Consider the following 53,785-nt stretch of genomic DNA (forward strand, 5'->3'; position numbering starts at 1 on the left):
GCGTCGGCCTCACCGATCGTGCCGCCGCGGGCCTGCGAGTAGAGCCGACGGGCGTCCTCGAGAGGGAGGCGCGCGGTGCCCGGATCCATGTGGGCGTGATCCGAGGAGACGGCGCCGTGATCGCGGAAGTAGAGGCGGCGGGCGCGCATCGCCTCGTGGTAACCGTCATAGGTGCTGACGTCGACCCCGGCGGCCTCGCCCAGGGCGTCGCTGAGGCCAGGGAAGTCCGAGCGCCCGGCCTCGAGGTACTTGTCCGGACGGAAGGTGGGGATGACCCGGCCGGTGAAGGCGGCGTCGGCCGCGAGGGCGTCGTGCGGGGCCAGGTCGTCGGTCGGGTCGTCGGTGGTGGCCATGACCTGGATCTTGAACTGGTCGAAGAGCGCACGCGGCCGGAACTCGGGCCGGGTGAGCTTATCGGCGAGCTCGTCGTACATCGCGTCGGCCGTGCGGGGGTTCAGCACCGTGGTCAGGCCGAAGACCTCGGAGAACTCGTGCTCCATCCAGTAGCGCGAGGGCGTGCCGGCGAAGGCGTGCCAGTGCTCGGCGAGCAGGCCCCAGGCCTTGCGGGAGTCCTGCTCGTCCAGCGGGCCGCGGCCCACGCCGAGGTCGGCGAGGTCGACGCCGCGGGCGTGCAGCAGGCGGTTCACGTAATGGTCGGGCGTGATGAACAGCGAGGTGGGGTCGCGGAACGGCTCGTCGTCGAGCAGCAGGCGGGGATCGACGTGGCCGTGCGGCGAGACGATCGGCTGATCCTTCATCTCGGCATAGAGTCCACGCGCGATGTCCCGCACGGCGGGGTCGGAGGGCAGGAGGCGATCAGGGTGCGGCACATAGGCGTCGTTGCTCATGCCCCCATGATGGCGCGAGGGGGCGCGGGCCGCCGCCCTGTTGTCACTGGTTGCCGACAGAATCGACTCGCGAGCGGCTGATCCGGCAGGTCAGAGGCCCCGCGTCAGAGCGTGCCTCTCAGAGCGTCCGCGTCAGAGCGTGCCTCTCAGAGCCTCCGCGTCAGTGGCTCCGCATCAGGGCCTCCGCGTCGGAGGCGTGGCGCGTGCTCAGCTCTTCCTGCGCGGCCCGGTGGTGCCGCGCGGCACCAGCCGCACCGGGAGGGAGCCCTCGACCGGGGTGCGATGGGCCGACGGGTTCTCGATGCGGCGCACCAGGCGCTCCACGGCGGCGCGGCCCTGGGCACGCTTCGGGGTCACCACGGTGGTCAGGCCCGAGCCGATGAACCGAGACAGCGGGATGTCGTCGTGCCCCATGACGGAGAGCTCGGAGGGCACCCGCACGCCGGCGCGCAGGGCGGAGACCAGGAAACCGAACGCGACCAGGTCGTTGTAGCAGACCACGGCGTGGGGCAGGGAATCGCGCAGCTCCTCGAAGGCCTGCTCACCGCCGGCGGTGGTGGGGGCGAAGGGTCCGTGGCGCTGGATCGCGAGGCCGTGGATGCGGGCCGCAGCGCGCGCGGCGCGCCAGCGTTCCCCGTCGGACCACGAGTTCACGGGACCGGCGACATAGGTGACGGTCTGGATGCCGTTCTCGGCGAGATGCGCCATGGCCTGCTGCATCCCGTGCTCGTAATCGGGGGTCACCGAATCCAGACCGGCCACGCGCCGGTTCAGGACCACCAGCGGGATCCGCTTGGTGAGGTGGTTCAGGGTTGCGTCCGACAGCCGAGTCCCCGACAGCACGAGGCCGTCCACGACGTGGATCGCGCTCTCGAGGCTCGAGCGCTCGCGCACCTCGTCCTCGACGGTGTCCAGCAGCAGAAGCAGGAAGGCCTGCTCCTGTGCGGATTCCTGCATGCCGGAGACGAGCTCGGCGAAGTAGGGGTTCGTGAGGTCGGCGATCTCGATGCCCAGGCGGTGATGGCGCTCGCCGCGCTCCTGGGAATCCGGGGCGGCGGTGCGATACCCGAGCTCCTTCGCGGCTGCCATCACCTTCGCGTGGGTGGAGGCGCTGACGCGGCCCGGGCGGGAGAAGGCACGGGACACGGTCGACGGGGCCACCCCTGCCGTCTTCGCGACGTCATAGATGGTCACGCGCTTGTCCGCCACCTGGCCGGCTCCCTCCTCGCCTGCTCGGCGATGCCTGTCGGATGAGGGGCTCCGCCCGCATCGGTCAGGGGCCGACGCGGCCTTCGCACCCGCTGTGTGCGCGATGATCCTACCCCGGGGTCACAGGCAACCAGCGGCAACTCCACGGGGGTGCGGTGGGGGTGCGCAGCGTGCGAGCACGAGACGCGAGGCGCCGGGCCAAAAGCGCGATGCGAGATCCGCGAGGCATGAGCACGGGCACGGGCACGGGCACGGGCACGAACACGGTCAGCCGCGCATGCCGTACTCCTCGTCGAGCCGCGTCGTCACGAGATACCGGGTGTCCTCGACGTGCACGGAGGTCGCGGCGTCCTCGGTGAAGAGCTCGGGCACGGCGAGCAGTCCGGTGAGGTCGGCGTCGTAGGGCTGGACCATCTCTCCCTTCGAGGTGTCCAGCACGACCAGCGTGCCCTCCTCGGGACGCTGCGCATAGGCGAGCCGCTCCCCCGCAGTGAGGAACACGAGCTCCTCGGGATCCTCGTGCCGCCAGGCCTCGGTGCCGTCCCCCTCGAGACCGCGGACCAGTCGCCCGGAGGCCACGACCGTGACGTCCAGGCCGTGGTCGTAGGCCGCGGCGGAGACGTCCTCGGCGAGGAGGCGACCCTCGGCGAGGTCCACGAGGACTCCGGAGTGCGCACCGTCGACGAGCACCGCCCGCTGCCTGGAATCGTCGACCGGCCCGGCGACCCGCACGGTCGAGGCGTCCACCCCCTCGGGGAGATCGAGCCGCCAGCGATCGGAGCCGTCGGTTCCGTCCGCCCCGTCCGCCCCGTCCGCTCCGTCGGCCCCGTCGGCCCCGTCCCCACTGTCATGCGCCACCAGCTCGGCTCCTTCGGTATGGAGCACGAGGCCGCTGTGCTCGGCGAGGAGGCGGCCCTCGTCGAGCGCGTCGTCCGTCAGGAGCACCTCCCCCGTACCGGCGGACAACGCGATGCGCGCACCGTCGTCGCTCTCCGGGGCCGCGGAGAAGATCAGGCCCGGGGCGACCAGCGGTCCCGGCACCGCCACCGGGCCCCAGAGCGTCTCGGCGGTGCGCAGGTCGTAGCCGGTCGCGGTCGTCATCGGGTCCGCGCCCCCATCGGCCGCCCGGTCCGTGAGGACGGCGACGGCCCGACCGTCGGCATCCCGGGACAGGGCGAAGCCGGTGCAGCTGAGCGGCCGCTGCGCGGACCACAGGGCGGTGCCGTCCTGGTCGAGCGCGGTGAAGCGGAGCCGATCCCCGCCGTCAGCGCCGCCAACGCCGTTCGCGCCGTCCTCGCCGTCAGCGCCGCCTGCATCGTCCCCGCCCTCTTCGTAGCCGAGGAAGATCCCGTCCAGCACCTGGGGCATCGCCGTCCACCCGGGGTCCACCACGATCATCACGCCCATCTCGAGCGGGAGGCGCACCGTGGTGGGGTCGACGGGGTCCGCGAACTCCCCGATGAGGGTCGGCTCCGGATCCACGGCGATGTCCGGGCGGCCGTCGGACTCCGTGCCCGCGCCGGAGCCCGGCAGGTCCTCCGGAGGGGCCGGGGCGTTCGGGTCGCACGAGCCGAGAGCGACCGCACCCAGCGGAAGGGCCAGGAGGAGGCCGCGGCGCCTCATCGTCGGCCCCCTGCCTGCGTGCGGCGACGGCGGTCGGCCCGCCACCACAGCACCAGGGCGAGGGCACCGAGCGCGAGGATCACGATGATCTGAAGGCCCGTGCCGGACAGCGCCGCAGTGCTCTCCTGCCACCGGGCCAGGACGGCCGTCGGGATCAGAGAGGGCATAGTGACCAGTCCGTTCGTCGCCCAGAACAGGATCCCGACGGCGATGATCACCGCGCCGGTGAGAACGGTGGTGGTGTGCAGGGTGCGGCCCAGCACGGTGAACGATCGACCTCGCAGCACCCGACGGGCTCGGGGGCCCACACGCTCCCAGAGCGCCGCGAGCACCATCAGGGGCACGACCATGCCCGCGCCGTAGACGGCCAGCAGCACGGCCGCCAGGGGGATGCTCCCCTGCCCCATGGCCAGCGTGAGCACGGCTCCGAGGATCGGTCCGGCACAGAATCCGGCCACTCCGCCGACGGCGCCCAGCAGGAAGGTGCGCGGCAGGCCGGCGCCGCGCAGGGACGCCTGCTGCGCGCGGTCCGCTCCCGGCAGGATCCGCGCGAGGTCGATGCCGAACCCGAGCGCATGCATCGCGCCGAGCACGATCAGCACCAGCGACGTCGCGGCGATGAGCGCCGAGCGGTGCGCGACGAACAGGGTGCCCAGTGCTCCGGCGCCGACGCCGAGCGGGACGAGCGTCAGCACGAGCCCCAGGTAGAACACCGCTCCGTGCAGGAGGAGCCCGGCGCGCGTGGTCACCGTCGAGGCGAAGAACCCGGGCAGCAGGAGGGCTCCGCACGGGCTGAGCAGGGCGAGGGCCCCGCCGAGGAATGCCGAGAGCAGACCGATCTCCATGTCAGGCGTCCGCCTCCTCGAGGGCCTCGTCGATCTGGTCGGTGAACACCTCGGTGGGCTGCGCGCCGACGCTCGGAGTGCCTCCGATGACGAACGACGGGGTCGTCATGGCGCCCAGCTCGATGCCGCGGGCGGCGTTGTCGAGGATGGTGCTCCCGACCTGCTCGGACTGCATGTCCTCCGTGAACTGCACTGGATCCAGTCCCAGGTCGTCGGCGAGCTCGATCAGCGCCTCGTCGCTGAGCTGCGAGGACGATCGGATCTCGCCCCCGTCGAAGAGCGCCTGCTGATAGTCGGCGTGCCGTCCCTGCATGGCCGCGGCGAGGGCCGCGCGGGCGGCGCGCACGGAGTCCTCGCCGTAGACGTTCACGTCGCGCCATTCGATGCGCAGCTCTCCGCGCTCGACGTAGTCCTGCAGGGCGGGCAGGGTGTCGTGCGTCCAGCGGGCGCAGTAGGGGCACTGGTAGTCGGTGAAGACGACCAGCACGACGGGTGCGTCGACCGGTCCGTCGGCGAGGAGGTCCTCGGGGTCCCGTGATTCCGCGTCGCTGAGGTCCGGCACGGCGACCTCGGAGGGAGGCGGAAGGTCCGAGACGTCGACGGAGGATCCGGCCGTGCTGACGGAGTCGCCGTCGCCCTGGTCGCCGCCCGGCCGAAGCCAGAGGACGGCTGCGATGAGCAGCGTGACGACCAGGATGATCACGGCGGGGACCAGGAACCGGCGGCGCGGGGGAAGCTGCCGACCCGTGCCGGGTTCGGATTCGGACGAGTTCGCTCCGGTCATGTCGCCTCCGCTCCTGCTCGCCGGGCCCCCACGAGCGAGGGGTCCGGTCCCCCGCCACTGTGCCAGACCCGCAGGACTGCCGCCCTCAGCCGGCCCCGCCGAGCTCGACGAGCAGCACCCCGGCGACGATCAGTCCCATTCCGGCCATCATCACCGGCGTGAGGGCCTCCCGGAACAGCAGTCGGGAGAGCAGGGCGGTCAGCACGATCCCGGCCGCGGCCCAGACCCCATACGCCACACCGAGCGGCATGCCCGCCTGCAGCGACCCGGACAGCAGAGCGAAGGCGATGGCGTATCCGACGATGACCAGGGCGTACCAGGATCGTCGGCCGCCCGCGGCGACCCTCAGCGCGAGCGTCGAGACCACTTCGCTCACCACCGCGCCGCTCAGCAGCAGCCAGCTCATGCGTCCTCCCTCCGTCGCGCGGGCGCCGCTGCGCCGAGGGCACCCGGGGCGTGGGGAGCGTCGGCGGCATCGGAGCCGCCGGAGCCGCCGGAGCCGTCGGAGCCGTCGGAGCGAGCATCGACGGTTCCGCGGGCGCGGTGGGAGCCGATCTCGACCACCGCCACACCGGCCGCGATCAGCACGATGCCGCTGGCCTTCGGCACGGTGAACGCCTCGCCGAACAGCAGTGCGGAGAGGATGGCCGTGAGCACCACGCCGCACGCGGCCCAGATGCCGTAGGCGACTCCCAGACCCATCCCCCGGCGCAGCACCAGCGCGAGGAAGCCGAAGGAGAGCGCGTAGCCGGCGACGACCACCACGTAGAGCGCGGAATGGTCGAGGGCGCCGCGCAGCGAGAGGGTCGCGGTGACCTCGCTGAGAATCGCGCCGATCAGCAGGAGCCAGGCGCTCATATGTCGCCTCCCAGCAGGTCCACGGCGATCTTCCGCAGCGTGCCGGCCTCCTCGGCGGAGGTCTCGAGCAGGCCGCTGGCACGGTCGAACCAGAGGCCGTCGGCCAGGAGGCGCACGGCGAGCAGGCGCCTCCGGAGGCCGACGGACGTTCCCGCGGGAACGTCGAGCCAGCGATCCACCTGCTCCTGCCAGCGCTGGGTGAGCGCGACCCGCAGCTTCGGATCCGCGAAGATCACGAGGTCGGCGGAGCTCAGCGAGGCCCGGCCGGCCCACTCGAGGTAGGCCAGGAAGCGCTGCGGCGCGGTCGCCTCGGCGAAGACGGCGTCGTGGGTGCCGGCCTCAGCACCGGCCTGGGCGTCGACAGGACGTCCCTCCTCGGGGGCACCGTCCGACGGGCTTCGGTCGATGGAGCCGAGCACGGCCCCCGCCGGAGGGGGCCCAGCGGGCGCCCTCTCCACCAGCGTCGACACCGCCTCCGCCATCTCCTGCTCGTAGCGGGCGGCGAGGCGGTCGAGGATGGCTGTGAGCAGCTGCTCCTTCGTCGCGAAGTGGTACATCAGCCCGGGCTTGGTGACGCCGGCCGCGCGGGCGGCGGAGTCCAGGCTCAGCGTGCCGTCGGCCCCGAGATGCGCCTCGGCGGCGTCGAGCATCGCGTCGCGGGCGGAGGGTCGGTGCGCGGGGCGGACCGACGTCGCGGAGGCCATCGGGTCGGACGGAGGAGGCATGCTTGTTACTTTACCTGTTGGCTAGGTGAGCGGCGCACGCTGCGGAGACGATCTGCACACCCTCATCGACGACCTGGGAGCAGGGCCGGTCAGGGACCTCGATCTTCTCGACTCCGCCGCCCATCGGCCGGCAACGACCCTGTGGGGGCGCGAGGCCTGCCCATCCATAGATCTGCAGGCCGCCGTGGCCCTCTCCCGCTGGCGCCGACCCGGCCTCCGCAGCGCTATTCCCCCGCGGCGGGGGCCCAGCGGGCGATCTGGGCGGCGAGGTGACCGGCGCCGTAGCCGTTGTCGATGTTGACCACGCCGATGCCGGGGGCGCAGGCCGAGAGCATGGTGAGCGCCGCGGTGACGCCGCCGTGCGCGACGCCGTAGCCCACCGACGTGGGCAGGGCGACCACGGGCGCGCTGATCTGGCCGGCGACCACGGTGGGCAGTGCGCCGTCCATGCCGGCGGCGACCACCACGCAGGCCGCCTCGCGCAGCTCGGGGAGGCGGGTGAGCAGGCGGTGCAGACCGGCGATGCCGATGTCGGCGATGAGCCTCGTGGGCCGGCCCAGGTAGCGGGCGGTCAGCTCGGCCTCGCGGGCCACGGGCAGGTCGCTGGTCCCGGCGCAGGCCACGATGACCAGGCCTCCCGTCGGCTCCGGGGCCTCGGCGGGCCAGGCGAGCAGGCGGGCGTCCGCGTCGTGGAAGGCACCCGGCAGGGCGGCGAGGACCGCCTCGGCGCGGGCCGGGTCGGCACGCGTGAACAGCACCGGCCCGAGGTCCTCCCGCCCGGCCGCGGCCAGCCGGGCGTACTCCTCGGCGATCGAGGCCACCTGGTCCACGCTCTTGGCGTCGCACAGCACGGCCTCGGGGGCGCCGCGCCGACGGGTCCGGTCCAGGTCGAGCTCGAGGACGCCCTCGATCTGCCCGTCGGCCGCTCCACCGTCCGGAACAGGGCGCCCGTCCGGTCCCGGAGCGCTCTCAGCCACGGCTGCTGGCGTTGAGGATCTGCAGGGAGAACAGGCCCGAGCGGATGCCGTCGAGGTCGATGGTGACGTGCGAGAAGCCCGTCTCCTTGCCGGCGGCGACGAGGGCGGCGCGGATCTGCGGCTCCATGGCCCGTGCGAGCTCGTCGGTGGGCAGTTCGATGCGCCCCACCTCGCCGTGGTGGCGCACCCGGCAGTCGCTGAAGCCCTGCTCGTACACGGCGTCCTCGAGATCGTCGATCTGGCGCAGCTTCTCGGGGGTGACGCTCTGGCCGAAGGGGACCCGCGAGGCCAGGCACGGCGCGGCGGGCTTGTCGGCGACGGGCAGCGAGAGGGCCCGGGCGATGCTGCGCACCTGCTGCTTGGTGACGCCGACGGTCGACAGGGGCCGCAGCACCTGGTGGCGGGTGGCGGCGCCGGCGCCGGGACGGTCGTGCCGGGTGGCGTCGTCGGCGTTCTCCCCGTAGGCGACGGCGTCGAGCTGGTGGGCGCCGACGATGTCGTCCCCGATGCGGGTGAACAGCTCGTTCTTGCAGTGGAAGCAGCGCGTGCCGTCGTTCTTCTGGTACTCGGGGTTCTCGCCCTCGTGGGTGTGGACCTCGACCACGTCAGCGCCGATCACGGCGGCGACCTCGTGGGCGAGGCGGCGCTCCCGACGGGCGAGGGACGGGGAGACGCCCAGCAGCGCCACCACGTTCTCGGCGCCGAGCGCGCGCACGGCCAGGGCCAGGAGGGTCGCGGAGTCGACGCCGCCGGAGTAGGCGACGCCGAGGCGCTGGACGCCCTCGAGCTGCGCGGAGACCTCGTCGGCGAGCGCGAGCTCCTCTCCGCCGAGCGCCGCGACGGTCATCTCGGTGACCTCGAAGGAGGGGCGCCCGGGGGTGAACAGCGATGCGGTCCGCGTGGAGGGGTCGGCAGCCGGTGCGGAGCCCGGGGCCGACGGGGTGGTCGCAAGGGTGAGGTGGCCGGTGCGGCGGTCGGTGGTGGTCACAGGTCCTGCTCCTCTCCACCGTCACGTTCCGTGGCCAGGCGGAAGAGCACTTCGCCGGCGTGGTCGATGACGAGGGTGTCGGGGTCGGCCCGCAGCGCCTCGAGGTCGAGGGAGGCGGGGTCGATGTAGGGCACGTTGTACTCGGCGCACACCTCGGGCGGGATGGAGGTCGCGAAGGAGCGCTTGACGCGCTGCTTCTCCTCGCCGGTCGCGGGATCGTAGGTGCCCAGCCCGGTGACGTGCGTGGAATGGGCGAGCTCGCCCCAGGGGTGGTCCTTGAACCGGTCCCACTGCTTCGTGAAGTACTCGATGTTGTGATAGCCGATGTCGCGCAGGCCCGGGTGCATGGCGGCGACCTCGGTGATGTGCGGGGCGTAGAGGATGACCTCGCCGCCGTCTGCGCACACGGGCTCGGATTTGTAGAAGCCCTTGGCGCCGGTCCAGATGTCCTCGTACATCTCCGGGACCAGCGCGACGATCCGCTGGTAGGGCTTGTCGACGTACGTGATGTGCGTGAGCGCGGAGATCTTCGCGCAGGCGGCCCAGGCGGCCTGGGGGTCGCCGTAGGCGATCGCGCCGAGGTCCGCGCCGCCCTCCTTGACGTCCATGGTGAGGCAGTATTTCTCGGCATCGATGAGGTCGCTCGCGGCGTCGACGAGCTGGCGCACCGGGGTGATGCCGAGGGCGCCGATGATGCGGCTGGCGGTGATGAGCGCACCCACCCAGTGGGAGATGTCGATGACGTCGTGCACCGAGCAGCCGGGGAAGAAGTACTTGTTGCCACCGGAGAAGCCCACGACCTCGTGCGGGAACACGGGGCCGACGATGAGGTTCACGTCGCTCTCGACGCACAGCCTGTTGATCTGCACGCGCATGGGGACGTCGGTGAGGAGCCCGCCGGTGAGCTCGCCGATGCGCTCGGCGGAGATCTCGCCGAGGTCGGCGATCTGCTCCGGGTCGTCCCAGGCGTGGTTGACGACGGTCCATTCGGGATAGGCGGCCTTCGCGCCGCGCTCGGTGGAGCCCAGGAGCTTGTCGATCGCCTCCTCGCTCATCGCGGCGTGAGTGCCCAGCGCGATCAGCACGGTCACCGAGGAGGCGCGGCCGGCGAGCGCGTCGTGGATGGCGGGCAGCACCTTGGGCAGCGGCACGGAGCGGGTGCCGTCGGGGATGATCAGGCAGACGCTCTTGCCGTCGTAGTCGGTGCCCGCGAGCTGCTCGGCGACGAAGTCCCGGATCTGCTCGTCGGTCAGCGTGCCCTCCGGGCCGCCGAGCAGGGCGGCGCGTTCCGCGAGACCCTCGGGGATCGGCTGGATGGTCGGCACCGTTGCAGTCTGCTCGCTCATCGCTCCATGATGCGACGCCTGAGCAGGGAACGCCAAGGATGGGCTGGCTGTTGCCACCGGAGCGGTGCCCCGGGCCTGCCCCCGTCATCGCAGACCCTCCGGCCGCTGCGTGCCGCGTCGCACTCCCACCGGGCCGGTGAGCATGCGCGGACTCCTCGACGGTCGCCCTGCCTGCGGTCTAGGCGAGCTCGGACAGCAGTGCGCGGACGCGGGCATCGATGTCGTCGCGCACGAGACGCATCCGCTCCATGCCTTCGATGCCGCGTTCGGAAGGCTCGTCGGTCTGCCAGGTGAGGATCGGTGCCGTCATCCCGTCGACAGGTTCGACGACGGCTTCACTGCCGACGACGACCACCCGATCAGCGCTGCGCAGCAGTTCTGCGGTGACCGGCTTCGGGGTCGCGCCGGACATGTCGGCACCGGCTTCGGCGATGGCGTCGGCCGACTGCGCGTTGAGCTTCGTGCCGGGCAGGGTTCCCGCCGAGTGCACCTCGACGGTGTCGCCGGCGTGATGGCGCATGAGGGCCGCCGCCATCTGCGACTTTCCGCCGTTCTTCACGCAGAGGAACAGAACTGCCGGACGGTCGGTGGTCATCAGGGACTCCTGTGCGAGGCGGTCAGCGGGCCGGGACGGTGGCGTCGTGCGGGAAGAGCCGCTTCCCCAGCCACAGAGAGACATAGACCAGAGCGACGAGCACCGGGACTTCGATCAGCGGGCCGACGACTCCTGCCAGCGCCTGCCCGGACGTGACGCCGAACGTGCCGATGGCGACGGCGATGGCGAGCTCGAAGTTGTTGCCCGCGGCGGTGAAGGCCACGGTGGTCGACTTCGCGTAGTTCAGCCCGACCCCGCGCGCGAGGAACAGTGAGCCCAGGAACATGAGAGTGAAATACAGCAGCAGTGGCAGTGCGATGCGCGCGACGTCCAGGGGGCTGGTGGTGATCGCTTCGCCCTGGAGCGCGAACAGCAGCACGATGGTGAACAGCAGCCCGTACAGGGCCCACGGACCGATCTCGGGCAAGAACCGTCCCTCGTACCAGGTGCGACCCTTGACCCTTTCACCGATCAGGCGGGTGAGGAACCCGGCCACGAGCGGTATGCCCAGGAACACCAGCACGCTGAGCACGATGGTGCCGATCGAGAACTCCGCTGAGGCCGTCGGCAGTCCCAGCCAGGACGGCAGGACTTGCAGGTAGAACCAGCCCAGCGCCCCGAACGCGAGGACCTGGAACACGGAGTTGAGCGCCACGAGCACAGCGGCCGCCTCACGGTCGCCACAGGCCAGGTCGTTCCAGACGAACACCATCGCGATGCACCGCGCGAGCCCGACGATGATCAAGCCCGTGCGGTATTCCGGCAGGTCCGCCAGGAAGAGCCAGGCAAGGGAGAACATCAGTGCTGGGCCGACGATCCAGTTCAGCGCCAGCGACGTGACCAGCAGACGCCGGTCCGCGCCGATCCGACGGGTCTCGTCGTAACGGACCTTCGCCAGCACCGGATACATCATCACCAGCAGCCCGATCGCGATCGGCACCGAGATCCCGCCGATCTTCACCGACTCCAGCGCAGCGTTCAGGCCAGGAACGAACCGCCCCAGCAGCAGCCCGACGGCCATGGCGAGCAGGATCCACAGCGCCAACCACCGGTCCGTGAAGGACATCTCCCTCATCACCGGAGCGGAAGGCTCCACCGCAGCCGCCTTGGTACTCACGAGGTCCAGAACTCCCTTGCATCGATGGTTGTCGATGCGAACGGTACGCAGACACATTGATGTTCGTCAATGTAAGGTGAGGGCATGACTGCGAGTTCAGCAACGGGCTACGCCCCGTCGGCAGCCGGCGGCCAGGGGTGCTGCTCACTCTCGACCGGCCCCCTCGAGATCGCAAGCGCCGAGCGCCTCGCCGCACTCCTCAAAGCCCTGTCCGATCCCACGCGCCTGCGGCTGCTCTCCCACATCGCCAGCCAAGGCTGCCAGACGGTCTGCGCCTGCGATCTCACGAAGGAGCTCGGCATCAGCCAGCCCACCGTCAGCCACCACACGAAGAAGCTCGTCGACGCCGGACTGCTGACTCGCGAACAACGTGGACGCTGGGCCTACTACTCGGTGATCCCCGCCGCCTTCGCCGAGCTGCAGGCCTTCCTCGACCTCACCTGAATGACTGCGTCGCGACGTGGGCCTTCACGAGATGGGCGATACTCGGAGCACTTCGAGGAGAGGTCGTGCGGGCATGAGTGACGAAGCCGATTCCGGATCCGAGGTCTCCACGGTGGTGCGCCAGCGCATCCGGGGGCTGCGGCAGGCGCGCGGGTGGAGCCTGGAGGCTCTCGCGGGGCGGTGCCAGCTGAGCGCGTCGACCTTGAGCCGCATCGAGACCGGCCATCGCAGCATCGGTCTGGAGCAGCTGGCACCCTTGGCCCGAGCGCTGGAGACGACGATCGATCAGCTGGTCGCCTCGGATCAGGACGACGACGTGGTCATCCGCCCGATTCCCCACGAAGAACCGGGCCTGACCATGTGGGCTCTCTCGCGGGACTCCCCGCAGCACGGCGGGTCCCTGGTCGCCAAGATGCGGATCACCAGCCAGCGGCGGCACGGGCCCGGCAGCCTGGCCGTCCATCCTGGCCGGGAATGGTTCATGGTCCTCTCCGGCGTCGCGCTGCTGCATCTGGGAGAGCGGCGGATCACCGTGGAAGCCGGCCAGGCCGCCGAGTTCAGCACGATGACCCCGCACTCCATCGGCACCCTCGAGGGGACGGTCGAGATCCTGACCATGTTCGATGCGGACGGCGAGCAGGCCCACCGGCGGTCCACCCGCTCCGAGGCATAGATCCGCCCCGTCCACCAGTTTTTGCGGTTACCGCAAGAGTCATTGCGGGCCATGGGATGTCTCGACATTCTGGGTGCATGCACCCAGAATCTTTTGACCCCCACCAGACAGCCTCCGAGGGCCACGGCGACCCCACCGCGTCCCTCCCTCCCGCCGAAACCGTCCGACCAGACGACGGCCCGACCTATGACGTGGCAGTGATCGGCGGTGGCACCGCGGGCCTGAGCGCCGCGGTGGCCCTCTCGCGCTTCCGACGCTCCGTCGTCGTGATCGACGACGGCACGCCGCGCAATGCACCTGCCGGCCACATCCACAACCTGCTGAGCCGCGATGGCGTCTCACCCGAGGAGCTCTACCGGCTCGGCCGGGACGAGGTGGACGGCTTCGGAGGCGAGTTCGTGAGGGGGACGGTCGACGCGGTCCGCGGCGAGCTGGGCGCGTTCACCCTGGACGTGGCCGACGAACGGCTCACTGCCGGTCGCGTGATCGTGGCGACCGGTGGCTGGGATGAGCTCCCGCAGCTGCCGGGCCTGGCGGAGAGGTGGGGCAAGGACGTGATCCACTGCGGCTTCTGCCACGGCTACGAAGTGCGGGACCAGCGGGTGGGCGTGCTCGCCACCAGCCCCATGGCAGCCCACCAGGCCATGATGTTCCGCCTGCTCAGCCCGCACGTGACCCTGCTGGCGCACACCACCGCGCCGAGCGCCGAACAGCACGAGGATCTCGCTCGTCGGGGAATCGCCGTCGCCTCAGGGACCGTCACGGAGGTGCTGAGCGAGAGCGATCGCCTCAGCGGTGTCGTGCTCGAGGACGGAACGCGCATCGAGCTGGACGCTCTGGTCGTGGCGCCCGTCGTGCATGCTCGCGCTGACTTCCTCGCGCCCCTGGGACTGCAGCCCACCGAGTTCGCCGTGGACGGCCACACCATGGCGACGCAGATCGAGACCGGGCCGAGCGGATCCACTGACGTGCCGGGCGTGCGGACCGCCGGAAACGCCAGCGAGCCCATGGGCCAAGTGGTCAACGCTGCAGCCAGCGGCCTTGCCGCGGCCTCCGCGATGGTCGGCGAGTTCGTGCTCGCGGGGGCGAGCGCCCGATGAGGACGACCACGCCCCACCAGCACTCACCTCATGCGCACGGCCCGACGGCCCACCCTCATGCCGATGCGATCCAGGCGCAGGTGCTCGATCTGGACGCAAAGGTCATGGCCGACCAGGTCGATGCGGTGATCGAGTGGATGCCTGTGCGCAGCGCTCCGACACGGATCGTCGACCTCGGCGCCGGGACCGGTGCCGGCACCTTCGCGCTGCTGCACGCGTTCCCCGACGCCGTCGTGACTGCTGTCGACTCCTCCGCGGAGCACCTCGAGCTCCTCCGCGACCGTGCACGCCGTGACGGACTCGACGACCGCATCCGGACCCTGCAGGTCGATCTCGACGCGGCCGACTGGCCCGATCTGGGCAGGCCCGATCTCGTCTGGGCTTCGGCGTCGATGCATCACCTCGCCGACCCGGACCGCGCCCTTCGCACCGTCCGAGACGCTCTCGGCGACAAGGGTCTGTTCGTCGTCCTCGAACTCTCCGGACTCCCCAGATTCCTCTCGCCGGACACGCCTGAGGGCCGTCCCGGCCTGGAGGAACGCTGCCACGCCGCCCTCGAGCCGTCGACCTCCGCCCGCATGCCTCATCGGGGCTCGGACTGGGCGCCGAAGCTCACTGCCGCCGGCTTGGAGGTCGCTGCCCACCTGGCTTTGGACGTCGCCATCGACAGCACCGAGAACGAGGCGATCGGGCCCTACGCCCTCGCCGCGCTCACAGGACTCCGCCGAGCGGGCGCGGAGCTCCTGCCCGCCGAGGACCTCGCTGCTCTCGATGAGCTCCTGGACACCACGAGCCCGCACAGCATCCTGTCCCGATCCGACCTCACCCTGCGCACCACGCGACTCGTCTGGGCCGCTCGCAGACCTGACACCGACGAGGCCGACGAGGCCGACGAGGCTGACGAGGCTGACGAGGCTGACGAGGCTGACGAGGCTGACGAGGCTGACGATCCGTTCTCCCCCGCTGCGGAGGCGGCGAACTGCGAACGGGTGCTCGGGAGCAGGCGGCACGGCCTCGACAGCGCCGTCTGAGCACGTCACCCGGAGCTGCTGCTCAGACGCAGGCGAGCACATCGATGCTCGTCGCGAACAGCGCCGACGCAGAAACCTGCCGCGAAGGCCCGCGACGCCGCGCCACACACCGATAGGATTCGTGGCCATGCAACGCCGCAGCTCGAACCGGGATTTCTCGGCGTACAACGTCGCCCAGCAGGCACGACCCGTGCGGCCGCTCGCCCGTCGCGCCGGGGAGCTGGCAGCAGAGCGCTCGCGGACCGACGGACCGGCGACAGCGGTGGAGCTCGGATGCGGTATCGGTGTCGAGGCACGCTTCCTGGCCGAGAGCGGCTTCACCGTGCACACCGTCGACGGGGACGCGAGCGTCGAGCGCCCCATGGCGGCGCTCTCTGTGCAGCTGCCGATCCATCACACGAGCGTCGACCTCGCTCAGCTGCGAGAGCTGCCTCCGGCGGATCTGCTCCTGTACGGACTCGAGATCCTCGAGCTCACCGAGGAAGAACGCGACGGCCGCTCCTTCAGCGGCCCCAAGCACTGGCACACCTTTCGCGTGATCGCCCGTCGGCCCTGAGCAGAGAGCTCATTCAAACCCCTCGGTCTGCCAAGGCTCGACGATGGCAGTCAGAGTCGGCGAGCGGCGGCAGCTGTCGCCGTCGTGCCCTGCACTTCGGAACCCTCTGCCGCGAGGACGGCGTCGAGCAGGCCCGGGAAGCGTTCCGCCAGCTCCTCATCGCGCAGGCAGTTGAGGATGGCGGTGCCGCGGTAGCGCTGCGAGATGATGCCGGCCTCTCGCAGCACCCGAAAATGATGGGTCGACGTCGACTTCGTGACCGGCAGGTCGAAGGCGATGCAGGCCTGATCGTCATGCCCGCCCGCGAGCTGACTGACGATCACCCGGCGGATCGGGTCCGCCAGTGCGGAGAGCACCTGATCGAGGGCGATCTCCTGGACGTCGGGGTGAGGGAGTGAGCGCACCGTCGCCTCCTGGTCTCTCGGAACAACCTCCATAGTACTATTCTTCTCGTAGTACGGTGACCCTCGTACTATCCGACGACCTCTGGAGACCCCTCCTGTGACGACCCTGTTCAGCCCCATCCGGCTCCGCGACCTCGAGATCCCCAACCGGGCTTGGATGTCCCCCATGTGCACCTACAGCGCGGATCCCTCGCCGTCGGCGGCCGGGCGCCCCACCGACTTCCACCTCGCCCACTACTCGGCCCGAGCCGCCGGTGGCGCCGGACTGGTCATGGTCGAGGCGACGGGCGTGGCCCCCGAAGGCCGCATCTCGCCCTTCGACCTGGGGATCTGGGACGACGCACAGACCCCCGACTTCGCGCGCATCGCCTCGGCGATCCGCGCACAGGGAGCGGTGGCGGGCATCCAGCTCGCGCACGCCGGCCGCAAGGCATCCACGGGCCGCCCGTGGGAGGGCGGCGACTGGCTGAGCACCGAGGAGTACGGATGGATGCCGTACGGCGCCAGCCCGGTCGCCTTCCCCGGCGGCCCGGTCCCGCATGAGATGAGCCGTGAGGACATCGCGGCCGTCGTGACCTCGTTCGCCGAGGCGGCCCGCCGCGCCCTCGAGGCCGGCTTCCAGGTGGCCGAGGTGCACGCCGCGCACGGCTACCTGCTGCACTCCTTCCTCTCCCCCATCTCCAACCAGCGCACCGACGAGTACGGCGGCGATCTCGCCGGCCGCGCCCGGCTCGCGCTCGAGGTGATCGACGCCGTCCGCGCGGTCTGGCCGCAGGACGCGCCCGTCTTCCTGCGCATCTCCACGACCGACTGGGTCGAGGAGAACCCCGAGGACTCCCGGGAGAGCTGGACCTACGAGCAGTCCGCCCAGCTGACCGCCTGGGCCGGCGAGCACGGCGTGGACCTGGTCGACGCCTCCTCCGGAGGGACCGACATCGTGCCGATCCCGCATGAGGAGGACTATCAGACGCGCTACGCGGCACGCCTGCGCACGGACACGACGGTCCCCGTCGCCGCAGTCGGCCGGGTGAAGAACGCCCGCCGCGCCGCCGAACTGCTCAGCAACGGTGAGGCCGACGCGGTGTTCGTCGGCCGCGAGATGCTTCGCGACCCGTCCTGGGCCAACCACGCGTCCCGCGAGCTCGGGGAGGCTCCCCGATTCCTCGAGCAGTACGCGTACGCGCTGTAGCGCGTGAATCCCGCGCGCCCGTCGGCCGCCTGACCCACGCGTGGAACGAGCCCGGTGAGCACCGCTCGCCGGGCTCGGCACGCGGCTACGCTCCACCCATGCAGACCCCACCGATCCGCGTCCGTGATGCGACGAGCGATGATGTCGAAGCACTGACCTGCCTCGCGGTTCAGGTGCAGACGCTCCACGCCGAGGGGCGCCCGGATCTCTTCCGCCCGGCCGACGAGAGTGCGCTGCGCGACTTCCTGGTCGCCCGCCTCGCGGACGGCGCGATCCTCCTCATTGCGGGCGATCATGACGGGAAGGCCCTCGGATACCTGCTGGCGGAGGTGGTCTCGCGGCCCGATTCGCCCTTCCTCCTCGCCCACAGGTCTGTGTACGTGCATCACATCGCGGTCGATGAGGACGCTCGCCGTCAGCACGTCGGCGCACTCCTCATGGAGGAGATCGCCCAGAGGGCGCGGCAGGCATCCGCCGACACCGTGCGCCTGGACTCATGGTCCTTCAACAAGCAGGCTCACCGCTTCTTCCAGGCTCAGGGGTTCCTGGAATCGCGCGTCATCTTCGAGCGTCCGGCCGGCACGGCGGACTGACGCAGAAGAGGCGGATCCGGTGCGGCGCCTACACTCGCCCGATGGACCGTGACGGCATCTTCGAGCACATCTCCTCTCTCCGTCGCACGACGCGGCAGCCCCTCATCGTCGGGATCTCCGGATACGCCGGATCGGGAAAGTCGACCCTGGCCCGTTTTTTGGCGGAATCGCTCCCCGGCGCGGTGCGACTTCGCGGGGATGACTTCCTGGACCCGTGTCGATCGCACCAGAGGTCCTCGGACTGGGACGGCGTCGACCGCACACGCCTTGTCACGGAGGTCCTGGACCCGCTACGCCAAGAGCGGCCTGGCACCTTCCGTCGCTTCGACTGGTCCACACGGTCCCTGGCCGATCCCGAGCCTCTCCCTCGCACCGATCTCCTCATCGTCGACCTCATCGGACTTTTCCATCCGGACGCACTTCCCCATCTCGACATCCGGATCTGGTGCGACGTCGAGCTCGACGTCGCCGCACGACGTGGCATCGCACGGGATCGAGCGCTCGGTCGGGATCACGAAGCGTTGTGGCACGACGTCTGGATCCCAAACGAGCGTGACTTCGATCGGCACCACACCCCGCGTGAGCGCGCTGAGATCCTCTTCGAAGCCTCGTCCGCGTCCCACCGCAGACCTTCGGAAGCGAGCCCACCTGATTCAGCGACGATTGAGCCCTCGAAGCGAAGTAGGCCATGACGACGGCACAGCGATAGACCCGGATGGTTGCCCTCATCGTCACGGCGGTCCGTGCACTGCTCTACGGGATCCGCGTTGCCTGACTGTTCATGGGTACTACTGAGGGGGTTGTTGAGGGACACCCTCTGGAAGGCTGGGCGCTCACCACCCTGTTCAACCCGGAGTCCTTCTCCTGAACGGCGAGGAGATCGCCGAGGCCTCGGCACTCTTGTTCGGGCGGCGCAGCTACGAGCACTTTCGCGCCCGTGTGGTCGGGATCCGACGACCATGCCGCGCACCAGGGCCTCGCGAAGCTCGAGCTCGTCGTGTCCGAGCCGCTCGACGAGGCGGACCTCTTCAGCGTATGGGGCGAGACCCGGCTCCTCCGCAGCGTCGAAGACATCGCCGAGGTCAAGTGAGAGGACGGCAGTGCGATCTTCATCCACGGGAGTGCCGAACTCGCCCGCAGACCCAGAGAAGCGGACCCCATCGACCGATACGGCGCCCTCCTGTTCCGCATGATGCTCGGCACCGGGAAGCGTGTGCTCCCGGACACCTGTGCACTCAGGGCGCGCAGTCGATGCAGGTGGTGACTTCGGGGCGGACGGCCAGCCGGGCCGGAGCTATCAGGTTCCCGCAGGATCGGCACACACCGTCCTCCCCACGTGCCAGGCGCTCCGTCGCGTCGTCGATCCCGGCGAGCGCTTCGAGGCGTGCGAGCCGCAGGCCCTCCAGGCGGGACCACTGCTCCGACAGCGGCACCCCGTCGGGGTCGTGCTCGTCATCGTCCGCCGCACCCTCACGCGAGCGCCTCAAGGCAGCGAGTTCGCGTTCGATGTCCTGCAGCTGCATCTGCATCTCATGGCGCCTGGAGGCGAGCTGCCCGGCCCGGTCGCGCGGGGTGCCGGCCCCTTCTGGTGGATCGTCCATCGACCCAGTGTGCCCGGTCGCCCACGGAGCACTCATCACTGGAGTGTCTCCGCGCTGAGCGGCCGACCGCTCTCCGCACAGCACACGCATCAGCCCCATGGTCCTCGGTCCGCCATGGCGAGCAGAGTTCGTCGCGTCGTACTTGCGACTTTGCTTCACCGTAGTTCTGCGTGCTACAACTAGATCTAGGGCCCCAGCCCGTCCACATCACTACATCTAGTGCCGCCCGGCGATCGAGAGGATCTCCGAAGATGTCACTTCCATGGCGCCACGACAGCGGCGCGAGCGCTGCGACGGAGTCCGTCGTTCCCGAGACGCCCGACCTCGTGCACTTCTCGAGCGTTTCGGAGAACACGCACCGGTTCGTCGAACGGCTTCAACGCCCGTCGGCGCGGATACCCCTGCGGCCCCGGATCGAAGGGTCGCTGCACATGAACCGCCCCTATGTCCTGGTCGTCCCGACCTACGGCGGCGGCACCCTGTCGGGAGCCGTCCCCAAGCAGGTCATCCGCTTCCTCAACGACCCCACCAATCGCGGTCTGCTGCGCGGGGTGATCGCCGCCGGCAACACGAACTTCGGCGCTGACTACTGCTTGGCCGGCCCGGTGATCTCCGCGAAATGCCAGGTGCCGGTGCTGTACCGCTTCGAGCTGCTCGGCACGCCCCAGGACGTGGCGCGCGTAGACGATGGCCTGGACCAGTTCTGGGAACGATCCGCAGCGACCGACGTCCCTGCGTGAACCGCGCCGCCGACCACTCAATCCCCTCCACCCTCACCGACGAAGGACACCGATGACCACTCCGACAGCTGCCGTCGCTCTCACCGAGCGCTCCGTCACTCCGCCCACCTACCGCCACGACCCCTCCGTCCGACTGCGTCCGATCAACTGGAATCGCGTGACCGACGAGAAGGATCTCGAGGTGTGGAACCGGCTGACCGCGAACTTCTGGCTCCCCGAGAAGGTGCCGCTGTCCAACGATCTCCAGGCGTGGAGGAGGCTGGGAGAGGAGGAGCGCACCTTGACGATGCGCGTCTTCACCGGGCTCACGATGCTCGATACGGTCCAGGCGACCGTCGGAGAGGTCTGCCAGATCCAGGACGCCCGCACCGAGCACGAAGAGGCCGTCTACACGAACATCGCCTTCATGCAGTCCGTGCACGCCCGTTCGTACTCGTCCGTGTTCTCCACGCTGACCAGCACTCCGGAGATCGACAGCGCCTACCGGTGGGCTGTCGACAACGACCTGCTGCAGGAACGGTGCAAGAAGGTGCTGAAGCACTACTACGGGGACGATCCGCTCAAGCGCAAGGTGTCCTCGACACTGCTGTCCTCGCTGCTGCTCTACGCCGGCTTCTACCTGCCATTGCACTTCTCCGTCCGTGCCACCCTGACGAACACCGCCGACATGATCCGGTTGATCCTGCGGGACAAGGCCGTGCACGGCTACTACTCCGGCTACAAGTACCAGCGGGGCCTCGAACACCACGACGACGCGACGCGCGAGCACATGCGGGAGTTCACCTACTCCCTGCTCGAGGAGCTCTACGAGCTCGAGCTGCAGTACTCCGGCGAGCTGTACGAACCGCTCGGCCTGATGGACGACGTCGCCGCCTTCGTCCGCTACAACGCGAACAAGGCGCTCATGAACCTCGGCTATCCAGCGCGCTTCCCCGCCGAGGAGACCCAGGTGAACCCCGAGATCATCGCCGCCCTGTCCCCTGGCGCCGACGAGAACCATGACTTCTTCAGCGGATCCGGCTCGTCCTACGTCATCGGCACGGCAGAGAACACCAGCGACGAGGACTGGGACTTCTGAACGAGCAGACGCCCGTATCCCAGGAAACCGACGCGCGGTTCACAGATCCGGACCAACGTTGAGCGCATGACCTCAGCGGATGGCCCGGTCGTGGCGATCGTCACGCCCGTCACGCCCGTCACGTCTCAGGCCGCCGTGCGTTCGAGAGACCGCTGCTGAGCGGGGATGCTGGCGCGGATATGGACGGGCCGACTCGCGACGACACCGGCTGTGAGCTGGGCGATCAGCAGGACGCCGAGCGCGATGAGGGGGACGTCCCAGCCGCCCGCGAGGGCGTGCACGGCCCCGAGGCCGATGGGGCCGAGGCCCGCCAGGAGGTACCCGAACCCCTGCGCCATGGTGGAGAGCTGGCCGGTGTGGTGCGTGTCCGGTGAGCGCCACACGATGTATGTCAGCGACAGGCTGATCGAGGCGCCCTGCCCCAGGCCCATCATGGTCATCCACGCCCAGGTGGCGCTGGTCGGGACGACGGCGAGGCCGAGGTACGCGGCAGCGGTGAGCAGCACGGCGATCAGGACAGGGAGCCACAGAGGCCGCAGTCGCCTGGCGATCGTGGGCGTCACCAGCGCGGCGAGGATGCCAGGGAAGGCGGAGTAGGACAGCATCCATCCGGCCGTCCCGCGCGCCATCCCGGCATCCTGGAGGATCGTGGGAACCCAGGTCAGCGCCGCGTAGTAGCTGGTGCTCTGCAGGCCCATGAGCGCCGTCACGGCGAGAGCGGTCGGGTGGGTGAAGATCGAGCGCAGCGGCGGCTCACCACGCTCGGAAGGGGCGTCCGCGACGTCGCTGCCGGCCCTCATACGACCGGGGGCACGCCGGATCTGCGGGATCCAGACCACGGCGGCCAGCACGGCCGGCACCGCCCAGAGCGCCAGCGCAGCACGCCAGCCACCGCCCGTGAGCGGGAGCATCGGCACCGTCAGGCCGGATGCCGCGGCCGCTCCGACGAACAGCGCCGTCGAGTACAGCCCCATCATCAGTCCTGCCCGGTGCGAGAAGTCCTGCTTGATGGCTGGCGGCATGACGACGTTGCCGATCGCGATTGCGGCGCCCACGATCACTGTGCCGAGCAACAGGGCGATGAGGCTGGGGTGAAGTCTCAGAGTGATCCCCACGGCCAGGGCGATCATCGTCGCTCCCAGCAACCGATGCATCCCTATGCGGCGCGTCAGCGCGGGCGTGAAGAAGGCGAAGGCCCCGAACGCGAAGACCGGGATCGTGGTCAGCAGGCTGGCCATCGTCGCCGACAAGCCCAGGGAGGCACGGATGTCCCCGAGGACGGGCCCGATGGAGCCGACGCTGATGCGCAGGTTCAGCCCGATGAGGATCAAGCCGGCGCCGAGCAGCAGCAGTCCCCAGCGGCCGCGCACGGCCTCGGGTGGGGCCCCGATCTCGACAGGCTCCGGCGGTTGCCCGCCCGGGATCGGGTAGTCGTCCAGCGGGGAGGGGTCGTCAGCGGGCACGGGCTGTGCTCCTTGTCAGTCATGAAGGCCACGGAATGCTGCCAGCGGCGATGCCCGGGCCCACTGGGGCTCACACGACGACCACGGCGGCCCCTCCATTGGACACTCCGAACACGGGGCGCACAACCGGTACGCTGACCCATGATGCTCGAATCCCGCCTTCACTCCCTGGTTCCCGAGCAGATCCACGTGCTCGGGCACGACGAACGCACGCCGTCGCACGTCCACGACCAGGGTCATCTCGTCTATCCCGCCAGCGGGGTGCTCTCGCTGGTCACCGAGGACGGCTCCTGGATCGCGCCGCCGAATCGCGCCGCCTGGATCCCGGCAGGTTCGGTCCACCAGCATCGTGCGCACGGCGCGACGGACATGCGCATCGTGTTCATGGCGGATGCCGTCGCCGAACTCCTGCCCGCACACCCCTCTGTGCTCGCGGTGACGGCGCTCGCGCGCGAGGCCACCCTCGCCCTGACCAGCGACGCTCCGCGAACCGCGAGCAGTCGGGACCGGCTGCGGCGGGTCATCATCGATGAGCTCACCGCCGCCCCGGAGCAGCCGCTGCACCTTCCCGAGCCCCGTGACGAGCGCCTCCGAAAACTCACCCATCTCGTCGAGCACGACATGGAGAACCCGGCCACGCTCGAGCAGCTCGGACGACGGATCGGGGCCGGCGAGCGCACCCTCAGCCGCCTCTTCCAGCAGACCACGGGCATGAGCTTCCGCCAGTGGCGCATCCAGCTGCGCATCCACCGTGCTCTGCTGCTGCTCACTGACGGCCTCTCCGTGGTGGACACGGCGACAGCGTGTGGATGGGCAAATCCCAGCGCCTTCATCGACGCGTTCACCGCTCTGGTGGGGCAGACCCCTGGTCGGTACCAGCGCTCGCTGCGCGGCACCTCGCGTCCGCTCCCGGATATCCGGTCCTGCTGAGGCTCCGGCCGACGCCGGGCTCCTCGGTGTACGCGACCGTGAACCGTGCCGTACTCGCCGTGCCCGTCGCCTTCGCGCACTCCGGTCCGGGGCGTGATCCATGCCCCAGGGCCGCACCGGCTCGCACTGCCCGACCGCGAGCGGACGTACCGTGTCGGAGGCAGATCCCTGCCTCCCTGTTCCTCACCGCGCCCGGTCTCGGCGAGCGCGCATCGCATCTCCGGAGCATTCCCCACGATGAGCACGACCACGCAGCCGTCGTCCGCCCCCGACACCGCCCGCCGGGCACCGGGGCTGAAGGCGCGGCACATCCACTTCATCGCGCTCGGCTCCGCGATCGGCACCGGACTGTTCTACGGCTCCGCCGGGGCGATCCAGGCGGCCGGGCCGTCGGTCCTCCTGGTCTATCTGCTGGGCGGCGCGGTCGTGTACTTCATGCTGCGGGCGCTCGGCGAGATGGCGGTGCGGATGCCGATCTCGGGCTCGTTCGCCGAGTACACCCGGCGGTTCCTGGGCGGCTGGGCCGGGTACATCACCGGCTGGATGTTCGCGTTCGAGATGCTCATCGTGTGCCTGGCCGACCTCACCGCGATCGCGATCTACATGCGGTTCTGGTTCCCCGACACCGCGCAGTGGATCTGGGTGGCCCTCACGCTGCTGATCGTGGGCGCGGCGAACCTCGCCAGCGTGCGCTGGTTCGGGGAGCTCGAGTTCGTGTTCACGATCATCAAGGTCACTGCCGTGATCGCGATGATCGTGGGCGGCGCCGCGATCCTCGTGTTCGGTCTCGGCGACGCGGGCACCGCCACGGGGCTGGCGAACCTCACGGCCGACGGCGGCTTCTTCCCGCACGGCGCCGGCGGCATGATCTCCGCGTTCATCCTGGTGCTGTTCGCCTTCGGCGGCACCGAGATCATCGGTGTGGCGGGCACCGAGGCGGAGGACCCGGGCACCGCGATCCCCAAGGCCGTCAACACGGTGCCCGTGCGGATCCTGCTGTTCTACGTGCTCGCGATCGGGGTGATCCTGCTGCTGAACCCCTGGCGCGAGATCACCGGCGAGGAGTCGCCGTTCGTGCAGATCTTCGACACCCTCGGGGTGAACTGGGCGGCCGCGCTGCTGAACGTCGTGGTGCTCACCGCGGCGCTGTCCGCGATCAACGCCGACCTGTTCGGGGCCGGCCGCGTGGTCGCGGGGATGGCCCGCGAACGGCTGGCCCCGCGCGCCATGGCCCGTACGATGCGGGGCGTTCCCGTGGTCACGACCGTCGCCCTGCTCGGAGTGCTCGTGGTGGGCGTGCTGCTGAACTATGCGCTGCCGGACGAGGTCTTCACGATCGTCGCCTCCCTGGCCACCTTCGCCACGATCTTCGTGTGGCTGATGATCCTGCTCGCGCAGGTCGCCTCCCGGCGCGGCATGTCCCGCCAGGAGCGCACCGAGCTCGCCTTCCCGGTGCCGCTGTGGCCGTTCGGGCAGCTCTTCGCGATCGCCTTCATCGTGTTCACGTTCGGGATCATGGTGTGGCAGCCCGCGTATCACACGGCGCTCGGGGTGGGCGCAGGATTCCTCGTCGTGATGACGCTGCTCTATGCCGTGACCGGCCGCCATCGGGCGGGCCGCGCCTGATCCCGGGCCGACCGACGGGCGCCCGAAAGCGCCCCGCGGGAGGTCCGACGGTGAGTGCGCCCGTCAGCGCCGCGCCGTTCCGTCGTCGCTGACCGTCTCGGCCGACTGCTCGGTGACGGCGAGACTGCCCAGGAGCCTCAGCCGCTCCTCGGAGGGAGTGCCGGGCTCCGCCGTGTAGGCGAACATGAACCATTCGGGGTTCGCCGGCAGGTCCATCGCCTCGTAGCTGAGCTCGAGGTCCCCGACCACCGGATGATGGAGCCGCTTCACTCCGCCGCGATGATGGCGCACGTCGTGCACCGACCAGCGCTGCCGGAAGGCGTCGCTGCGGGTCACGAGCTCGCCGATCAGGTCCGTCAAGCCCTTGTCCAGGGGGTTCTGCCCGGCATAGGTGCGCATCGTCGCCACGATGCTGTCCGCGTTCTCCTCCCACTCCAGGAAGAAGGTGCGCGCCGCGGGGTCGAGGAACGTGAACCGTGCCGTGTTCGCCCGGCCCGTCGGGTCCTCGAACAGCGGTGCATACAAGGCCCGCCCCAGCGGATTGGCGGCCACGAAGTCCATCCGTCGGTCCCGGACCCACACCGGAGCACCGGTGACCGCATCGAGGAAGCGCTGGAACGCCGGGGGCACACCGCGCGCACTGGGCTTCCTGCGCTTGCGGACAGGGCGCGGGCCAGCGGTGCGCGCCAGGTCCGCCAGATGATCGATCTCGGCCTCATCGAGCCTGAGGGCGTGGGCGATCGACTCCAGCACCTCGGTGGACACCCCGGCCAGCTCACCGCGCTCCATCCGCGCGTAGTACTCGACGCTCACGCCGGCGAGCAACGCCACCTCCTCCCGGCGCAGGCCGGGCACGCGACGCCGGGAGCCGCCGATGATGCCTGCCTGCTCCGGCGTGATCCGGTCCCTGCGGGTGCGCAGGAACTCCGACACCTCTGCTCGATGGTCCATGCACCCCACGGTAGGGCTGCCGTGACGCGGCAAGGAGGAACTGCCAGTACACGGATCAGCCGTTCCTCGCACCTCGGCATCCGGAGGACATACGGTGCCACCACCGCCCTGGCGACGCACCGGTCGTCGCAGGGCGCCCGCAGTTGACCACCACACCGCCCGACCCGAGGACCTTCCCGTTGAACCGCTTCCTGGTGCCGACCTCCGCGTTGATGTGGGGACTGCAGATCGCCTTCCTCAGCCCTTCGCTCGCGCTGATCCTCTCCACCCTCTACGGCGCGACCACGGCAGAGATCGGCTGGGTGCTGGCGATCTACAACGTCAGTGGCTTCATCGCCTCCCTCGTCGTGCCCGCCTGGGCGGATCGTCACCTGGACTATCTGCGGCCGATGCTGCTCAGCGGCGCGCTCACCCTGCTGCTCGTGCTGGTGCTCGCCGTGGTGACCACGCTTCCCCTCGTCACGATCGTCCTGGTGGTGGTCGGCGGCCCGGCCGGTGTCGGCATCTCCATGCTGTTCGCGCACCTGCGCCATGCCGGTGCGCGGCCCTCCCAGATCGTCGACACCCGCGCGATCGTCTCGGTCGCGTGGGTCGCCGGCCCACCGATGGCGACGCTGATCATCGGCTGGTTCGGGCCCCGCGCAATCCTCCTCGCGATCGGCCTCGTGGCCCTGGCCAACATCGCCACCACGATGCTCATGATCCGCGGTCACCGCGCCGCGCTCTCGGCCGACGACCCCTCGACGCCCGCACCGGCCGACGAGGAGCTGCCGCTCGGGAAGATCGGGGTCGTGCTCGTCACCGCGGCGTTCGTGCTGCTGCAGGCGACGAACGCGACCAGCATGTCGTTCCTCGCCGTGTACGTGCCGCAGACCGTAGGGATCGACGTGGTGTGGGCGGGGGTCGCTCTCGGTGTCGCCGCCGGTCTCGAGGTGCCGGCGCTGATGATCGTCGGCCGGCTCACCGAGCGGTACTCGAGCCTGGGCCTCATCGTCACCAGCTGCCTCGCCGGGATCGTCTACTACCTCGGTGTCGCCGCCGTGACGGGGCCGTTCCTCCTGATCGCGCTGCAGGTGCTCAATGCCTGGTGCTTCGCGGGCATCGGCGGGGTGGGGCTCACGCTGTTCCAGCAGATGATCCCGCGGCCTGGTCTGTCCACCGGGCTGTACATGAACACCCGACGCGTCGGCGCGGTCCTCTCCGGGCCGCTGATCGTGCTCGGCGGTGCGACCGTCCTCGGCCAGCGCGCGACCTTCTTCGCGTGCGCCCTGCTCACCCTGGTGGGCCTGCTGATCATCGGCGCGGCGGGCCGGCACAGCACCTCACGCGCTCCCGCGGAGTCTGCCGCACCGGCCCGGTGAGGACCCCGCTGCCGTCGGCTCGTCAGATCGTCGCGACCGACCCCGCATCGACCCGGTAGTTCGAGCCGGTGACGAACGAGGCCCGGTCCGAGCACAGGAAGGCGACCACCGCGGCGACCTCCTCGGGCTCGCCCCGGCGCTTGAGCGCGAGATGGGGTCGCTGCTCCTCGAGGAAGGAACGGATCGCCTCATCGCGGTCGACGCCGAGCTCCGCGGAGCGCTTGTCCATCATCGCGTCGGTCATCGGCGTGTGGATTAAGGCCGGGGAGACCGCGTTGACCAGCAGACCCTCCCGCGCACAGGTGCGCGACAGACCCTTGGACAGCGCGAGCAGGCCGGCCTTGGAGGCGCAGTAGGGCAGTTCGTCGTCGTAGGGCTGCACGGCGTCCTCCGACGTGAGGAACACCAGGCGGCCCCAGCCGCCCCGACGCAGCGCGGGCAGGAACTGCCGGGTGATGCGCACGGCGCCGAGCAGGTCCGTGGTGAGGGTGTCCACCCAGCCCTGGTCGTCAATCTCGTGGAACAGCCCCTGCGCCCCGGTGACCCCGGCGGCGTGGACGAGGATGTCGATGTCGCCGACGGCCTCCTGGACCGCCGCGTCCAGCGCGCTGATCTCCTCGAGGCTGGTGACGTCGGCGGCGTGGTGCAGCACCTGGCTCTCCGGCGCCTCGAGAGCCTCCGCGGCGCGGGCGAGCTCGTCGGGGTCACGGTCGGTGAGGAACACCGTGACGCCTTCGCGCACGAGCTCCTGGGCGGTGTGCCAGCCGATGCCGGAATCGGCTCCGGTGATCAGTGCCTTCTTGCCGGTGATGTGCAGATCCATGGTCAGCCGATGCTTCCTCGCAGCAGGTCCCGGTCCGTGATCGCGTCGGCGATCACCGTGCGTGCGGCGTCCCGTGCCCCATCGATCTGCCACATCAGCACGCCGACGGGGCGCCCGCCGTCGTCGAGGTAGTAGACGACGCGGTGCGCGGTGTCGTGGTGCACCTCCAGAGTCTCCAGGGAGGGATCCAGGGCGCCCACCGCCTCCCAGCGCACCCCGTAGACCATCGAGTAGAAGTAGGGGGTGTGCTCGTAGGGTGCCTCGGACCCGGCCATCGATCGCCCTGCGGCCGCGCCGGATTCGCGCGCGTGGTCGACGTGCTCGATGCGGGTGCGGCCCAGGATCGCGTCGGGGTACTCGATGATGTCGCCGGCCGCCCAGATCGACGGGTCGGACGTGCGCAGATGCTCGTCGACCACGACGCCCTCGGAGACCTCCAGCCCGGCCTGGCGGGCCAGGTCGAAGCGGGGTTCGGCGCCCAGGCCGACGACCACGATGTCGCCGCCGACGGCGGTCCCGTCATCGAGCGTCACGCCGACGTCCGCGTCGTCCTGCACAGTGAGCGCCTCCGCTCGTCGACCGGGGAGCAGCTCGACGCCGTGGTCCGTGAACAGCTTCTGGTAGCGCTCCGCGATGCTCGGCGGGAACTGCGAGGCGCCGAGCATCTCGTCGGGGAACACGAGGGTGACGTGGGCGCCGTTGAGCGAGAGGGAGGCGGCGACCTCCGCGCCGATGTACCCGCCGCCGACGACCACCGCGCGGGCCCCGTCGGTCATCAGGTGCCGCAAGGTGCGATAGTCCGCGAAGCTGCGGAAGTGGATGATGCGCTCGTCCTCCGGGCCGTCGAGCCGGCGCGGCTCCGAGCCGGTGGCCAGCAGCAGCTTCCCGTAGTCGATCCGCTCACCGGCCTCGAGCTCGACCTGCTTCGCCCTCCGGTCGATCGCGGTCACCACGGTGCGCACGCGCAGGTCGGCGCCGGTGTCCTCGGCCGTGTTCAGCGGGACGGAGTCCTCACCGAAGTCCGGGTCGATCCACAGCTTCTTGGTCAGGGCGGGCCGGGTGTAGGGAGCGTCCTCGTCGGAGCTCACGATGCCGATGGTGCCGTCCGCATCGTGCTCGCGAAGCGCCCGGGCGGCGTCGTCCGCCACCTGGCCTCCGCCGATGATCAGATAGTCGTACGAGGTCATCTCAGAGATCTCCTTCGTCGCGGCGTCGCTGTGCCCCGAGTAGACACGTTCGGCGCGCCAACTTCGACCCCTGAGCGGGAAATCGACCGTTCGGTCTCACTCCACCCGTCGCGCATCGAGCGCTCGGGCATGAGGAGCACTCGGACCACCTGCTCACCGGTTACGGCGCGAGCGCGGCGTTCCAGACTGGGTGGCACGTCGGATCCGACGCTCGATGCGGTAGCGGACGGCCGCTACCGTGAGGGCGGCAGAGTCGCGCACCGGGATCGAGAAGAAGAGGTCACAGCGACATGATCGGCACGACGGCATCGCGACTCATCATCATCCGCGGGAATTCCGGCAGCGGGAAGACCCAGCTCGCCCACGAGATCCGGCACGCACGCCCCCGGGGTGTCGCCATCATCAGCCACGACATCCTGCGCCGCGAGATCCTCCGCGTGCGCGACCATCCCGGCGCACTGAGCGTGGAGTACATCGACCTGTCGGCCCGGTTCGCTCTGAACCATGGTCTGCACGTGGTGGTCGAGGGGATCCTGCACTCCGAGATCTACGGGGACATGCTCGCGCGCCTCGTGAACGACCACCGCGGCGTGAGCCGCTGCTATCGCTATGACCTCGCCCTTGCGGAGACCTTGCGTCGGCACCGCACGAAGCCCCTGGCAGCGGAGGTGAGCGAGGAGCAGGTGAGCTCCTGGTACAGACCGACCGACCCGGTCGAGGCTCTGCCGGAGCTCGTGTTCGACGCCACGGTCTCCGCCGAGACCGCCCTGGATGCTGTTCTGTCCGGCGTGGGCTGGGAGCGGGCAGATGAGCACCTGGACCGATAGGCGGACTCCCCGTCGTAGACCTCTGGGGCGACGTCACGTGCGCGAGGCAGACTCCGGGAAGACGTCCGCGTACTCCTCCAGCACCCGCGAGAGCCGCCAGCGGTCCCGGAAGAGCGCGACGGGCTCGCCGCTGGGCCGGTAGAGCACCTCGACCCCGCTGATCGACGCGATCCGGGAGACCTCTGAACGTGAGAACGGGCGCGAGTGCCCATAGGGCATCGGCGGATCGAGCGCGATCTCGACCCCGAACTCACGCCGCATCCGCTCGAAGGCGACCTCGAACTGCAGCTCCCCGACCGCCGCGAGCACCGGCCCGCCGGGACTGCCGTTCGCGTCCCGGAGCAGCTGGATGGCGCCCTCCTCCTCGAGCTGAGCGAGGCCCTTGGTGAAGCGCTTGTGGCGAGCGGTGTCCAGTGATCGGGCAACGCGGAAGCGCTCCGGGTCGAAGCGGGGCATGCCTGGGAAGATGACCTGTCTGCCCTCATGGAGGGTGTCCCCGACGTGCAGGCCGGTGGTGTTCACGAAGCCGACGATGTCGCCGGGCCAGGACTCATCGACGGTGGCTCGGCTCCGTCCGACGAGGTGATGGGCGTACTTCGAGGACACCGGGCGACCGGACTGCGCATGACGCAGCTCCATCCCCCGGCTGAACACCCCGGAGTTCACGCGCACGAAGGCGACCTGGTCGCGATGGGCCGGGTTCATGCCCGCCTGGATCTTGAACACGTAGCCGGAGAACGCGGCGTCGAGCGGCCGGGGCGCCCCCGCCTGGTCGGGACGCGGCCGGGGTGCCGGCGCGTGGTGGAGGAGGAAGTCCAGCAGATACCGCACGCCGATGTTCCCCGCGGCGGCGGTGAACAGCACGGGGGTCTGCTCGCCGTCGAGGAACGCCTGGGCATCGAACGTTCCGTTGAGCTCGGCGGCGACTCCGGCTCCCTCGACCGCATCGCGCCAGAGCTCCTCGCCCAGGCCGCTGTCGGTGGCACCGTCGACGAGCTCCTCATGGGCCAGGCGCGCACCCGAGGCGACCACCTCGTGCCGCAGATAGCTCGGCGATCCGGGCTCCATCAGCCCGCGGAACTCCCCGGCATACCCCACGGGCCAGTTCACGGCGACCGGTGTGCGGTCCGTGGCCTCCTGGATGTCGTCGAGGAGCTCGAGGGCGTCCAGGCCCGGTCGGTCCCATTTGTTGATCACGGTCACGACGGGGAGTCCGAGTCGCCGACAGGCGTCGAAGAGCTTGCGCGTCTGGACCTCCATGCCTTTGGCGGCATCGACGAGCATGACGGCGAAATCCACCGCGGTCAGCACCCGGTAGGTGTCCTCGGAGAAGTCCGAGTGCCCCGGGGTGTCCAGCAGGTTGAAGACCACGTCGTGATAGTCGAAGCGCAGGGCCGTCGAGGTGATCGAGATGCCTCGCTCGCGCTCGACCTCGCCCCAGTCGGAGAGGCTCGCCGCACGGCTCGCCTTGCCGTGGGTCGCGCCGGCCCGGTCCACGACGCGGGCGTGCAGCGCCAACGACTCGGTGAGGGTCGACTTGCCCGCATCCGGGTGCGAGATCACCGCGAACGTGCGGCGTCGCTTCGCCTCCTCGAGCACGCGGGACGGGGTCGAGGTGGTGTCCGCAGTGGTGAGCATCGTGGGCACTCTACGCGCGGGACCGGAGGATCCCGCCGGTTCGGATCGTCATCGACGCGCTGATCACAGCGGCCCGGCAGCGTCGCCCTCGACAGGGAGATGCCGGATGACGGTCGCCGGGCTGCCCACGGCGACGACGTGGTCGGGGATGTCGCGCAGCACCACGCTGCCCGCACCGATCACGGTGTTGCGCCCGATCGTCACGCCGGCACCCACCGTGACCGAGGCGCCGAGCCACGTGTTCTCCCCGATGGAGATGGGAAGCGCCTGCTCCCAGCCCTCGCGGCGACGTGCATGGTCCTCGACGGGATGCAGCGCCGTCATCAGCTGCGCTCCCGGCCCGAGCCGGGCGTTCGCGCCGATGCAGATGGGCGCATCGTCCATGAAGAACGCGTTCGCGTTGACGAAGGCGGACTCCCCGAGCTGGATGTTCGTGCCAAAGGTGCACTGGAAGCGGGGAACCACCACGGCGCCCTCCCCCACACGGCCCAGCATCGCGAGCAGGGTCTCCCGGCGCAGCGCGTCCTCGTCGGCCGCCGCGGCGTTGAACGTGTCCAGCAGCCGCCAGCACTGCCGGCGCCGTGCCTGCAGCTCGTCGTCGTCGAGATACCACTCGCCACGTGCGAGGCGCTCAGGGTGCGTGTCCATGTCTCGATGATGGCAGGCGATGCCTGATGGCCGACGATCCGACCAGGTCGGGGCCCCGGGCGACCCCCCCATACTGGACCGATCGGTCCCGATGGTGTACGGTCCCCATATTGGACCGCTCGGTCCCGATAGGAGGAGACGATCCTGTGGCACGCACGCCGGAATTCGATCGAGACGCAGTGCTCACGAGCGCCATGGACGCGTTCTGGGAGCACGGCTATGACGGGACGTCCATGGCGGACCTGCTGGCGGCGACGGGGTTGAGCAGGAGCAGCCTCTACGCCGGCTTCGGCGGGAAGCATGACCTCTTCCTCGCCTCCTACGACTGCTACCGGCAGCAGCAGGCGGTGGGCCTTCGCGATGCCCTGGACGGGCATGCCTCGCCGCACGGGATCCGCGTCTTCTTCGAGCGGATCGTCGACGGTGCGAGCGATCCGCGGCAGCAGTTCGGGTGCATGAGCACCAACCAGGCCGCAGAGCGCGGCGCACGGGACGAGGAGGTGCGCGCTCGCGTCGACGAGGACTTCCAACAGCTCGAGGACGCCTTCGCGGCCCACCTCCGCGAAGGGCAGTCCGCGGGCACCGTTCCCGCCGACGTCGACGTCGGTGCAGCTGCCGGCGCGCTGGTCACCGCCTTCTCCGGCTTCCAGCTCACCGTGCGGGCGGGCCTGGATCGCACCCGACTCCACCGGACCCTCGACCACCTCTTCGCTCCGCTGATCGCCCGATGACGCGTCGAGCGCCCCAGAGCGCACACCTCCAGACCTGACCGCACGACCTCTCACCGAAGGAGCACGCCATGACCCCCCTTGGAACCATCGCCGTCTACGGAGCCACCGGCCAGCAGGGCGGTGCCGTCCTCGACGCGCTGCTCGCGAAGGGCGCCAGCGTCCGCGCTCTCGTGCGCGATCCCGCCTCGGACCGCGCCCAGGTCCTCGCCCAGCGCGGCGTGGAACTCGTGCAGGCCGACGCGGACGAGCCCGCGAGCCTCGTCCCCGCCCTCGACGGGGTGCGGGCCCTGTTCTTCATGACCACCCCTCCCGGTGGGGTCCAGACGGAGGACACCGAGGGCGAGACCCGACAGGGCATCGCCCTGGCCGACGCCGCGAAGCAGGCAGGCGTGCCCCATGTCGTGTACAGCTCCGTCGGCGGTGCCGAGCGCAAGACCGCGGTCCCCCACTTCGAGTCCAAGCGCCGCGTCGAGGAGCACCTGGAGAGCCTGGGCGTGCCGACGACCCTCGTCCGGCCCGCGTTCTTCATGGAGAACCTCCTGGGCATGAGTCCCTCGCTCGAGGGCGACGAGATCGTCGTGCACCTGCCGCTGCCCGACGCCGTCCCGCTGCAGATGGTCGCGGTCAAGGACATCGGCGCCGTCGCGGCGACCGCACTCCTGGACCCGCGGAGCATCCCGGACGGTGCCATCGAGATCGCCGGAGACGAGCTCACCGGCTCCCAGATCGCGGCGGCCTACGCGAAGCACACGGGGATGCCGGCCCGGTACGAGGCGCTGCCGCTCTCCGTGCTCGACGACTCCTACGACATGCAGGCCATGTTCCGCTGGTTCGCCGAGTCCGCGGCCTACCAGGCCGATCTCGCGCAGGTGAGGGCGCTCGTCCCGGAGGTCCTGGACCTGCCGGCATGGCTGCGGACCGTCGAGGTCCAGCCCGGCGCCTGAGACCCCGCCGCCGTCACGGCCAGCGCACCGCCCCTCCTCGCCGACGCTCTCCCAGGCCTCTGTGGGCGGGACACCCCGTCGGCCTCAGGAGTCGTCCTCAGTCCGAGCAGAGATCCACGTCCGCCGTGCGGACCGTGGTCCCGGTGGTCGAGGTCGAAGACTCCTCGGCACGCCCGTCGGCCGGTGCCTCGGCGTCCGACGTCGGCTCCTGCGAGGACGACGCCTCGCCACTGTCCGGCCCCTCGGTGCCCTCCGGCTCCGACGACGTCGTGTGTCCGCTGCCGGCGCCTGCGACCGCGAGCGGCACGTCGCCCGCCAGATCCTCGAACACGGCCTCGGCCTCCGCGGACGGCACCACCCGATTGGGGTCACCGGGCGCCGGCTCCCACGGCATGGTCACGAAGGTGATGCTCTCCGTGGGCACGCGGGAGACCCTGCTGCCGAGCGACGCCATGTCGCCGATCGCGCTCAGCCCCGGATCGACCGTGAGCGCCGAGGTCGTCGCATCCAGGAAGGAGTACAGCCGGTCCGGGCGAGCGACCACCTGGCGGCTAGTCGCCTCCTGCACCACGGCGGACATCACGATCTGCTGGTGCCCGAGCCGTGCGATGTCGCTGCCGTCGCCCACGGCGTGCCGGGTGCGGGCGAGGGCCAGGGCGTCCCTGCCGTCGAGGGTCTGCTCGCCGGCGGGCAGGTCGAGATCCGCTGCGGGGTCCTCCATCGACTCGGGCAGGCAGACGGGCAGGCCTCCCAGGGCATCGATGATCGCGATGAAGCCCTCGAAGTCGAGCTCGACGAAGTGGTCGATCCGCACCCCGGTCAGCTCCTCCACCGCGGCGACCGAGCAGGCCGGGCCGTAGTTCAGCGCCGAGTTCAGCATCCCTCGACCGCCGGAGAAGGATCCGCGTCCCGTATCGGCGCAGGCCGGGAGGTCCAGGAGGGTGTCCCGCGGCAGCTGCACGGCGTCGATCCGTCCGTCGTCGGCCGAGAGGTGCGCGAGCACCATCGCGTCGCTGCGCCGGGAGCCGTCGGCCTCCCCAAAGGACTCCTCGGCGAGGTCGCGGCTGTCCGAGCCCAGGAGCAGGATGGTCAGATCGCCCTCCTCCGCGTCACCCTGCGCGGCGTCCGTCCCCGTGCGCAGCGGCGCCGTGGTGATGTTCCCCCGCAGATGCGTCACGGTGCCCGCCATCCCGCCGGCCAGCACCAGGACGGCGACGAGGGCGAGCACCGCGAGGATCCGCCCCGGACGCAGCACGACGCGGGCATGCTCCCGGCGGAGATGCTGGGGCTGCGGTCGGTCGAGATGGCGGATACTTCTCGGGGCAGCGGCCACGGTCGCGCCCTCCTCCCACGGGTGTCTGGTCCAGGTCCGCGGACCAGGTCACCACGCGCCGCCCCTCCACCTCCAATAGGTCCCGGGGCACGACCCATGCACCGGCGCTATACGGGCGGTGTCCCTGCAGGTGGGTCGCCTTCCGCGGGCTCCATCAGCTCCATCAATCCGTGCAGCGCCGGATTGGCCTGCGCGACAGGTCGGTGGATGATCCCGATGGAGCGCTGCACCGGTGAGCGGAGCGGGACCAGACGGCCCCCGAACGCAGGGGCGGTCCGCGCGAGCACCTCGGGGACGAGCGTGACGCCGTCGGCCGCGACGCTGAGCGGCACCAGGCTGTCACGCTGCGTGGTCGTGATGACCCGAGACGCGACGACCCCCAAAGACCGGTAGACGGAATCGGTGAGCTGACGGATCGACGTGCCCCGGGGCAGGGTCACGAGGGTCCTGTCCGCCAGGTCCTCGGCGGCCAGCGGCGCCTCATCGCCCACTGCTCCCTCGAGGGTGGGGAGCACGGCGGCGAACTGCTGCGCGGGCAGCGGTGTCACGGCGAGGTCGGCGGGAACCCGGTCGATGACCCCGGCGGCGGCATCCGCCCGACCCACACGGACCGCATCGAAGAGCTCCTCGGCGTCGTCGACCGTGAAGACCTCCACCCGCACCCCGGGATGCGCTCGATGGAAGCGCCCGACCAGGTCCGTGACGATGCTGGCCACGAGCGACGGCAGCCCGGCGACCCGCAGCGAGCCGGTGGTCAGGGAGCGGGCGGAGGCTGCCATCGCCTCGATCGACCCCATCTCCGCCAGGGCCCGACGGCCGGCCGCGACCACGCCGCGGCCGCTCTCCGTGACCTCCATCCGCCGTCCGACCGGCGCGAACAGGAGGAGGCCCAGAGCCTCCTCGAGCGTATGGATGCGGCGGGAGAGCGAGGGCTGGGAGATCTGCAGGGCCTCAGCGGCAGCGGTGAACGATCCGTGGTCGATCACCGCGATCATCGCCTCGACCTGACCGAGGCTCGGAGCGACACCCCGGCCACGGGCGGGAAGGGGCAGTGCCTCCTCGTCCCGCTCGGCGCTGCCGATCATCGCCCTCCCTCGCTCGTCGCTCGCCCTGGCATGCTGCGCCGAGGATACCGGCCCGGGGCACGCTCGCTGCGTCCCCACCGGGCTCACAGCGTCCCCGCCGGGCAGGTGTGTCACGGCCGGGCCGATGGCAACGAGCTCTGGCAATATCGCCACTTGACGTCACCACCGGCCCGCGCGCGACCGGACCGCACACAGCACCGGCCCGATGACCGCGACCAGAGACCTGGGAACCGCGACCAGAGACCAGCGACCCGCTAGAGCACCAGCTGCAGGAACGCGAGGTCGAGCCAGCGGCCGAACTTGGTGCCGACCTCGCGGAGCACGCCGGTGCGCTCGAAACCCAGGCGCTCGTGCATCCGCAGGGACGCCTCGTTGCCCGCATCCACCCCCGCGATCATCACGTGCCGCCCCTGCGCACGCGCTCGATCGATGACGGCATGCAGCAGCAGGGTGCCGATGCCGCGCCCGCGCAGGCCCTCGCGCACGTGGACGGAGTGCTCGACGGTGTGGCGGTAGCCGTCGTGCGGGCGCCACGGCCCGTAGCTGGCGTAGCCCATCACGGCGCCCGTCTCGTCGACCGCGACCAGCACCGGGAAGTCCGCCTGCTGCCGGGCCGCGATCCAGTCCGCGCGGTTGCGGACGTCCACGGTGTCGTCGTTCCAGATGGCCGTGGTGTGCTGCACCACGTGGTTGTAGACCGCGGTGATCCCCGCGGCGTGCGCCGCGGTCGCGTCGAGGATCTGCATGGGCCCCTCCCGAGGATGGCGAGAACCCGGCGAGCATATGTCGTCCCGGGAGCTGCGCAGGACGCCAGCAGGAGCATCGCATCGTTCCCTCGAGTTCGGGTGGGCGAACTCGAGGGTTTGCTAGCGTTCGAGCATGTCCGTCACCGAACTCTCCATCAGCACCCAGAACTACCTGAAAGCGATCTGGAGCCTGGGGGAATGGTCCGAGGACCCGGTCACCGCCTCCGCCCTCGCCGCTCGCGTCGGCGTGAAGATGTCGACGGTCTCGGACGCGGTGCGGAAGCTGACCGAGCAGGGCCTGCTCGAGCACACGCGGTACGGCGCCATCCGGCTCAGCACCCAGGGGCACGAGTATGCCCTGGCGATGGTGCGCCGCCACCGCCTGATCGAGACGTTCCTCGTCGAGGTGCTCGGGTACAGCTGGGATCAGGTCCATGACGAGGCCGAGCACCTCGAGCACGCGGTCTCCGACTTCCTGGTCGAGCGGATCGATCAGCATCTCGGGCATCCCGTGCGCGATCCGCACGGCGATCCCATCCCCGGCGCCGACGGGCAGGTCGCCCGCCCGGATGCGGTGCTGCTCTCGACCGTCCCTGCGGGGTCGAGCGCTCAGGTGGAGCGGATCTCCGACGACGATCCGCGACTGCTCACGTTCTTCGCTGAGCAGGGCATCGGCGTGGGCACCGTGCTCGACGTCCGCCCCGGCGCGCCGTTCTCCGAGGCGATCGAGGTGGCCGTCACCGGGGCCGCGGCGAGCATCTCGCTGGGACGGTCCGCGACGAGCTCCGTCTGGGTCGCGGTCACCGGGGACTCGGCGACTTCCTCCGCGTCATGACCTGCTCGTCGCAGGGTCCGGCTCTGCGGCGCCCGGCTCGGCGGGGTCCGCAGCGCTCCTGCCTCGCGCGCGACGTCGGCGCGCGGTGACGACCCTGCCCAGCAGGCCCCGCCGCGGCTCGAAGAGGTGGACGAGGGCGAACACGCCGCTCTGGACGAGCACGACGAGGCCGCCCGAGGAGGCATCCAGCCAGTAGCTCAGCAGGATCCCCACCACGGACGAGGCCACGGAGACGGCCGGCGCGATGAGGAGCATCCGGCTGAACCGGTCGGTGAGCAGATGCGCGGTGGCACCGGGGACGATGAGCATCGCCACCACGAGGATCACCCCGACGACCTGCAGTGCGACCACGGCGGTCAGCGCCAGCAGGCCCAGGAGGAGCGCCCCGAGCGCTCGTGGCGACAGACCGATCGCCTGGGCGTGGAGAGGATCGAAGGCGTAGAGCGTGAGGTCCCGGCGCTTGAGGAGCAGCAGCACGAAGGCGATCGAGGCCAGCACGCAGATCTGGAGGAGATCGCCCCGGGAGACCCCGAGGATGTTGCCGAAGATGATGTGGTTCAGGTCGGTCTGGCTGGGCGTGATGGAGATGAGCACCAGGCCGAGGGCGAACAGCGCGGTGAACACGATGCCGATCGCGGCGTCCTCCTTGACCCGGCTCGTCCCGCGGATCACCCCGATGAGCACCACGGCCAGGAGCCCGAAGACGAGGGCGCCGACCGCGAACGGTGCGCCGACCACGTAGGCGAGGACCACTCCCGGCAGGACGGCATGGGAGACGGCATCGCCCATCAGGGACCAGCCGACCAGCACCAGCCAGCACGAGAGCAGGGCGCACACGATCGCGGCTACCACGGTCGCGACCAGGGCGCGCACCATGAAGTCGTACTGCAGCGGCTGGACCACCAGCTCGAGGATGCTCATGCGGCACCGTCCTTCCCCAGCGCACCGAGCGGGTCGAGGCCGAAGGTGAGCGCGAGCTTCTGCGGGGTGAGGGCTTCGGCGACGGACCCGTGGAAGAGCACCCTGCGCTGCAGGAGCACCGTCTCGTCGGCGAGCTGCGGGAGGGCGTGGAGATCATGGGTGGAGACCAGGATCGTGCGACCCTCCGCCGCGAGCTCGCGCAGCAGCGCGACCATGGTGGCCTCGCTGCGCTTGTCGACGCCGGCGAACGGCTCGTCCAGCAGCAGCACCTGCGCCCCCTGGGCGATGCCCCGCGCCACGAAGGCCCGCTTCTTCTGCCCGCCGGAGAGCTGCCCGATCTGGCGGTGGGCGTACTCGGTCAGCTCCACTCGCGCCAGCGCCTCCTCGACCGCCGCACGATCGACGGCCCTCGGCCGACGGGTGATGCCCTGCAGCCCGTAGCGCCCCATCATCACCACGTCCCGCACGGAGACCGGGAAGGTCCAGTCGACGTCCTCGCTCTGCGGGACATAGCCGACGATCCCGCCGGAGCGCGCCGCGCGCGTGTCCGCACCATTGATGAGGACAGTGCCCGTATCGGGACGCACCATGCCCATGATCGCCTTGAACAGGGTCGACTTCCCCGAGCCGTTCATCCCGACCAGACCGGTCACGCGCCCGGCGGCGACCTCGACGCTCGCGCCCTCCAGCGCGACCACCTCGCCGTAGCGGACCGTCACGTCCCGCACGTGGATCGCGGCCGTCATGCCGCGCTCCCGGAGAGGCCCTCGACGATGACGTCCGCGTCGTGCCGGAGGAGATCGAGGTAGGTGGGCACCGGGCCGTCGGGGCCGGAGAGGGAATCGACGTAGAGCGTCCCGCCGAAGTCCGCGTCGGTCGCCTCGACCACCTGCTGCATGGGTTTGTCCGAGACCGTCGACTCGCAGAACACGGCGGGCACCCCCTGGGAGTCGACGTAGTCGATCACTGCGGCGACCTGCTGCGGAGTGGCCTGCTGCTCGGCGTTGACGGGCCAGATGAACTGCTCCGTGAGCCCGGCATCCCGGGCGAGGTAGGAGAACGCCCCCTCGCAGGTGACCAGCGCGCGCTCGTTCTCCGGCAGCGCGGCCAGCTCCTCCTCCAGGCCGTCCTGCACCCCCTGGAGCTCGGACCTGTACTCCTCGCCGTTGGCCTCGTAGTCCGTCGCATGCTCCGGATCGAGCTCGCTGAACGCCTCGACCATGTTGTCCACGTAGATCTGCACGTTCACCGGGCTCATCCACGCATGCGGATTCGGCTTCCCGGCGTCGACGTCACCGGTGATGTCCAGGACGTCCACTCCCTCCGAGACGACGACGTGGGGGACGTCCACGGACTCCACGAACTGCTCGAACCACAGCTCGAGGCCCAGGCCGTTGTCCACGATGAGGTCCGCCTCCGATGCCTTGGCGATGTCACGGGGCGTGGGCTCGTAGCCGTGGATCTCCGCCCCGACCTTGGTGATCGACTCGACCGCGAGGTGGTCCCCGGCGACGTTCTGCGCGATGTCCGCGAGCACGGTGAACGTGGTCAGCACGACCGGCCTGTCGGCCTCTCCAGCGCGGGATCCGCCACCGCACCCAGCGAGCACGAGGGCCCCGGCGAGCACCAGTCCCGCCGCCCGCCACCACTGTGTACGCACTCCAACACACCCCTCTTCGTCATCTTCGTCATCTCGGCCTTGAATAGTTCGTCGGCACGAACTTGCCAGATGCTACACCTCCACCGCCGCCGGCGCGCCGGGACGTCTCGCAGGCTGCGGAACCGACGTCGCCGAGGCGGGCGGCTGTGCGAGACTCGTCGCCGCCCACTGCCCCGCACGCCCTGGAGGAACCCATGCCCGCACCCGGAGACCCCCTGACCACGGCGAAACGGACTCCGTCGATGATCACGATCTTCAGCGGCTCCGCGACGGGCAGCTCGGACGTGTTCGCACACGGGACGACGGCGCTCGCCCGCGAACTCGCAACGGCAGGGATCGGCATCGTCTACGGCGGTGGTCGCGTGGGGCTCATGGGGACTCTCGCCGGAGCGGCCATGGAGGCCGGCGGCGAGGTGCACGGCGTGATGCCGCAGTCGCTGGTCGACGAGGAGATCGCCCATGAAACGATCACGCACCTCGACGTCGTGCCGGACATGCACTCACGCAAGCTGCGGATGGCCGAGCTGGGGGATGCCTTCGTAGCCCTCCCCGGTGGTGCGGGCACGCTCGAGGAGCTCTTCGAGGTCTGGACCTGGCAGCACCTGGGGATCCACCACAAGCCGGTGGCCCTGTACGACATCGCGGGCTACTGGCAGCCCCTCCTGGCGGCCCTCGACTCCATGACGTCCGCCGGATTCCTCGCGGAGCACCTCCGTGCGTCACTGATCGTCTCCGACGATCCGGAGCAGCTCGTCACCTCACTGAGCACCTGGACCGCGCCCGCCAGGAAGTGGGCGCGCAGCTCGTAGAGCCGAGCGGGCGCATGCGGACTGGACCACACCTGTCCGGTGCGCCACTCCGCCCGCCACCCATGTTGCATCCATTGATGCATGCATTAGCCTGGAGCGCATGGAGTCCCTCGAACTGCCCTGGCTCGACGTGCCCGAGAGCCGCCCGATCGCCGATCGCATCGCCGCGTCCGTGGCCCGGAAGATCGCCGAGGGCGACATCGATCCCGGCGACCTGCTCACCGAGGTCGACGTCGCCGCCCGGCACGGGGCGAGCCGCACCCCGTCCCGCGAGGCGATGCTGCAGCTCGAGAGGTGGGGGCTGGTGCGTCTGGTGCCGAAGAAGGGCGCCCTGGTCACGAACCCCACGGCACGGGAGCGTCGCGAGCTGCTGTCGGTGCGCTCGATGCTCGAGAGCCATGCGGTGGCCCGCATCGTGGGCGACGACGCACTGCGGGAGAGCCTGCTCGGCCGGCTCGAACCGATCCTCGCCGCCCAGGCGGACGCCGTCGGCCGGCCGACGGACTTCGTCCTGCACGACTACTCGTTCCACCTGCAGATCGCCGCGCACGACGACAACCACGTCGTCGACGAGATCCTCCGCACGCTCGCCCCGCGCCTGGTCCGCCTGACCCGCCTCGCGGTCACCGCTGCGTCGGCCGACCTCGCCGCGCTCCACCGCGAGCACGTCGAGCTCACCGACGCCATCCGCAGGCAGGACGTCGCGACCTTCCGCGAGCTCATCGACCACCACCTCACCTCCGGTCACGAGCACTACGAGGTCATGCCGTGAGCCGCCGGAGCCGCCGCCCCGTGCCCGCCTGGCTGCGGGTGGCCCCGACGGGCTTCGTGCTCGCCTGGGGCGGCAATCACTTCACGCCCCTGCTGCACGTGTACGAGACGGTCGGTGGCTACGCGCCGTGGCAGGCGAACCTGCTGCTGGGCATGTACGTGGTCGGGCTGATCCCCGGCATGCTGCTGGCCGCCGCGCTCTCGGACCGCTGGGGCCGCAAGCCCCTGGCGATCGTGGGCCTGCTCGGCGCCATGGTCGCGAGCACCCTGCTCGCGGCGGGGATGAGCAGCTTCCTGGTGCTGTGCATCGGGCGCGCCCTCGCCGGGATCGGGGTGGGCGTGGGCATGTCCGTCGGCTCGAGCTGGATCAAGGAGCTCTCCGCCCCGCCGCACGATCCCTCCGCCACGGCGACCGCCGGGGCCCGACGCTCCTCGATGACGCTCACCCTCGGCTTCGCGATCGGCGCGGGCGTCACCGGATCGCTCGCCCAGTTCGTCCCGCTGCCGGGCCAGATGCCCTACCTCGCCCATCTGCTCCTGTGCCTGGTCGCGGCGGCGGCCCTGGCCACCGCGCCGGAGAGCCTGCCGCGCGCGCTGCGAGCCCGCGGCTCCCTGCGCGACGATCTGCGGGTCCCGTCGGCCGGGCACCCGGTCTTCGTGCGTCTCGTGCTGCCGGCCGCCCCCTGGGTGTTCGCCGCCGCCGGTGTTGCCTACGCGATCCTGCCCAGCACCGTCGAGGAGCACCTCGGGGACTCGGCGACGATCTACGCGACCGGCCTGACCGTGCTCACCCTCGGCGTCGGCGCCCTCGCACAGGGGGCCGTCGGGCTGCTGAACCGCCTCACCCGTGGCCGCGCGCTGCTGGTGGGCATGAGCGGCATGACCGTCGGGATGGTCCTGGCCGCGGTCGCGAGCGACCTGCACGATCCCGTGCTGGTCGTCGCGGTGGCCGCGCTGCTCGGTGCGTCCTACGGCGTGTGCGTGGTCTCCGGGCTGATCATCGCCCAGTCGCTCGCGTCCCCGCGGGACCTCGCCGGGATCACGGGCGTCTACTACTCGCTGTCCTACCTCGGCTTCCTGCTGCCCACGATCCTGGCCGCCCTCACCCCGGTGCTGTCGTACACCGGCGGGCTCGTGATCGTCGCCGTGATCTGCGCGCTCTGCCTGAGCACGGTCGGCATCGGGCTGCGCCGCCCGCCCCGCACGGCGGCACCGGTCGAGATCGACGAGGCCGACGAGGCCGACGACGTTCTCGAGGGGGCGCCCTCGCCGGCCGAGGACCTCACCCTCAGCCGCTGACCCTCGCCGACGCAGCCGCCTCGCCGTAGTGTGTGTGCAACCGCATTCCTCGCACTGCATCGGCCAGGAGGCCATCACCATGAGCAGCCCCGCATCCCCCGAGGTCCCCACCACAGCCTTCGCCGACGGCTCCCCGATCCCGCTGATCGGCTTCGGCACCGGCGGCGCCCAGGGCCCCGCCGGGGTCGAAGTGATCGTCTCCGCACTGCGCACCGGCTATCGGCTGCTGGACACGGCCGCCCGGTACGGGAACGAGACGGCCGTGGGTGAGGCCGTGCGCCGCAGCGGCGTGGATCCCGCCGAGGTGCTCGTGACCACGAAGGTCGCCGGCGGCGATCACGGCCGGGAGGCCGCCCGCACCGGGATCCTCGAGTCCCTTCGCCGCCTGGGGCTGAAGAGCGTGGGCATCGCCCTGATCCATTGGCCGAACCCCTCGCGCGGGCTGATGGTCGACACCTGGCGCACTCTGCTGGACCTGCGGACCGAAGGCCTCGTCACCCACGCCGGCGTCTCCAACTTCCGGCCCGAGCAGCTCCAGGAGCTCTTCGACGAGACCGGGCAGTGGCCCGAGATCAACCAGATCCAGCTCTCCCTGGCCCTCCCCCGCCAGGAGCCGGACGCGTTCCACCGCGAGCACGGCATCGTCACCGAGGCGTGGGGTCCGCTCGGCACCCGGGACGGCCTCTCCGAGCAGTTCGCGCTGCGCACGGTCGCCGCGAAGCACGACGTCTCCGTCGCGCAGGTCGCGCTGCGCTGGGCCGTGGACCGGGAGATCGTCGTGATCCCCCGCTCCTCCGATCCGGGCCGGCAGCGCCTGAACCTCGACCTCGCAGCGCTCCATCTCGACGACGAGGACCGCCATCTCCTGGCGAGTCTGGACCGCGGCGAGGAGAAGGCCTGGGACTCGCGCGAGCACGAGGAGTGGTGAGCGTGCCTTCCGTCAGCCGGTGACGGTGCGCGCGATCGCGTGCATCTCGTCGAGTCGGCCCCACTCGTCGTCGTCCGTGCCGGCGTAGACGTATGAGATCCGGCCCGCGTAGCCGACGTCGCGCAGCACGGTGAGCGCGCGGGTGAGGTCGACGGCGTCGAGCACGCCCGGGGCGGATTCGCGGGCTTTGACCTGGGAGCACTCCGCCCGTCCGGCCACGGCCGCGATCTGGTCGTACTTGTCCTCTCCAGTCCAGTTGCCGGTGTCGATGAGCAGGCCGACCTGGCCCTCGAGCTGCTCGAAGAGCCGCTGCGTGACGTCCGCGTCGATCAGCAGCGACTTCCAGTTCTCGGTGATCACCCGGATGCCCTGGTGCTCCGCCGCGAGGGCGCGGAGCCGACGCGCGCTGAGCGCGATCGTCTCGTCCGACGGGGCCTGGTCCCCGGCAGGCACCCGCACCCGAGGGGCACCGAGCTGCTCGGCGACGTCGATCCAGCCCGACAACCAGCGCTGCTGCTGTTCTCCGTGCTCGGGGTGGAGCACGTCCCCGTCGTCCACGAGGAAGCACTCGAGGTCGACGCCCGCAGTGTCGAAGGCGTCGCGCACCTCGGCGAGGTAGGCGGACTCGGTGCGAGGCAGGTAGAAGTGGCACAGCTGCGCGCTGGCGAAGCCGTGCTCTGCGAGCTGCCCGGGCAGCTCGAGCAGGTCCAGACCGCCACCGGAGGTGTTCTCGGTCAGCACGCCCGAGGGCGCAGAACCCGGCGCGACGAAACGCCCCATCGTCCGGAACACGGACCAGGTGTGCAGGGCCTTGGTGGGATCGAGCGTGTGGGCCATGGGATCTCCTGTGATCGAGGTGGCGAGGGCGGCGTCGCCGTGCGGCACCGGACCATCATGTCGCACCGGGCCGTGGTGCCCGCCAGTTAGCGTAGGCCCATGTCGCCGATGACCACCCGCCCCGCCACGTCCGCCGATACCGCGGATTCGTCCTTCGACGATCTGCTTCCGGACCGCTGGCGCGAGGGGGACAACTGCCGTTCCGTGGTCGCGACCGACAGCTCGGGTCGAGTGCTCGGGCATTGTCGAGGCATCGACAACAGCTTCCATCCCGACTCCCGCAGCCTCGTGCTCGAGGTGGCCGAGGAGGCCGAGGAGGCCCGAGGCGAGCACTCATGGGCCGAGATCGCCGACGCGCTGCTCGAGGCGCAGATCGAGGTCTCGCGCCTGCCGCTTCGCTTGAAACCCGCGACCCATGAGACCGAGCTGCTGGAGCTGTGCGCCCGCCACGGCGGTGTGCTGGTGCAGCTCATGCCGCCGTGGCGCTACGTGGTCGACGAGGCGATGCGCACCTGGGCGGCGGCGCACCGCACGACACCCGACGGCCTCCACGCCACCCCCATCGACGATGCACGACGCGAAGAGATGCTGGATCTCTACGTCGAGCACTACACCGCCCAGCACGCCCGCTGGTCCCCGGCCGCCGCACCGGCTGAGCTGCGGGCGGAGAACGCTCCGGACTTCGCACCGGGCGGCGACGGCAGCTTCGATCCCGACCACAGCGTGGTGCTGCTGCGCGACGGAGCGATCGCTGCGCAGGCTCTCGCCTGGCCGCCGGAGCCCGATGGCGGCATCGAGATCTCCATGGAGTCGCGTCCGCACGAAGGGCCGACGGCCCGGGAGGACATGGAGGCCTGCGTCGCGGCGGTCATCGACCGCAGCGCCGACGAGGACGTGCTGCTGATCGACTCACACGTCACCGAAACGCTGGAGTCGGCGATGATGCGCGACGTGCCCGGCCCTCCCCCGCATCCCGAGGACACCTGGACCGCGATCGTCGGGATCCCCGTCCCGGGCGGGCCGACACCGATCCCGCTGCCCGCAGCGCAGATTCCGCTCGACGCAGTACCGCTGGCCGAGCGGCTGCGCGGCTAGGGCGCGTTGCCTATTTGCGTAGCCAGGCGATGACGGCGCAGAGGACGACGCTGGCTCGACAGATGATGGCGTGCTTCTCGTAGTGGGTGGCGATCCCGCGCCACTGTTTGGCCGGTCCGAACTGCCGCTCGAAGATTTTGCGGCCAGCATAGGAGGTCTGATCGAGACCGGGTGGGCGTCCACCCCGAGTGCCCTTCTTCTTGCCGTGAGCGATCCCGTCGGACTTCTGCGAGATCACAGCTTTCAAATGTGCCTACAGCCCGGGTGCGTCGACACATGCGGAAGCGTGCTGCGGAGTCAGGGGCCGCGGTGCACTGATTTTGGGGAGGTAGGTGTGGGCCGGCGCTCGCATTGCGTCGACTTGAAGTCGTCAGCCGACGTTTGACATCATCGGCATTCCTGTGCGAGCTTCGTAAACACCGAACATCCACGGGTCGAAAGTTGAAAATCACGTGAAGAGACGTCTATTCTTTCGAGCGGCAAGTGTTGCAGCCGCCGGTTCCACGATGGCAGCACTCGCGTCGCCCTCTTGGGCAGACGGCGCCGTTGCGACCGCAGACGACAGCGAAGGCCTGCCTCAGCTCACTGTCGACGAGTGGCGGGAGGTGCAGGCCGCTGCAGAGGCTGCCGGAGACACCGAGGCCGCGGAGGCGGCTGAGTATGGCAAGGCAGTCGCCGAGAATCAGGCGAAGGCGAAGACTGGCAAGCTGGTCGTCGTGCCCATGCTCGTTCCGACCCTCATAAAGAAGGCAGTGAAGGCCGCCCTCAAGTATGGCGGTCACAAGGTGCCGAAGCCCCTAAGGCCTTACACCAATAAGATCCTCAACGTCCTCGACAACACAGAGGCGTGGGAGGAGGCTGGGCTGACGACGGGGTTCATGGCCGTCGGAATTCCGCCAGACGCCTCCCAGCAGGCGGCGCACTGGATCGTCGTGTTCGTTGGCTGAGAGTTGTCGATGAAGGACGTGGCGGGATGGCTGACCGCTGGGGCGCTGGTTGTTGGGTCCTTGGCTGTCGGCCTCGCCCCCGTTGTGGCGGTCATGGGTGTGGCGATCCTGATGGACGTTGCGCTTCGGACCGGACACGTCGTGGCGTTGCTCGCGAGCTTCGGAATTGCGATTGTCTGGTTACTTTTCGTAAGCTTTACAGAGATTCCGTTAAAAATTGCGCTACGAAAATCATCGCCGGTGGCGCGTGAAATCATCATCAACCTATTTGCCTTAACCCTGCTTGCGTTTTCATACTTTGTCATCGTTGAACAGTTCTTGGCAAGCGCCATTATGGCGGCCCTGTCATTTGCTGGGTATCTCGCCTTGCGGCCCCTCATTGAACGCGCCGAGCGTGCGGCAGACGCACTTCCCAGGGATACCCAGTAGCTGTTTGAGGTCACGGTGTCGCCGACATGTTCGTCGGCTCGGGTCAGGATGAGTTCTCCGCCCCCGCGAGGCTCGCGCCCTCAGGGCTGCCATATGCGTGGGTGACACCTGGGGCTGCCGCGCTGATAAGTGACATCTTGACCTGACCTACCTACGGCTTGGATTCCAGTTGTCGTCGCTAGACGATGGTCTTCATGGAAGGCTCACTGCATGCCCGGGCCGTACCGTCCCGAGTTCCGCGCCCGTGCCATCGCTCTGGTGCACGAGGGCCGACAGGTCGAGCAGACCGCGCAGCACCTCGGCATCAAATAGGCGTATGAGGTCATGCCGTTGCCGAGACCGCCCACCATGGTCGCATTCTTCAGGAACTGAACCCGCTGCATCTTCCTTGCGGCCGGGTCCTCGATGTCCCAGAACCCATGACCCGCGATGGTCGTCGGCACGAGCGAGCCGGCCAGCAGAAACGCCGACGTCTGCGGGGCGATGCCCTCGGAGACAGCAGACTGCCGGCCGATCAGGTGGGCCCGCCCTGTTGCCGGAGACGACGGCTGCTGCCAAGCTTCCGATGTGCCCTCCTTCGTGACGCCGGTCATCGCGCCCGGATCGCTGTCCCGCCTGCACCAGCCGGTGCTCACCGCCGGGTCCATCCGCTTGCGCCCATGGGCCGACGCTGATGCGCCAGCTCTCGTCTCGGCCTACCAGGAGCCGACCATCCAGCGTTGGCACGCCCGGTCCCTGACCCCGGACGAGGCCGACGACTGGGTCGCGTCCGCCCACGCAGCATGGATGGCAGAAACAGCTGTGAGCTGGGCCGTCGACCTTGATGACCAGCTCGCCGGACGCATGACCCTGAAGCTCGACAACTCCGATGGATCCGCCGCGGCCGCCTACTGGACTCGCACCGTCGCCCGCCGCCGCGGGGTGGCGTCCCGTGCTCTGCGCTTGGCCACCGGGTGGGCGTTCTCCGCCGGGATGCACCGGGTCGAGCTCGAGCATTCGACCCTCAACCCGGTGTCGTGCCTCGTTGCCGATAGAGCGGGATTCGACGCGGAGGGCACTCGCCGAGGGAGCGCCCTGCACGCCGACGGATGGCATGACATGCACGTCCACGCCACGATCGATGCGATGAGCACTCTAGGCGCTCCACAGGCGATGGCGTGCACGTAGGGCCCGTGCGACCGCAGTCAATCTCCCGAGGGTCACGTCAACGGCGCTGTCGGCGGACGGGCCTCCAGCGCGACCCTTGACCAACCCGGTGTTCCCGAGTGGGATGGCCCCATGACCTCACTGAGCGCACGCGCCGATTCCCTTCTCGCCCTGCACCACCGTTCGACCCCGGTGGTGCTGCCCACCGTGTGGGACGCCTGGTCCGCCCAGGCCGCTGTCTCCGCCGGCTTCGAGGCGCTGACCGTCGGCAGCCACCCCGTCGCGAACTCCGTCGGCGCCGGCGACGGCGAGGACATGAGCCTCGAGGACGCCCTCGCAGGCATCGCCCGGGTGGCCCGCGCCGTGGACGTCCCGGTCTCGGCCGACGTGGAGTCCGGCTACGACACCGCAGCTGGCGAGCTCGTCGAGCGCGTGCTGGAGGCGGGCGCCGTCGGCGTCAACATCGAGGACACCGTGCACTCGGAGGGTCGGCTGCGCGGGGCGCAGGAGCACGCCGACTACATCGCCGGGGTCCGTCAGGCGGCCGACGCGGCCGGGGTCCATCTGGTCATCAACGGGCGCACCGACGTGTTCAAGACCGACGAGCAGATCCCGGACCGTCAGGCCGAGGCGATCACTCGACTGAACCTGCTTGAGGGCGCCGGGGCCGACTCGCTCTACCCGGTCGGACTGCCGGACGTGGCGACGTTGAAGGCGCTGCTCGCCGCGGTCAGCACTCCGCTGAACGTCACCGCCCACCCGGTGAACGGCTCCATCCCGGAGGGCCTGGATCTCGCGCGGCTCACGGAGCTCGGTGTACGCCGCGTGAGCTTCGGCCCGCTGCTGCAGGCCGCTCTGGCCGACCACCTCGACGAGATCACGAAGGCCTGGCGCTGACCTCCTCGCGCCGGACCGATCGGTTCTCCTGCGCGAGCGAGCATCGGGCATAGGGTCCTCGTGGCGGGTCCCGGTCGCGACGTCGCGGCGCCGCCGACCACGAGGAGTGATCAGCTATGCAGTACTCCCAGCTCGGACGCACCGGAGCGACCGTCTCCCGGCTCGTCCTCGGCACCATGAACTTCGGCCCCCACACCGCGGAGGACGATGCCTTCGCGATCATGGACCGCGCCCTCGAGCAGGGCGTGACCTTCGTCGACACCGCGAACGTCTATGGCGGGAAGGAGCACAGGGGCTGGACCGAGGAGATCGTGGGCCGCTGGCTCGCCAGGACCGGCAAGCGCGACGAGATCGTGCTGGCCACCAAGGTGTTCGGCGAGATGGGTCCCGGTGCGAACGACCGTGGGCTCTCCGCGCTGAACATCCGTCGCGCGGTGGACGAGTCCCTGCGCCGCCTGCAGACCGACCACATCGATCTCTACCAGATGCACCACGTGGACCGCTCCGCCCCCTGGGAGGAGATCTGGCAGGCCATGGACCTGCTGGTCGCGCAGGGGAAGATCAGCTACGTCGGCTCCTCGAACTTCGCCGGCTGGCATCTCGCGCAGGCCAACGAGACCGCCCGCGCCCGGCACTCGCTGGGGCTCGTCTCCGAGCAGTCGCTGTACAACCTGTTCTCTCGCGACGTCGAGCTCGAGGTGCTGCCTGCCGCGGAGCACTACGGGATGGGCGTCATCGCCTGGTCGCCGCTCTCGGGCGGCAAGCTCGGAGGCCGCTCCGAGGGGGGCGTGCGCCGCGGTACAGCAGACCGCCGCCATGACCCCGCGGACCTCACCGACCAGCTGGATCGCTGGGAGGCTTTCTGCGACGAGCGCGGCCTGGCGCCCGGCCAGGCGGCTCTCGCGTGGCTGCTGCACCGGCCCGGTGTGCTCGGCCCGATCATCGGCCCGCGCACCATGGAGCAGCTGGACTCGGCGATCGAGGCCGTCGACATCTCGCTGTCCGATGAGGACCTGGCGACGCTCGACGAGATCTTCCCCGGCCCGGGCGGACCGGCCCCGGAGGCTTACGCCTGGTGACCCCGGTTCAGCCGACGAGCAGGCAGAACGAGGACCTTTCGGGAGCGCTCCTAGGCATGTCGGCCCTTCGTCCTACGATCACGGCATGCCGGATATGGAGCCCCTCTCAGGGGCCGAGCCCGAGGACTCGACGTCCCGCCTGACCCTGCACCGACCCCGCCGCGAGGACGTGCCGGAGCTCTTCGCGATCCTGTCGGACCCGCTCGTGTGGACGCATCTGCCCTCCGGGCGGCACCGGGAGATCGAGCGTACGGCGCAGGCCGTGGAGCGGTGGGACGCCGAGTGGGAGCGCGATGGCATCTCCACCTGGGTGGTGCGGGAGCGCGGGGTCGCGCAGGTCATCGGCTACGGCGGGCTCTCGTCACTGGACGGCGTCGCCTGGAACCTCGGCTACCGCTTCGCGGTGCGAGCGCAGGGGCGAGGCTTCGCGACGGAGCTCGCCCGCCACGCCGTGGCGCGCGCCCGCACCGAGGGGCCGGCGCTTCCGGTGATCGCCTACCTGCTCGAGCACAACGCGGCCTCCGCGGCAGTGGCCCGCCGGGTCGGGCTGGAGCTCGTCGACCGCGGGCCCGACGCCGGGAACCCGGATCCGGAGGCGGTGCGGCTGGTCTTCGCCAGCCGTGCGCTGAGTCCGGAAGAGCTCACGGCCGCCCGGCGCTGACGGGACGACCGTCGTCAGAGCGCGACCGGGACCACCTCGGCGCCGGCGAGCTCGGCCAGCTCATGGCCGGGGACGAGGATCTTGGACGTGCGCACTCCCCCGCCGATCAGCACGTCGTCGAGCGCGGCCACCGCGGGATCGATCAGCACCGGCCAGTCTGCCGGCAGACCCACCGGGGTGACACCGCCGCTGGTCATGCCGGTCAGCACCTCGGTGTCCTCGGTGCGTGCGAAGGACAGCTTGCTCGCCCCGAGATGCTTCTTGACCGTGCGATTGACGTCCGCACGGTCGCTCGCGAGCACAATCACCGCAGCCAGGATGTCCTACCCGCCTCCGCGGCCCTTGACGATCACGCAGTTCGCGGTCGTGGTCTCGTCCACGCCGTAGGCCTCACAGAACGCGGCGGTGTCGGCCAAGTGGTCCTCGACGGGGGCAACGCGCGCGCTCGGCACCGCACCGGCGCGAACGGCCTCGGCCGCGGGAAGTGCGACGAGATCGAGGGAATCGATCAGCGGGGTCCAGCTCAGGGGCAAGGTTCCGTCGTTCGCCATGCCTCCCACTGTAGGAGCGTCACGGGCCGAGGTGGAGAGGGAGGGAGTCAGCATCCCGACAACGTGGCTCACCGCTGTTCGCGCCAGGCACGTGCCTCGTCCATCAACCTGTCCACGACTGCCTGCTTCTCGTCGACGTAGACGGAGCGGCGGCCCGCGTATCGCCGTGCGAGATCGAGCTTCGCGGCCTCATAGCGGCACGCCGCATCCGGAACCGTCCTCAGGAAGCCGCGGAAAAGCAGGTAGTCGGTGAACGTGACCGAGCCGCTGGGCACGACGTGCACATGATCCGTGCGGTGGTCGTCGACGATCCGGTGGAGGAAGGCATGGTCGGGATCGTCGGCGAAGGACCTCGGCATGTAGGCGAAGCCCGCTGCCCCCAGAGCTGCAAGCACCGGCCCGGTCAGGACGGTCCCCACATCGCGCACGCCGACCGCGATATCGATGGTGTCCTTCGAGGGGAGGCCCGGAACGCTCGTGGAGCCGACGTGCTCGATAACGGCGTCCGGAAGCACAGCGCTCAGCTCCGCCGCGCTCGCGAGGAATCGGGACGGCCACCCGTCGTCGTACGGGACGATCTCCACCACCGTGTGCGCTCTGTTCGCCATCCCCGCACGCTACGCGGGGTCGGGCTCTCCCTGTGCGGGCCTGTAGGTAGTCTCGGGCGATGCTGCTGCTCCTCGATCTCGACAACACACTCATCGACCGTGATGACGCCTTCGCCCGCTGGGCCGCAGAGTTCCTCGACGAGCTCGGCGGGGGGCCGGAGGATCTGAACTGGCTCCTCAAGGCCGACGGGCATGGGTACACGCACCGGGCGGTTCTGGCTGACGGGCTCCGTGACCGGCTCGGGCTCACCACCTCGCGGGAGGACCTCGTGCAGACCCTCCTGCTCGGCCATGCCCCTTTCGTCCGCTGCTACAGCGGAATTTTGGATCGCCTGGCCGGCCTCCGTGCCGCAGGGACGACGCTCGTGGTCGTCACCAACGGCATGATCGAGCAGCAGACCCAGAAACTGCAGGTCACCGGATTGGATGCCGTGGTCGATCGGGTCATCATCTCCGAGGCCATCGGCGTCAAGAAGCCCGATCCGACGATCTTCGCAGCGGCGATCGAAGGACTGGCCCGCACAGAAGACCCCTGGATGGTCGGTGACCACGCGGAGGCGGACATCTCCGGCGGCAGAGCCGCAGGGTGCAGAACAGGCTGGGTCAGCCATGGCAGGCGGTGGGCGGGCGATGAGCCGCCGGCGGTCTCCGCGACCACCACGCTCGATGTCCTAGACCGGATCGAGGAGACCGAG

Annotated in this window: 61 protein-coding genes and 1 pseudogene (2 of these 62 only partly in view); 30 read left to right on the forward strand and 32 right to left on the reverse strand. The window is 70.2% G+C overall.

Annotation, left to right across the window (positions count from 1 at the left end):
* The 13 genes from uxaC to arsB form a co-directional block, all read right to left on the reverse strand.
* Positions 1-848, reverse strand: partial view of a glucuronate isomerase gene (gene uxaC / locus CIK71_RS08435; RefSeq protein WP_096164747.1) — the 5' portion only. Its footprint begins 592 nt before the window's first position; 848 of the gene's 1,440 nt are visible here — the first part of the coding sequence; it begins with the start codon at positions 846-848; its stop codon lies beyond the left edge, outside the window.
* Positions 849-1,055: 207 nt separating this feature from the next.
* Positions 1,056-2,057: a LacI family DNA-binding transcriptional regulator gene (locus CIK71_RS08440; RefSeq protein ID WP_096164748.1), complete on the reverse strand. Its 1,002-nt coding sequence runs from the start codon at positions 2,055-2,057 to the stop codon at positions 1,056-1,058.
* Positions 2,058-2,324: 267 nt separating this feature from the next.
* Entirely contained in the window at positions 2,325-3,680 is a 1,356-nt protein-coding gene (locus CIK71_RS17700; RefSeq protein ID WP_096164750.1) for a hypothetical protein, read from the reverse strand.
* Positions 3,677-4,525, reverse strand: coding sequence for a cytochrome c biogenesis CcdA family protein (locus CIK71_RS08450; protein WP_096164751.1), 849 nt, complete (start codon positions 4,523-4,525; stop codon positions 3,677-3,679). The genes CIK71_RS17700 and CIK71_RS08450 overlap by 4 nt, the downstream gene beginning before the upstream one ends.
* Before the next feature lies 1 nt (position 4,526).
* Entirely contained in the window at positions 4,527-5,309 is a 783-nt protein-coding gene (locus tag CIK71_RS08455; RefSeq protein WP_096164753.1) for a DsbA family protein, read from the reverse strand.
* An 85-nt stretch (positions 5,310-5,394) separates the two neighbouring features.
* The gene (locus CIK71_RS08460) at positions 5,395-5,715 is read right to left on the reverse strand and encodes a DMT family transporter (protein ID WP_096164754.1); all 321 of its coding nucleotides are present in this window, start codon (positions 5,713-5,715) and stop codon (positions 5,395-5,397) included.
* On the reverse strand, positions 5,712-6,167 hold the full coding sequence (locus CIK71_RS08465) for a DMT family transporter (protein ID WP_096164756.1): 456 nt from the start codon (positions 6,165-6,167) through the stop codon (positions 5,712-5,714). The genes CIK71_RS08460 and CIK71_RS08465 overlap by 4 nt, the downstream gene beginning before the upstream one ends.
* On the reverse strand, positions 6,164-6,892 hold the full coding sequence (locus tag CIK71_RS08470; protein WP_245857403.1) for a TetR/AcrR family transcriptional regulator: 729 nt from the start codon (positions 6,890-6,892) through the stop codon (positions 6,164-6,166). Before CIK71_RS08470 ends, CIK71_RS08465 begins: the two co-directional genes overlap by 4 nt.
* A 224-nt stretch (positions 6,893-7,116) precedes the next feature.
* Positions 7,117-7,869: a nickel pincer cofactor biosynthesis protein LarB gene (larB, locus tag CIK71_RS08475; RefSeq protein ID WP_096164757.1), complete on the reverse strand. Its 753-nt coding sequence runs from the start codon at positions 7,867-7,869 to the stop codon at positions 7,117-7,119.
* On the reverse strand, positions 7,862-8,716 hold the full coding sequence (gene larE, locus CIK71_RS08480) for an ATP-dependent sacrificial sulfur transferase LarE (RefSeq protein ID WP_096164898.1): 855 nt from the start codon (positions 8,714-8,716) through the stop codon (positions 7,862-7,864). Before larE ends, larB begins: the two co-directional genes overlap by 8 nt.
* A gap of 137 nt (positions 8,717-8,853) precedes the next feature.
* On the reverse strand, positions 8,854-10,203 hold the full coding sequence (locus CIK71_RS08485) for a lactate racemase domain-containing protein (protein ID WP_096164759.1): 1,350 nt from the start codon (positions 10,201-10,203) through the stop codon (positions 8,854-8,856).
* Between the two features lie 178 nt (positions 10,204-10,381).
* On the reverse strand, positions 10,382-10,798 hold the full coding sequence (locus CIK71_RS08490; RefSeq protein WP_096164761.1) for an arsenate-mycothiol transferase ArsC: 417 nt from the start codon (positions 10,796-10,798) through the stop codon (positions 10,382-10,384).
* A 22-nt stretch (positions 10,799-10,820) separates the two neighbouring features.
* Positions 10,821-11,873, reverse strand: a complete 1,053-nt coding sequence (gene arsB, locus CIK71_RS08495) for an ACR3 family arsenite efflux transporter (protein WP_096164763.1) — start codon at positions 11,871-11,873, stop codon at positions 10,821-10,823.
* A 126-nt stretch (positions 11,874-11,999) separates the two neighbouring features.
* On the opposite strand from arsB, the gene CIK71_RS08500 reads away from it, so the two are divergent.
* The 5 genes from CIK71_RS08500 to CIK71_RS08520 all read left to right on the forward strand — a co-directional run bounded on the left by CIK71_RS08500 (position 12,000) and on the right by CIK71_RS08520 (position 15,719).
* The gene (locus tag CIK71_RS08500) at positions 12,000-12,359 is read left to right on the forward strand and encodes an ArsR/SmtB family transcription factor (protein WP_096164765.1); all 360 of its coding nucleotides are present in this window, start codon (positions 12,000-12,002) and stop codon (positions 12,357-12,359) included.
* A 73-nt stretch (positions 12,360-12,432) separates the two neighbouring features.
* Complete coding sequence (locus CIK71_RS08505) at positions 12,433-13,032, forward strand: helix-turn-helix transcriptional regulator (protein ID WP_096164767.1); 600 nt, start codon at positions 12,433-12,435, stop codon at positions 13,030-13,032.
* A gap of 77 nt (positions 13,033-13,109) precedes the next feature.
* The gene (locus tag CIK71_RS08510; RefSeq protein ID WP_096164769.1) at positions 13,110-14,132 is read left to right on the forward strand and encodes an NAD(P)/FAD-dependent oxidoreductase; all 1,023 of its coding nucleotides are present in this window, start codon (positions 13,110-13,112) and stop codon (positions 14,130-14,132) included.
* Positions 14,129-15,163, forward strand: coding sequence for a class I SAM-dependent methyltransferase (locus CIK71_RS08515; protein ID WP_096164770.1), 1,035 nt, complete (start codon positions 14,129-14,131; stop codon positions 15,161-15,163). Before CIK71_RS08510 ends, CIK71_RS08515 begins: the two co-directional genes overlap by 4 nt.
* Before the next feature lie 127 nt (positions 15,164-15,290).
* Complete coding sequence (locus CIK71_RS08520) at positions 15,291-15,719, forward strand: class I SAM-dependent methyltransferase (RefSeq protein ID WP_245857405.1); 429 nt, start codon at positions 15,291-15,293, stop codon at positions 15,717-15,719.
* A 50-nt stretch (positions 15,720-15,769) separates the two neighbouring features.
* Here the strand turns inward: CIK71_RS08520 and CIK71_RS08525 are convergent, their stop codons facing one another.
* Positions 15,770-16,123 (reverse strand): ArsR/SmtB family transcription factor, encoded by a 354-nt coding sequence (locus tag CIK71_RS08525; RefSeq protein ID WP_245857406.1) that lies wholly within the window; start codon positions 16,121-16,123, stop codon positions 15,770-15,772.
* Between the two features lie 97 nt (positions 16,124-16,220).
* Here CIK71_RS08525 and CIK71_RS08530 point away from each other — a divergent pair, with 97 nt between their 5' ends.
* The 4 genes from CIK71_RS08530 to CIK71_RS17705 all read left to right on the forward strand — a co-directional run bounded on the left by CIK71_RS08530 (position 16,221) and on the right by CIK71_RS17705 (position 18,995).
* Positions 16,221-17,312: an NADH:flavin oxidoreductase/NADH oxidase gene (locus tag CIK71_RS08530; protein ID WP_096164774.1), complete on the forward strand. Its 1,092-nt coding sequence runs from the start codon at positions 16,221-16,223 to the stop codon at positions 17,310-17,312.
* 98 nt (positions 17,313-17,410) lie between these two features.
* A complete protein-coding gene (locus tag CIK71_RS08535; RefSeq protein ID WP_096164776.1) occupies positions 17,411-17,905 on the forward strand; it encodes a GNAT family N-acetyltransferase in 495 nt (164 codons plus the stop codon).
* Between the two features lie 41 nt (positions 17,906-17,946).
* Positions 17,947-18,597 (forward strand): uridine kinase family protein, encoded by a 651-nt coding sequence (locus CIK71_RS08540; RefSeq protein WP_114304897.1) that lies wholly within the window; start codon positions 17,947-17,949, stop codon positions 18,595-18,597.
* A gap of 245 nt (positions 18,598-18,842) precedes the next feature.
* Entirely contained in the window at positions 18,843-18,995 is a 153-nt protein-coding gene (locus tag CIK71_RS17705; RefSeq protein ID WP_158541896.1) for a hypothetical protein, read from the forward strand.
* Between the two features lie 145 nt (positions 18,996-19,140).
* Here CIK71_RS17705 and CIK71_RS08545 read toward each other — a convergent pair whose 3' ends face one another.
* A complete protein-coding gene (locus CIK71_RS08545; protein WP_096164778.1) occupies positions 19,141-19,506 on the reverse strand; it encodes a TraR/DksA family transcriptional regulator in 366 nt (121 codons plus the stop codon).
* A 251-nt stretch (positions 19,507-19,757) separates the two neighbouring features.
* On the opposite strand from CIK71_RS08545, the gene nrdI reads away from it, so the two are divergent.
* Together nrdI and nrdF are read left to right on the forward strand one after the other, a co-directional pair.
* Positions 19,758-20,246 (forward strand): class Ib ribonucleoside-diphosphate reductase assembly flavoprotein NrdI, encoded by a 489-nt coding sequence (nrdI, locus tag CIK71_RS08550; protein ID WP_096164779.1) that lies wholly within the window; start codon positions 19,758-19,760, stop codon positions 20,244-20,246.
* 52 nt (positions 20,247-20,298) lie between these two features.
* On the forward strand, positions 20,299-21,324 hold the full coding sequence (gene nrdF, locus CIK71_RS08555; RefSeq protein ID WP_096164780.1) for a class 1b ribonucleoside-diphosphate reductase subunit beta: 1,026 nt from the start codon (positions 20,299-20,301) through the stop codon (positions 21,322-21,324).
* Between the two features lie 125 nt (positions 21,325-21,449).
* On the opposite strand, the gene CIK71_RS08560 is transcribed toward nrdF, so the two are convergent.
* Complete coding sequence (locus CIK71_RS08560) at positions 21,450-22,787, reverse strand: CynX/NimT family MFS transporter (RefSeq protein ID WP_096164782.1); 1,338 nt, start codon at positions 22,785-22,787, stop codon at positions 21,450-21,452.
* Positions 22,788-22,928: 141 nt separating this feature from the next.
* Here CIK71_RS08560 and CIK71_RS08565 point away from each other — a divergent pair, with 141 nt between their 5' ends.
* Both CIK71_RS08565 and CIK71_RS08570 read left to right on the forward strand, forming a co-directional pair.
* Complete coding sequence (locus tag CIK71_RS08565) at positions 22,929-23,717, forward strand: AraC family transcriptional regulator (protein WP_241963907.1); 789 nt, start codon at positions 22,929-22,931, stop codon at positions 23,715-23,717.
* A 237-nt stretch (positions 23,718-23,954) separates the two neighbouring features.
* The gene (locus CIK71_RS08570; RefSeq protein WP_096164784.1) at positions 23,955-25,343 is read left to right on the forward strand and encodes an amino acid permease; all 1,389 of its coding nucleotides are present in this window, start codon (positions 23,955-23,957) and stop codon (positions 25,341-25,343) included.
* A gap of 63 nt (positions 25,344-25,406) precedes the next feature.
* Here CIK71_RS08570 and CIK71_RS08575 read toward each other — a convergent pair whose 3' ends face one another.
* Complete coding sequence (locus tag CIK71_RS08575; RefSeq protein WP_096164785.1) at positions 25,407-26,294, reverse strand: helix-turn-helix domain-containing protein; 888 nt, start codon at positions 26,292-26,294, stop codon at positions 25,407-25,409.
* Positions 26,295-26,437: 143 nt separating this feature from the next.
* Between CIK71_RS08575 and CIK71_RS08580 the strand changes: the two genes are divergently transcribed.
* On the forward strand, positions 26,438-27,655 hold the full coding sequence (locus tag CIK71_RS08580) for an MFS transporter (RefSeq protein ID WP_241963906.1): 1,218 nt from the start codon (positions 26,438-26,440) through the stop codon (positions 27,653-27,655).
* Positions 27,656-27,677: 22 nt separating this feature from the next.
* On the opposite strand, the gene CIK71_RS08585 is transcribed toward CIK71_RS08580, so the two are convergent.
* Together CIK71_RS08585 and CIK71_RS08590 are read right to left on the reverse strand one after the other, a co-directional pair.
* On the reverse strand, positions 27,678-28,478 hold the full coding sequence (locus tag CIK71_RS08585; RefSeq protein ID WP_096164788.1) for an SDR family NAD(P)-dependent oxidoreductase: 801 nt from the start codon (positions 28,476-28,478) through the stop codon (positions 27,678-27,680).
* A 2-nt stretch (positions 28,479-28,480) separates the two neighbouring features.
* A complete protein-coding gene (locus CIK71_RS08590) occupies positions 28,481-29,665 on the reverse strand; it encodes an NAD(P)/FAD-dependent oxidoreductase (RefSeq protein ID WP_096164790.1) in 1,185 nt (394 codons plus the stop codon).
* Positions 29,666-29,955: 290 nt separating this feature from the next.
* Here CIK71_RS08590 and CIK71_RS08595 point away from each other — a divergent pair, with 290 nt between their 5' ends.
* The gene (locus tag CIK71_RS08595) at positions 29,956-30,492 is read left to right on the forward strand and encodes an AAA family ATPase (RefSeq protein WP_096164792.1); all 537 of its coding nucleotides are present in this window, start codon (positions 29,956-29,958) and stop codon (positions 30,490-30,492) included.
* A gap of 33 nt (positions 30,493-30,525) precedes the next feature.
* Here the strand turns inward: CIK71_RS08595 and CIK71_RS08600 are convergent, their stop codons facing one another.
* Positions 30,526-32,130, reverse strand: a complete 1,605-nt coding sequence (locus tag CIK71_RS08600; protein WP_096164793.1) for a peptide chain release factor 3 — start codon at positions 32,128-32,130, stop codon at positions 30,526-30,528.
* A 63-nt stretch (positions 32,131-32,193) separates the two neighbouring features.
* Complete coding sequence (locus tag CIK71_RS08605; protein WP_096164795.1) at positions 32,194-32,778, reverse strand: sugar O-acetyltransferase; 585 nt, start codon at positions 32,776-32,778, stop codon at positions 32,194-32,196.
* 146 nt (positions 32,779-32,924) lie between these two features.
* Between CIK71_RS08605 and CIK71_RS08610 the strand changes: the two genes are divergently transcribed.
* Both CIK71_RS08610 and CIK71_RS08615 read left to right on the forward strand, forming a co-directional pair.
* Entirely contained in the window at positions 32,925-33,509 is a 585-nt protein-coding gene (locus CIK71_RS08610; protein WP_217990154.1) for a TetR/AcrR family transcriptional regulator, read from the forward strand.
* A 68-nt stretch (positions 33,510-33,577) separates the two neighbouring features.
* Positions 33,578-34,453 carry an NmrA/HSCARG family protein gene (locus CIK71_RS08615; RefSeq protein ID WP_096164797.1) on the forward strand — a complete coding sequence of 292 codons (876 nt, stop codon included), beginning with the start codon at positions 33,578-33,580 and terminating at the stop codon, positions 34,451-34,453.
* A 97-nt stretch (positions 34,454-34,550) separates the two neighbouring features.
* Here the strand turns inward: CIK71_RS08615 and CIK71_RS08620 are convergent, their stop codons facing one another.
* The 3 genes from CIK71_RS08620 to CIK71_RS08630 all read right to left on the reverse strand — a co-directional run bounded on the left by CIK71_RS08620 (position 34,551) and on the right by CIK71_RS08630 (position 37,617).
* Positions 34,551-35,786: an LCP family protein gene (locus CIK71_RS08620; protein ID WP_245857409.1), complete on the reverse strand. Its 1,236-nt coding sequence runs from the start codon at positions 35,784-35,786 to the stop codon at positions 34,551-34,553.
* 107 nt (positions 35,787-35,893) lie between these two features.
* Entirely contained in the window at positions 35,894-36,871 is a 978-nt protein-coding gene (locus CIK71_RS08625) for a LysR family transcriptional regulator (RefSeq protein WP_096164799.1), read from the reverse strand.
* 254 nt (positions 36,872-37,125) lie between these two features.
* Positions 37,126-37,617 (reverse strand): GNAT family N-acetyltransferase, encoded by a 492-nt coding sequence (locus CIK71_RS08630; RefSeq protein WP_096164801.1) that lies wholly within the window; start codon positions 37,615-37,617, stop codon positions 37,126-37,128.
* Between the two features lie 133 nt (positions 37,618-37,750).
* Between CIK71_RS08630 and CIK71_RS08635 the strand changes: the two genes are divergently transcribed.
* Positions 37,751-38,452 carry a metal-dependent transcriptional regulator gene (locus CIK71_RS08635; protein ID WP_096164803.1) on the forward strand — a complete coding sequence of 234 codons (702 nt, stop codon included), beginning with the start codon at positions 37,751-37,753 and terminating at the stop codon, positions 38,450-38,452.
* On the opposite strand, the gene CIK71_RS08640 is transcribed toward CIK71_RS08635, so the two are convergent.
* The 3 genes from CIK71_RS08640 to CIK71_RS08650 are packed head-to-tail and all read right to left on the reverse strand — an operon-like array spanning position 38,447 to position 41,033.
* Positions 38,447-39,373 (reverse strand): metal ABC transporter permease, encoded by a 927-nt coding sequence (locus CIK71_RS08640; RefSeq protein ID WP_096164805.1) that lies wholly within the window; start codon positions 39,371-39,373, stop codon positions 38,447-38,449. The two genes, CIK71_RS08635 and CIK71_RS08640, sit on opposite strands and share 6 nt — an antisense overlap.
* Complete coding sequence (locus CIK71_RS08645; RefSeq protein WP_096164807.1) at positions 39,370-40,119, reverse strand: metal ABC transporter ATP-binding protein; 750 nt, start codon at positions 40,117-40,119, stop codon at positions 39,370-39,372. The genes CIK71_RS08640 and CIK71_RS08645 overlap by 4 nt, the downstream gene beginning before the upstream one ends.
* Complete coding sequence (locus CIK71_RS08650) at positions 40,116-41,033, reverse strand: metal ABC transporter substrate-binding protein (protein ID WP_096164808.1); 918 nt, start codon at positions 41,031-41,033, stop codon at positions 40,116-40,118. Before CIK71_RS08650 ends, CIK71_RS08645 begins: the two co-directional genes overlap by 4 nt.
* Positions 41,034-41,227: 194 nt before the next feature.
* Here CIK71_RS08650 and CIK71_RS08655 point away from each other — a divergent pair, with 194 nt between their 5' ends.
* The 4 genes from CIK71_RS08655 to CIK71_RS08670 all read left to right on the forward strand — a co-directional run bounded on the left by CIK71_RS08655 (position 41,228) and on the right by CIK71_RS08670 (position 44,840).
* Entirely contained in the window at positions 41,228-41,842 is a 615-nt protein-coding gene (locus CIK71_RS08655) for an LOG family protein (RefSeq protein ID WP_096164810.1), read from the forward strand.
* Between the two features lie 100 nt (positions 41,843-41,942).
* Positions 41,943-42,614, forward strand: a complete 672-nt coding sequence (locus CIK71_RS08660; protein ID WP_096164811.1) for a GntR family transcriptional regulator — start codon at positions 41,943-41,945, stop codon at positions 42,612-42,614.
* Positions 42,611-43,912 carry an MFS transporter gene (locus tag CIK71_RS08665; protein WP_245857411.1) on the forward strand — a complete coding sequence of 434 codons (1,302 nt, stop codon included), beginning with the start codon at positions 42,611-42,613 and terminating at the stop codon, positions 43,910-43,912. The genes CIK71_RS08660 and CIK71_RS08665 overlap by 4 nt, the downstream gene beginning before the upstream one ends.
* Positions 43,913-43,991: 79 nt before the next feature.
* A complete protein-coding gene (locus CIK71_RS08670) occupies positions 43,992-44,840 on the forward strand; it encodes an aldo/keto reductase (RefSeq protein ID WP_096164815.1) in 849 nt (282 codons plus the stop codon).
* Positions 44,841-44,852: 12 nt separating this feature from the next.
* Here the strand turns inward: CIK71_RS08670 and CIK71_RS08675 are convergent, their stop codons facing one another.
* Positions 44,853-45,677 carry a sugar phosphate isomerase/epimerase family protein gene (locus CIK71_RS08675; protein ID WP_096164907.1) on the reverse strand — a complete coding sequence of 275 codons (825 nt, stop codon included), beginning with the start codon at positions 45,675-45,677 and terminating at the stop codon, positions 44,853-44,855.
* Between the two features lie 99 nt (positions 45,678-45,776).
* Here CIK71_RS08675 and CIK71_RS08680 point away from each other — a divergent pair, with 99 nt between their 5' ends.
* The gene (locus tag CIK71_RS08680; protein ID WP_096164817.1) at positions 45,777-46,772 is read left to right on the forward strand and encodes a hypothetical protein; all 996 of its coding nucleotides are present in this window, start codon (positions 45,777-45,779) and stop codon (positions 46,770-46,772) included.
* 10 nt (positions 46,773-46,782) lie between these two features.
* Here the strand turns inward: CIK71_RS08680 and CIK71_RS08685 are convergent.
* Positions 46,783-47,019 (reverse strand): annotated as a pseudogene (locus CIK71_RS08685) (IS5/IS1182 family transposase); the annotation flags it as partial.
* 259 nt (positions 47,020-47,278) lie between these two features.
* On the opposite strand from CIK71_RS08685, the gene CIK71_RS08690 reads away from it, so the two are divergent.
* The 6 genes from CIK71_RS08690 (at position 47,279) to CIK71_RS08715 (ending at position 51,931) form a co-directional block, all read left to right on the forward strand.
* Positions 47,279-47,719, forward strand: a complete 441-nt coding sequence (locus CIK71_RS08690) for a hypothetical protein (protein WP_096164819.1) — start codon at positions 47,279-47,281, stop codon at positions 47,717-47,719.
* Positions 47,720-47,728: 9 nt separating this feature from the next.
* Positions 47,729-48,148: a hypothetical protein gene (locus tag CIK71_RS08695; RefSeq protein WP_096164820.1), complete on the forward strand. Its 420-nt coding sequence runs from the start codon at positions 47,729-47,731 to the stop codon at positions 48,146-48,148.
* 483 nt (positions 48,149-48,631) lie between these two features.
* Positions 48,632-49,315 (forward strand): GNAT family N-acetyltransferase, encoded by a 684-nt coding sequence (locus CIK71_RS08700; protein ID WP_096164909.1) that lies wholly within the window; start codon positions 48,632-48,634, stop codon positions 49,313-49,315.
* Between the two features lie 111 nt (positions 49,316-49,426).
* Positions 49,427-50,191 carry an isocitrate lyase/PEP mutase family protein gene (locus CIK71_RS08705; RefSeq protein WP_096164821.1) on the forward strand — a complete coding sequence of 255 codons (765 nt, stop codon included), beginning with the start codon at positions 49,427-49,429 and terminating at the stop codon, positions 50,189-50,191.
* Between the two features lie 116 nt (positions 50,192-50,307).
* A complete protein-coding gene (locus CIK71_RS08710; protein WP_096164822.1) occupies positions 50,308-51,270 on the forward strand; it encodes an aldo/keto reductase in 963 nt (320 codons plus the stop codon).
* An 85-nt stretch (positions 51,271-51,355) separates the two neighbouring features.
* Positions 51,356-51,931: a GNAT family N-acetyltransferase gene (locus tag CIK71_RS08715; RefSeq protein WP_245857412.1), complete on the forward strand. Its 576-nt coding sequence runs from the start codon at positions 51,356-51,358 to the stop codon at positions 51,929-51,931.
* Positions 51,932-51,945: 14 nt separating this feature from the next.
* Here the strand turns inward: CIK71_RS08715 and CIK71_RS18005 are convergent, their stop codons facing one another.
* The 3 genes from CIK71_RS18005 to CIK71_RS08725 form a co-directional block, all read right to left on the reverse strand.
* On the reverse strand, positions 51,946-52,239 hold the full coding sequence (locus CIK71_RS18005; protein WP_245857414.1) for a YbaK/EbsC family protein: 294 nt from the start codon (positions 52,237-52,239) through the stop codon (positions 51,946-51,948).
* A 15-nt stretch (positions 52,240-52,254) separates the two neighbouring features.
* Positions 52,255-52,482 carry a YbaK/EbsC family protein gene (locus CIK71_RS18010; protein WP_245857416.1) on the reverse strand — a complete coding sequence of 76 codons (228 nt, stop codon included), beginning with the start codon at positions 52,480-52,482 and terminating at the stop codon, positions 52,255-52,257.
* 68 nt (positions 52,483-52,550) lie between these two features.
* Entirely contained in the window at positions 52,551-53,090 is a 540-nt protein-coding gene (locus CIK71_RS08725; protein ID WP_096164823.1) for a GrpB family protein, read from the reverse strand.
* A gap of 59 nt (positions 53,091-53,149) precedes the next feature.
* Here CIK71_RS08725 and CIK71_RS08730 point away from each other — a divergent pair, with 59 nt between their 5' ends.
* Positions 53,150-53,785, forward strand: partial view of an HAD family hydrolase gene (locus tag CIK71_RS08730; protein ID WP_096164825.1) — the 5' portion only. 39 nt of this gene lie beyond the right edge of the window; the window shows 636 of its 675 coding nt (coding positions 1-636); it begins with the start codon at positions 53,150-53,152; its stop codon lies off the right edge, out of view.

The organism is Brachybacterium alimentarium, assembly GCF_002332425.1.
Taxonomy (GTDB): domain Bacteria; phylum Actinomycetota; class Actinomycetes; order Actinomycetales; family Dermabacteraceae; genus Brachybacterium; species Brachybacterium alimentarium.

Coding starts and splice junctions, on each gene's coding strand:
- CIK71_RS08595 (WP_096164792.1), top strand. CDS start 29,956: ATGATCGGCACGACGGCATCGCGACTCATCATCATCCGCGGGAATTCC.
- CIK71_RS08465 (WP_096164756.1), bottom strand. CDS start 6,167: ATGAGCGCCTGGCTCCTGCTGATCGGCGCGATTCTCAGCGAGGTCACC.
- CIK71_RS08700 (WP_096164909.1), top strand. CDS start 48,632: ATGCCCTCGGAGACAGCAGACTGCCGGCCGATCAGGTGGGCCCGCCCT.
- nrdI (WP_096164779.1), top strand. CDS start 19,758: ATGTCACTTCCATGGCGCCACGACAGCGGCGCGAGCGCTGCGACGGAG.
- CIK71_RS08505 (WP_096164767.1), top strand. CDS start 12,433: ATGAGTGACGAAGCCGATTCCGGATCCGAGGTCTCCACGGTGGTGCGC.
- CIK71_RS08510 (WP_096164769.1), top strand. CDS start 13,110: ATGCACCCAGAATCTTTTGACCCCCACCAGACAGCCTCCGAGGGCCAC.
- CIK71_RS08605 (WP_096164795.1), bottom strand. CDS start 32,778: ATGGACACGCACCCTGAGCGCCTCGCACGTGGCGAGTGGTATCTCGAC.
- CIK71_RS08520 (WP_245857405.1), top strand. CDS start 15,291: ATGCAACGCCGCAGCTCGAACCGGGATTTCTCGGCGTACAACGTCGCC.
- CIK71_RS08660 (WP_096164811.1), top strand. CDS start 41,943: ATGGAGTCCCTCGAACTGCCCTGGCTCGACGTGCCCGAGAGCCGCCCG.
- CIK71_RS08655 (WP_096164810.1), top strand. CDS start 41,228: ATGCCCGCACCCGGAGACCCCCTGACCACGGCGAAACGGACTCCGTCG.
- CIK71_RS08640 (WP_096164805.1), bottom strand. CDS start 39,373: ATGAGCATCCTCGAGCTGGTGGTCCAGCCGCTGCAGTACGACTTCATG.
- CIK71_RS08680 (WP_096164817.1), top strand. CDS start 45,777: ATGTCGCCGATGACCACCCGCCCCGCCACGTCCGCCGATACCGCGGAT.
- larE (WP_096164898.1), bottom strand. CDS start 8,716: ATGACCGTCGCGGCGCTCGGCGGAGAGGAGCTCGCGCTCGCCGACGAG.
- CIK71_RS08635 (WP_096164803.1), top strand. CDS start 37,751: ATGTCCGTCACCGAACTCTCCATCAGCACCCAGAACTACCTGAAAGCG.
- CIK71_RS08705 (WP_096164821.1), top strand. CDS start 49,427: ATGACCTCACTGAGCGCACGCGCCGATTCCCTTCTCGCCCTGCACCAC.
- CIK71_RS08450 (WP_096164751.1), bottom strand. CDS start 4,525: ATGGAGATCGGTCTGCTCTCGGCATTCCTCGGCGGGGCCCTCGCCCTG.
- arsB (WP_096164763.1), bottom strand. CDS start 11,873: ATGAGGGAGATGTCCTTCACGGACCGGTGGTTGGCGCTGTGGATCCTG.
- CIK71_RS08710 (WP_096164822.1), top strand. CDS start 50,308: ATGCAGTACTCCCAGCTCGGACGCACCGGAGCGACCGTCTCCCGGCTC.
- CIK71_RS08715 (WP_245857412.1), top strand. CDS start 51,356: ATGCCGGATATGGAGCCCCTCTCAGGGGCCGAGCCCGAGGACTCGACG.
- CIK71_RS08645 (WP_096164807.1), bottom strand. CDS start 40,119: ATGACGGCCGCGATCCACGTGCGGGACGTGACGGTCCGCTACGGCGAG.
- CIK71_RS08590 (WP_096164790.1), bottom strand. CDS start 29,665: ATGACCTCGTACGACTATCTGATCATCGGCGGAGGCCAGGTGGCGGAC.
- CIK71_RS08690 (WP_096164819.1), top strand. CDS start 47,279: ATGGCAGCACTCGCGTCGCCCTCTTGGGCAGACGGCGCCGTTGCGACC.
- CIK71_RS08485 (WP_096164759.1), bottom strand. CDS start 10,203: ATGAGCGAGCAGACTGCAACGGTGCCGACCATCCAGCCGATCCCCGAG.
- CIK71_RS08625 (WP_096164799.1), bottom strand. CDS start 36,871: ATGATCGGCAGCGCCGAGCGGGACGAGGAGGCACTGCCCCTTCCCGCC.
- CIK71_RS08500 (WP_096164765.1), top strand. CDS start 12,000: ATGACTGCGAGTTCAGCAACGGGCTACGCCCCGTCGGCAGCCGGCGGC.
- CIK71_RS08565 (WP_241963907.1), top strand. CDS start 22,929: ATGATGCTCGAATCCCGCCTTCACTCCCTGGTTCCCGAGCAGATCCAC.
- CIK71_RS08545 (WP_096164778.1), bottom strand. CDS start 19,506: ATGGACGATCCACCAGAAGGGGCCGGCACCCCGCGCGACCGGGCCGGG.
- CIK71_RS08460 (WP_096164754.1), bottom strand. CDS start 5,715: ATGAGCTGGCTGCTGCTGAGCGGCGCGGTGGTGAGCGAAGTGGTCTCG.
- CIK71_RS18010 (WP_245857416.1), bottom strand. CDS start 52,482: ATGGCGAACGACGGAACCTTGCCCCTGAGCTGGACCCCGCTGATCGAT.
- CIK71_RS08585 (WP_096164788.1), bottom strand. CDS start 28,478: ATGGATCTGCACATCACCGGCAAGAAGGCACTGATCACCGGAGCCGAT.
- CIK71_RS08455 (WP_096164753.1), bottom strand. CDS start 5,309: ATGACCGGAGCGAACTCGTCCGAATCCGAACCCGGCACGGGTCGGCAG.
- CIK71_RS08490 (WP_096164761.1), bottom strand. CDS start 10,798: ATGACCACCGACCGTCCGGCAGTTCTGTTCCTCTGCGTGAAGAACGGC.
- CIK71_RS08470 (WP_245857403.1), bottom strand. CDS start 6,892: ATGCCTCCTCCGTCCGACCCGATGGCCTCCGCGACGTCGGTCCGCCCC.
- CIK71_RS08695 (WP_096164820.1), top strand. CDS start 47,729: ATGAAGGACGTGGCGGGATGGCTGACCGCTGGGGCGCTGGTTGTTGGG.
- CIK71_RS08540 (WP_114304897.1), top strand. CDS start 17,947: ATGGACCGTGACGGCATCTTCGAGCACATCTCCTCTCTCCGTCGCACG.
- CIK71_RS08725 (WP_096164823.1), bottom strand. CDS start 53,090: ATGGCGAACAGAGCGCACACGGTGGTGGAGATCGTCCCGTACGACGAC.
- CIK71_RS08615 (WP_096164797.1), top strand. CDS start 33,578: ATGACCCCCCTTGGAACCATCGCCGTCTACGGAGCCACCGGCCAGCAG.
- CIK71_RS17700 (WP_096164750.1), bottom strand. CDS start 3,680: ATGAGGCGCCGCGGCCTCCTCCTGGCCCTTCCGCTGGGTGCGGTCGCT.
- CIK71_RS08600 (WP_096164793.1), bottom strand. CDS start 32,130: ATGCTCACCACTGCGGACACCACCTCGACCCCGTCCCGCGTGCTCGAG.
- CIK71_RS08515 (WP_096164770.1), top strand. CDS start 14,129: ATGAGGACGACCACGCCCCACCAGCACTCACCTCATGCGCACGGCCCG.
- CIK71_RS08675 (WP_096164907.1), bottom strand. CDS start 45,677: ATGGCCCACACGCTCGATCCCACCAAGGCCCTGCACACCTGGTCCGTG.
- nrdF (WP_096164780.1), top strand. CDS start 20,299: ATGACCACTCCGACAGCTGCCGTCGCTCTCACCGAGCGCTCCGTCACT.
- CIK71_RS08630 (WP_096164801.1), bottom strand. CDS start 37,617: ATGCAGATCCTCGACGCGACCGCGGCGCACGCCGCGGGGATCACCGCG.
- CIK71_RS08670 (WP_096164815.1), top strand. CDS start 43,992: ATGAGCAGCCCCGCATCCCCCGAGGTCCCCACCACAGCCTTCGCCGAC.
- CIK71_RS08575 (WP_096164785.1), bottom strand. CDS start 26,294: ATGGACCATCGAGCAGAGGTGTCGGAGTTCCTGCGCACCCGCAGGGAC.
- CIK71_RS08535 (WP_096164776.1), top strand. CDS start 17,411: ATGCAGACCCCACCGATCCGCGTCCGTGATGCGACGAGCGATGATGTC.
- CIK71_RS08570 (WP_096164784.1), top strand. CDS start 23,955: ATGAGCACGACCACGCAGCCGTCGTCCGCCCCCGACACCGCCCGCCGG.